35 protein-coding genes and 1 pseudogene are annotated in these 44,498 nt (G+C 68.2%); 16 read left to right on the top strand and 20 right to left on the bottom strand.

What is annotated here, in order from left to right; all coding sequences use genetic code 11:
- The 5 genes from GWK61_RS20960 to GWK61_RS20940 form a co-directional block, all read right to left on the bottom strand.
- Positions 1-286 (bottom strand): STAS domain-containing protein (locus GWK61_RS20960; RefSeq protein WP_194910553.1); only part of this gene is annotated, 286 nt, incomplete at its 3' end.
- 68 nt (positions 287-354) lie between these two features.
- Positions 355-783: a pyridoxamine 5'-phosphate oxidase family protein gene (locus GWK61_RS20955; RefSeq protein ID WP_194910550.1), complete on the bottom strand. Its 429-nt coding sequence runs from the start codon at positions 781-783 to the stop codon at positions 355-357.
- A complete protein-coding gene (locus GWK61_RS20950; protein ID WP_194910569.1) occupies positions 783-2,429 on the bottom strand; it encodes a SulP family inorganic anion transporter in 1,647 nt (548 codons plus the stop codon). Before GWK61_RS20950 ends, GWK61_RS20955 begins: the two co-directional genes overlap by 1 nt.
- Positions 2,430-2,503: 74 nt before the next feature.
- A complete protein-coding gene (locus tag GWK61_RS20945; protein WP_194910542.1) occupies positions 2,504-2,860 on the bottom strand; it encodes an ArsR/SmtB family transcription factor in 357 nt (118 codons plus the stop codon).
- A 5-nt stretch (positions 2,861-2,865) separates the two neighbouring features.
- Positions 2,866-3,069 carry a hypothetical protein gene (locus GWK61_RS20940; protein WP_194910541.1) on the bottom strand — a complete coding sequence of 68 codons (204 nt, stop codon included), beginning with the start codon at positions 3,067-3,069 and terminating at the stop codon, positions 2,866-2,868.
- A gap of 280 nt (positions 3,070-3,349) precedes the next feature.
- Between GWK61_RS20940 and GWK61_RS20935 the strand changes: the two genes are divergently transcribed.
- On the top strand, positions 3,350-3,577 hold the full coding sequence (locus GWK61_RS20935; protein WP_194910540.1) for an ANTAR domain-containing protein: 228 nt from the start codon (positions 3,350-3,352) through the stop codon (positions 3,575-3,577).
- Positions 3,578-3,800: 223 nt separating this feature from the next.
- Here the strand turns inward: GWK61_RS20935 and GWK61_RS20930 are convergent, their stop codons facing one another.
- Positions 3,801-4,634 carry an alpha/beta fold hydrolase gene (locus GWK61_RS20930; protein WP_228562671.1) on the bottom strand — a complete coding sequence of 278 codons (834 nt, stop codon included), beginning with the start codon at positions 4,632-4,634 and terminating at the stop codon, positions 3,801-3,803.
- Positions 4,635-4,713: 79 nt separating this feature from the next.
- Entirely contained in the window at positions 4,714-5,511 is a 798-nt protein-coding gene (locus GWK61_RS20925; protein ID WP_194910539.1) for an alpha/beta hydrolase, read from the bottom strand.
- A gap of 116 nt (positions 5,512-5,627) precedes the next feature.
- Here GWK61_RS20925 and GWK61_RS20920 point away from each other — a divergent pair, with 116 nt between their 5' ends.
- Positions 5,628-6,272: a TetR/AcrR family transcriptional regulator gene (locus tag GWK61_RS20920; RefSeq protein WP_228562670.1), complete on the top strand. Its 645-nt coding sequence runs from the start codon at positions 5,628-5,630 to the stop codon at positions 6,270-6,272.
- Positions 6,273-6,313: 41 nt separating this feature from the next.
- Here GWK61_RS20920 and GWK61_RS20915 read toward each other — a convergent pair whose 3' ends face one another.
- The gene (locus GWK61_RS20915; protein ID WP_194910538.1) at positions 6,314-6,649 is read right to left on the bottom strand and encodes a hypothetical protein; all 336 of its coding nucleotides are present in this window, start codon (positions 6,647-6,649) and stop codon (positions 6,314-6,316) included.
- Between the two features lie 26 nt (positions 6,650-6,675).
- The gene (locus tag GWK61_RS20910; protein ID WP_194910537.1) at positions 6,676-7,503 is read right to left on the bottom strand and encodes a helix-turn-helix domain-containing protein; all 828 of its coding nucleotides are present in this window, start codon (positions 7,501-7,503) and stop codon (positions 6,676-6,678) included.
- A gap of 470 nt (positions 7,504-7,973) precedes the next feature.
- On the opposite strand from GWK61_RS20910, the gene GWK61_RS20905 reads away from it, so the two are divergent.
- Complete coding sequence (locus GWK61_RS20905) at positions 7,974-9,584, top strand: glycoside hydrolase family 30 protein (protein WP_194910536.1); 1,611 nt, start codon at positions 7,974-7,976, stop codon at positions 9,582-9,584.
- Between the two features lie 20 nt (positions 9,585-9,604).
- On the top strand, positions 9,605-11,434 hold the full coding sequence (locus tag GWK61_RS20900) for a pectate lyase-like domain-containing protein (RefSeq protein ID WP_194910535.1): 1,830 nt from the start codon (positions 9,605-9,607) through the stop codon (positions 11,432-11,434).
- Between the two features lie 550 nt (positions 11,435-11,984).
- Here the strand turns inward: GWK61_RS20900 and GWK61_RS60850 are convergent.
- The 5 genes from GWK61_RS60850 to GWK61_RS20875 all read right to left on the bottom strand — a co-directional run bounded on the left by GWK61_RS60850 (position 11,985) and on the right by GWK61_RS20875 (position 20,105).
- Positions 11,985-12,065, bottom strand: a complete 81-nt coding sequence (locus GWK61_RS60850; RefSeq protein ID WP_369125599.1) for a heme-binding protein — start codon at positions 12,063-12,065, stop codon at positions 11,985-11,987.
- 125 nt (positions 12,066-12,190) lie between these two features.
- Positions 12,191-13,267 (bottom strand): hypothetical protein, encoded by a 1,077-nt coding sequence (locus tag GWK61_RS20890; protein WP_194910526.1) that lies wholly within the window; start codon positions 13,265-13,267, stop codon positions 12,191-12,193.
- Between the two features lie 63 nt (positions 13,268-13,330).
- The gene (locus tag GWK61_RS20885) at positions 13,331-14,245 is read right to left on the bottom strand and encodes a hypothetical protein (protein ID WP_194910524.1); all 915 of its coding nucleotides are present in this window, start codon (positions 14,243-14,245) and stop codon (positions 13,331-13,333) included.
- Entirely contained in the window at positions 14,146-18,639 is a 4,494-nt protein-coding gene (locus GWK61_RS20880; protein WP_194910521.1) for a hypothetical protein, read from the bottom strand. Before GWK61_RS20880 ends, GWK61_RS20885 begins: the two co-directional genes overlap by 100 nt.
- Positions 18,579-20,105, bottom strand: coding sequence for a WXG100-like domain-containing protein (locus GWK61_RS20875; RefSeq protein ID WP_499701502.1), 1,527 nt, complete (start codon positions 20,103-20,105; stop codon positions 18,579-18,581). The genes GWK61_RS20880 and GWK61_RS20875 overlap by 61 nt, the downstream gene beginning before the upstream one ends.
- 849 nt (positions 20,106-20,954) lie before the next feature.
- Here GWK61_RS20875 and GWK61_RS20870 point away from each other — a divergent pair.
- From GWK61_RS20870 to GWK61_RS20855, 4 genes are all read left to right on the top strand, one after another.
- The gene (locus tag GWK61_RS20870; protein ID WP_228562669.1) at positions 20,955-21,815 is read left to right on the top strand and encodes an NHL repeat-containing protein; all 861 of its coding nucleotides are present in this window, start codon (positions 20,955-20,957) and stop codon (positions 21,813-21,815) included.
- Between the two features lie 1,240 nt (positions 21,816-23,055).
- Positions 23,056-25,383, top strand: coding sequence for a hypothetical protein (locus tag GWK61_RS20865; RefSeq protein WP_194910517.1), 2,328 nt, complete (start codon positions 23,056-23,058; stop codon positions 25,381-25,383).
- Positions 25,380-28,382: an ATP-binding protein gene (locus tag GWK61_RS58620; RefSeq protein ID WP_323747669.1), complete on the top strand. Its 3,003-nt coding sequence runs from the start codon at positions 25,380-25,382 to the stop codon at positions 28,380-28,382. Before GWK61_RS20865 ends, GWK61_RS58620 begins: the two co-directional genes overlap by 4 nt.
- Positions 28,379-32,968: a DUF6531 domain-containing protein gene (locus GWK61_RS20855; RefSeq protein ID WP_194910514.1), complete on the top strand. Its 4,590-nt coding sequence runs from the start codon at positions 28,379-28,381 to the stop codon at positions 32,966-32,968. The genes GWK61_RS58620 and GWK61_RS20855 overlap by 4 nt, the downstream gene beginning before the upstream one ends.
- A gap of 171 nt (positions 32,969-33,139) precedes the next feature.
- Here GWK61_RS20855 and GWK61_RS20850 read toward each other — a convergent pair whose 3' ends face one another.
- From GWK61_RS20850 to GWK61_RS20840, 3 genes are all read right to left on the bottom strand, one after another.
- The gene (locus GWK61_RS20850) at positions 33,140-33,436 is read right to left on the bottom strand and encodes a hypothetical protein (protein ID WP_194910511.1); all 297 of its coding nucleotides are present in this window, start codon (positions 33,434-33,436) and stop codon (positions 33,140-33,142) included.
- Between the two features lie 428 nt (positions 33,437-33,864).
- A complete protein-coding gene (locus GWK61_RS20845) occupies positions 33,865-34,014 on the bottom strand; it encodes a hypothetical protein (RefSeq protein WP_194910509.1) in 150 nt (49 codons plus the stop codon).
- A gap of 433 nt (positions 34,015-34,447) precedes the next feature.
- Complete coding sequence (locus tag GWK61_RS20840) at positions 34,448-35,887, bottom strand: aromatic amino acid ammonia-lyase (RefSeq protein ID WP_194910507.1); 1,440 nt, start codon at positions 35,885-35,887, stop codon at positions 34,448-34,450.
- Between the two features lie 129 nt (positions 35,888-36,016).
- On the opposite strand from GWK61_RS20840, the pseudogene GWK61_RS60845 reads away from it, so the two are divergent.
- The 7 genes and pseudogenes from GWK61_RS60845 to GWK61_RS60840 form a co-directional block, all read left to right on the top strand.
- Positions 36,017-36,226 (top strand): annotated as a pseudogene (locus GWK61_RS60845) (helix-turn-helix domain-containing protein); the annotation flags it as partial.
- Between the two features lie 18 nt (positions 36,227-36,244).
- On the top strand, positions 36,245-36,730 hold the full coding sequence (locus tag GWK61_RS20835) for an IclR family transcriptional regulator (RefSeq protein ID WP_228562668.1): 486 nt from the start codon (positions 36,245-36,247) through the stop codon (positions 36,728-36,730).
- Positions 36,731-36,746: 16 nt separating this feature from the next.
- Positions 36,747-37,853 (top strand): ABC transporter ATP-binding protein, encoded by a 1,107-nt coding sequence (locus GWK61_RS20830; protein ID WP_194910504.1) that lies wholly within the window; start codon positions 36,747-36,749, stop codon positions 37,851-37,853.
- A gap of 62 nt (positions 37,854-37,915) precedes the next feature.
- Entirely contained in the window at positions 37,916-38,560 is a 645-nt protein-coding gene (locus tag GWK61_RS20825; RefSeq protein WP_194910557.1) for an ABC transporter permease, read from the top strand.
- Positions 38,557-39,321: an ABC transporter permease gene (locus tag GWK61_RS20820; protein ID WP_194910501.1), complete on the top strand. Its 765-nt coding sequence runs from the start codon at positions 38,557-38,559 to the stop codon at positions 39,319-39,321. The genes GWK61_RS20825 and GWK61_RS20820 overlap by 4 nt, the downstream gene beginning before the upstream one ends.
- A gap of 47 nt (positions 39,322-39,368) precedes the next feature.
- A complete protein-coding gene (locus GWK61_RS56640) occupies positions 39,369-40,325 on the top strand; it encodes a glycine betaine ABC transporter substrate-binding protein (protein WP_228562666.1) in 957 nt (318 codons plus the stop codon).
- Between the two features lie 75 nt (positions 40,326-40,400).
- Positions 40,401-40,589, top strand: a complete 189-nt coding sequence (locus tag GWK61_RS60840) for an amidohydrolase family protein (RefSeq protein ID WP_369125598.1) — start codon at positions 40,401-40,403, stop codon at positions 40,587-40,589.
- Positions 40,590-40,750: 161 nt separating this feature from the next.
- Here GWK61_RS60840 and GWK61_RS20805 read toward each other — a convergent pair whose 3' ends face one another.
- The gene (locus GWK61_RS20805) at positions 40,751-41,275 is read right to left on the bottom strand and encodes a cysteine dioxygenase (RefSeq protein WP_194910499.1); all 525 of its coding nucleotides are present in this window, start codon (positions 41,273-41,275) and stop codon (positions 40,751-40,753) included.
- A 29-nt stretch (positions 41,276-41,304) separates the two neighbouring features.
- Positions 41,305-42,231: an amidohydrolase family protein gene (locus GWK61_RS20800; RefSeq protein ID WP_194910497.1), complete on the bottom strand. Its 927-nt coding sequence runs from the start codon at positions 42,229-42,231 to the stop codon at positions 41,305-41,307.
- Between the two features lie 165 nt (positions 42,232-42,396).
- On the opposite strand from GWK61_RS20800, the gene GWK61_RS20795 reads away from it, so the two are divergent.
- Complete coding sequence (locus GWK61_RS20795; protein ID WP_194910495.1) at positions 42,397-43,401, top strand: LacI family DNA-binding transcriptional regulator; 1,005 nt, start codon at positions 42,397-42,399, stop codon at positions 43,399-43,401.
- 9 nt (positions 43,402-43,410) lie between these two features.
- Here the strand turns inward: GWK61_RS20795 and GWK61_RS20790 are convergent, their stop codons facing one another.
- Positions 43,411-44,040: a HutD/Ves family protein gene (locus tag GWK61_RS20790; RefSeq protein ID WP_323747671.1), complete on the bottom strand. Its 630-nt coding sequence runs from the start codon at positions 44,038-44,040 to the stop codon at positions 43,411-43,413.
- Positions 44,041-44,498: the final 458 nt, after the last annotated feature.

The following is a 44,498-nucleotide window of genomic DNA, read 5'->3' as shown; positions in this document are numbered from 1 at the left end:
GGATGGCGCCGGCGATGATGGACGTGTCGCTGCCGGGTGCGGCGGCGATGTCCAAGGTCCGTCCCGCGGCTTGCAGGCGTGCTGCGGCTTTGACGATGGCGTCTTGTCCGAGGGTGGTCCATCGGTACAGGGCGCTCAGGTCGAGGATCAGTGGGCCGCCGCCGTGGAACAGGGTCCAGCCGATCGCACCGTTGAGCCGGGGCACGTCTGCGGCGCCGAGCTGGCCGGCCAGCGCCAGGACGCCCAGGTCGGGGCGAGACGCGTAACGCCACTGCAGCTTGTGCACGACGGCGTGACTTCCTTTCACGATGGACTATGGGAAGGCGAGAGACGGGGAACAGGAATCGGGTGTATCTACAGGGCCGCGGACACGCGCTGGATCCGGTGTTCGCCGACGACGTCGGGCCGAAGCCGCAGGACCCTGCTACCGTCGCCGGCTTCGAAGCCGGGCAGCGTGTTCTGGTAATGGGCACGCTGCCCGGGGTCGACCAGGATCTCGGCTGGGCCGGTGATGCTGGCGTACCACCCCTTCTGTGTCGAGTCGTCGACGGACTCCGCCTGATAGGTGATCGGCAGGCCGTCGTCCAGGGCCGCTTCCAACTCGGCGGCCATGACGGTCAGGATGACGAGTTCGCCGCGCTCGACCGCGTGGAAATTGGGCCGGCGAACCGTCATCTCTTCCTTCGCGCAGATCACGAAGCCGATGCTGGTGTCGCCGAGCAGGTACAGCGCTTCGACGCGGAGCAGCGGCGCGAGACGGATCTGCGCGAAGCCTTTGCTCATCAGCCCACCTGGACTCGTTCGTCGGTGTGCTGGGCCGGGATGATCCCCGCGCCGGCCAGGTGAGTGTGAGCGTACTCGATGGCCTCGGGGGTGGTGGCGAACACGTGCCCTGCCTCGCGTACGGCGTCCAGGGTGCCGAGGGCGTCCAGCGGACGGCGGTGCTCGGGACGGATGCCTGATATCAGCACCAGTACGCCGCGCTTCGTGAGCTTGTCGATGGCGTCTTCCAGGACTCGGGAGCCGGAGGAGTCGATGATGCTGATCCGGGACATCCGCAGGATCAGCACCTTCACGTCGGCGGTCTCGGTGAGCTCCAGCAGGAAGCGGTGTGCGGCGGCGAACAGCAGTGGCCCGTCGATGCGGTAGGCCACGATATGCTCGCCGAGCAGCTGCTGCTCCTCGGCGTGGTGGTCGGCAGGGGGCAGGTCGGCGTGCAGCGGGACCTGCTCCAGCCGCGCCGCCGCCGACACCTTGGTCACCGCGAGCGCCGCAGCCACGATCATGCCCACGATCACGGCGTTGAACAAGGTCGAGGCCAGCGTCACGGTCGCGGTGAGGACGAGTATCCCGGCTTCGCCGCGGCTGGCCTTGGCCAGCGCCTTGATCGAGCCGACCTCGACCATCCGCACGGCGGTGGCGATGAGAACTCCGGCCAGGGCGGCGCGCGGGATGTGTGCGACCAGCGGCGCGGCGGCGAACACGATGACCGCCAGGACCGCGGCGTGCACCAGGGAGGCGAGGCGGGAAGCCGCGCCGGTGCGGACGTTGACCGCGGTGCGGGCGATCGCGCCGGTGGCCGCGACCCCGCCGAACAGCGGGGCGGCGATGTTGGCCAGGCCCTGCCCGAACAGCTCCCGGTTGGAGTCGTGGCGCTCGGAGACGCTCATCGCGTCGGCGGCCGAGGCCGACATCAGCGACTCCAGCGCCGCCAACGCGGCGACCGCCAGCGCCGAGGGCAGCAGCGAGCCGACATGAGAGGTTTCGAAGAAGGAGGTGGACGGCGCCGACAGCCCCGAGGGCAGGTGCCCGATCGTCGCGGTGGCCAGGCCCAGTCCCCACACCGCAGCGGTGGCGGCGACGACAGCCAGCAGCGAGAACGGGACACCGGGTCGCCACCGGGCTCCCAGGAGCATGACGGCGGCCACGGCGACGGCGACGGCGATCGAGGTCCAGTGCGGATGCCCGGCGAAGTCTGCAACAGCCTTGCCGGCGACCACAGCCGGATTGTTCCCGGACGGAGTGTGCACCCCTAGCGCGCCGGGGATCTGCTGCAGCCCGATGACGGCGGCGATGCCCAGGGTGAAGCCTTCGATCACCGGCACCGGAACGTAGGACATGGCCCGGCCGGCGCGCAGCAGGGACAGGACGACGAGGATGACCCCGGCCATCAGCCCGACGGTCATGACCCCGTCGAGGCCGTAGGTGTGCACGATCGGCACCAGCACTACGGTCATCGCGCCGGTGGGTCCGGTGACCTGGAGGTTGGAGCCTCCGAAGACGGCGGCCAGGGCGCCGGCGATCACGGCGGTGACCAGCCCGGCCTTGGCTCCGGCGCCGGAGGTGATACCGAAGCCGAGCGCGAGCGGCAGTGCGACCACCGCCACCGTGAGCCCGGCGATCAGGTCGCGGCGCGGCGAGCGACGCATCGTGCCCAGGGTCGCCGCGTTCGGCAGGACGTCCCTCACCCGGCCCGCGAGAGCGCGGGCGATCGCAGCAGCACTCACGCCGGGCTTCCGGCCGTGGCGTCGGCGTCGGCGTCACGCAGCTCGGCCAGCAGGTCCTGCTGCCCGGTGATCAGCTCGGTGAGGATCCGGCGCGCGGCGCGCATCAGCTCGGCGACGTCGGGGCCGGCCAGGGAGTACATGACGGTGTCGCCTTCGCGGACGCCGACGACGATGCCGGAGCGGCGCAGCACCGCCAGTTGTTGGGACAGGCTGGAGCGCTCGATCTCGATCGCGGCGAGCAGGTCGCGTACCGGCATCGGCCCGTCCTGCAGCAGTTCCAGCACGCGGATCCGGACCGGGTGTCCGAGCATGCGGAAGAACTCCGCCTTGGCCTGGTACAGAGGAACCATCACGCCACTCACTGTTTCTTCCCGTCACGTCCGATGGGGGGAACCTCGACGCCGGACTCCCGCGCCAGACCCAGGGCCTGCTCCAGCTCGTCCAGCGCTTCGGCGACTGCTTGGGAGTCGACGGTCGCTGCGGCCTCGGCAAGGCGGAGCCGCGCCTCGGCGACCCGGGTCAGCAGTGCCTCGGTGTACTCGTCGACTTGCGCGGCGCTCACCCTGTCCTCATCGTCTTTCACGTGTACTTCCCGCTGGTCTGAAGGTGCCGACCGCCCCCCGACAAGCACGGTCGACGGCATGCCACCGGTACCAGGCACCCTCAAGTCAGCCGTCGGGAGGCGTACCCGGTGTCTGCACTGACATCATCGCGCTAATTGAAGGAATCATCAATTCGCCATGTGTGCTCAGGTAAGCTCACGCAGGTGAACACGCCCCAGCTCCCGGCAGGGCTTCGGCGGCATCCGCGAAGCGGTCAGACCAGAAAGCCGGGGCATCGCCATGAACCAACGAGCCAACGGGGCAACGCCTAAGAACGCGCAAGCCATCTACAACAGGTCCGTAGTTCAACAGGCCGTTGGGATGATCAGTGTTCAGCTCGCAGTGCCGATTCCCGTGGCGATGAAGCGATTGCAAGACTACGCCGCCGAACACGGGCGTACCCGTGCCGACGTCGTGGCAGACATCGTGGCCCGACGCCTGATATTCGATGCCGACGGAATGGACTGACCCGCCGGCCTCGTGCCGAAGGAGCCGCTCCTCGCCGACGAATGCCCCGCCATCCGGCCCCGGCGACGGAGCATTCGCCCTTCCGATCGTCGGCGCTGTGAGTCAAAAGCTGCGTTCCGTCTCGGAACTCAGCAAGGTTGAAACGCCCACAGGCTGGCGCCCTGGCTCAGCTGCTCGCACGCAGCGCGCGGGCGGCGCGGCAAGGGCAGGGTGCGGTCCGCGGTCAGGAGGTGTGGCGTGCTGCGTCCTCGATGACGGCCGTGACCTGCTTCGGGTGGGAGAGCATCGACAGGTGTGAGGCGTCGATCTTCGTCACGGTCGATCCGGCTCGGTGGGCCATGAATTCCTGCGCGGCGGCGGGCAGGGCGTGGTCGTCGGTGCCGATCACGTCCCAGCTCGGGATGGTGGACCAGGCCGGGGTGCCGGAGAGTTCGTTGAGCGCGGACGCCGCGATCGGGCGCTGGGTGGCGGCCAGTTCGGCGGCCTGGGCGGCCGGCAGGTCGTTGGCCAGGATGGCGCGGAAGTCCGCGGGCTTGATGTAGACGTCGTTGACGCCGCCGGGCTCGGGGACGAAGTTCAGTGCGGCCGGGGCGACCTGGCTGCCGGGGAACTGGGCGGTCAGCCCGTTGAGGGTCTCGCCTTGGGCGGGGAGGTAGGCGTCGACGTAGACCAGTGCCTTGACGTTCGCGTCGCCGGTGGCGGCGTTGGTAATGGCGAAGCCGCCGTAGGAGTGGCCGACGAGGACGACAGGTCCGGGGACGGTCTTGAGGTAGCTCGCGAGGTACGCGGAGTCCTCGGCCACGCCGCCGAGCGGGTTGGGCGGCACGTCGACCGTGTAGCCGTCGTGCTGCAGGCGGGTGACGACGCCGGCCCAGCTGGAGCCGTCGGCCCAGGCGCCGTGGACCAGGACGACGGTCGGCTTGGCCGGGCCGGGGTGGCTGCCGTCGTTGGTGGCGAACGCCGTCGCGGCGGGCACGATCGCGGCCGCGACGGCCAGGGCCGCGCCGAGTGCCGCGAACCGGGCTGCGCGCTTGTGCATCTTCAGCGGTGCATTCATGGTGTGTCCTTCTTTCGGGTGGTTTCGGGTGGTGAGGATTTCCGGTGGTGGGGTGCTGCGGAGCAGTGCGGGGCGAGGGTCAGATGCCTTGGCGGGTGAGCCAGGCCAGGGTGTGATCGGCGATCTCGCGCCAGCCGTTGTCGAAGGCGAGCGAGTGGCCGCGGTCGGGGAACGACTGGTAGTCGGTGACGGCGGCCGAGCCGGAGTAGAGCTTGTACGCGGCTTTGACCACGGTCTCCGGGACGGTGTGGTCCTTGCCGCCGCCGATGATCAGCAGCGGTCCGCGGTCGTTGTTCTTCGTGTCCACCGCCGCCGGAGAGGTCTTGTGGAAGTTGGCGGAACTGGCCTCGAACAGCGGTCTGCCGGGACCGGGGATGGTCCAGCGCTCGAACAGCTCGTCGGACTCGGTCTGCGGGATGGCGTTGCCGAAGGCGTAGCGGAACTGCTTGCGGGACAGTGAGACCGCCTTCTTCTTGTTGCCCGGCCTGGAGAGCACCGGCAGGCCGGAACGGATCTGGGCGAGCGGCACGGGTTTGACGCCCTTGATCTGGCCGGGGTCGATGGCGACGGCGGCGCGGGCGTGCCCTTCGGCCAGCAGTTTCTGGACGATCAGCCCGCCGAAGGAGTGGCCGATGACGACCGGCGCGGCGTCGAGTGTGTCGATCACGCGGCGGTAGCTCTCGGTGATGTCTTCGATGCCCTGATCGGCGACCGCGGCTGCGTTCTGACGGGTGGCGGTCACGGTGTCGCCGTCGCCCGGCCAGCCCGGGGCTGTCGGGCGGTAGCCGGCCTGCCGGTAGGCCTCCATCCAGTCCTGCCAGGAATCGGAGTGGATCCACAGGCCGTGGATGAAGACGACGGGGGTCGAGGTGGGCATGGCTGGGTTCCTTCGCGTTCGGATCAGGTAGACTGACTAGTAACTCTACTTGAACCTAGCACGTCTTGCCCGGTGCGGGGAACCGTCCGCGGCGATTCGGAATCGAGGAAGATGAAATGCTGGACCGTATGACGCAGCAGCACTCCGAACCGGCAGGTGCAGCAGCCGACGGGGCAGGACCTCCTGCTTCGGCGCCATCCGGCAAGGTCCCGATGCGGGAGCGGATCATCGAGGCGGCGGCCGATCTGTTCTACGCGCAGGGCATCCGGGCGGTCAGCGCGGAGAAGATCATCGCCAGGGTCGGGATCACCAAGGTGACGTTCTACCGGCACTTCCCCTCGAAGGACGACCTGATCGTCGCCTATCTCGAACGTCGCGCGAAGTGGGAGCGCGACGCCGTCGCAGGAGCCCGGCTGGCCGCCGCGGGCCAGGTGCCCGAAGTGTTCCGCATGATCGCCGAGGGGATCGGCGCCGAGAGTTGCTCCCCGGGTTTCCGGGGATGCCCGTTCATCAACGCCGCGGCCGAGTACGCCGACGCCGAGCACCCGGTCCGGCAGGTCGTGGACGCTCATCGACGGTGGTTCAAGGGCACTGTCGAGGAGATGCTCCAGGAGATCGGCGTGGCCGACGTCTCCGGCGTCGCCGACCAGTGGCTGATGCTGCGGGACGGTGCCATGGTCGGCGGCTATCTCGGCGACCCGCAGACCATCGCCCGGTCCCTCTACAACGCAGGGCGCGCGGTGATCAAGTTCGGTAGCTGACCCGGCGGACGGGAGCCGGAGAAGCAGGCCCATCAGTGGTCTCATGGGCCATGCGTCTCGATCGGCTTGATGAGGAGGGCGACGGCTGCCGCGGCGGTGGCGGCGATGGCCGCGCCGATCAGGGCCCAGTGCATGCCGGAAAGGAACGAGGTGTGGATGGCGTCGGCCACAGCCTGCGTGATCCGTGCGGGTGTACGCGGCGAGGCGGGAGGCGCGATGCCTACGTCAGCGGCCTGCTTGAGCTTCGCCGCGGCGGGGCCGGGCAGGGCCGGCAGATGGTGGGCGATCCATTGGCGGGGGAGCACGGTGCCCACCCGTGAAGCCAGTACCGTGCCGAGTACGGCTGTGCCGAAGCTGGTGCCGAGCTGTTGCGCCACCTGTCCTAGCGCTCCACCGACACCTGCTAGTTCGGCCGGGGCGTTCCCGACGACGATGTCGGTTCCCCCGACGACGACCGGGGAGAGCCCGACGCCGAGAAGGCGTCCCGGTCGTGGATCAGGTACTTCACCGTTGTGTCGGCGTCGTCGAGGTCCATGAGCAGGTTCCGGGCCTGCTGCCCAATCCAATCTGCGCGAGGGTGCAAGGTGGCGCCCAAGACGCGGACGCGCCTGCTGGCGTGTTCGATCACGGCCAGGACGTAGGCTTTCGATCCATCGAGCAGGTCGATGACGACGAAGTCGCAGGCCAGGATGGATTTGGCCTGGGAGCGCAGGAACGTCGCCCAGGTCGGTCCTGCGTCGCGGGTCGGGGCAGGATCAATCCCCTCGTTCTTCAGCACCTCCCAGACGGTCGAGGCCGCGAGGCGGATGCCGAGGCCAGCCAGCTCGCCGTGGATTCTTCTGTGGCCCCAGGTGGGATTTTCTTTGGCGAGCCGGAGGATGAGGGCTTTGATGTCGCGTCGGGTCGGCGGGCGTCCGGGCTGTTTGCGGCGTGAGTGGTGGGCCCAGCGGCGGCGGAGCAGGTCGCGGTGCCAGCGCAGGATAGTGCCGGGGGTGACGATCAGTCGGATTTGAGGTAGCCGGCCGTTGTGGAGTAGTCCAGCCAGCAGGGCAAGCCAGGCACGGTCGGTCCAGGTGAGTTTCCGTGCTAGGTCGGGATCGCGGCGCTGGGCGACGGCGAGTTGGTGGCGGAGCATGAGGATCTCGACGTTCTTCGCCGTCGCATCGCGGCTCGTAAGTCGAATCCAGGTGAAGAGCCGTGTCATCAGCAGGTAGATCAGTTTGAGCGCCACGACTCAGTAGCATCCCAGCTCGCAGGGGTCTTTGGCAGCCTCAGCCACAGTGCGTTCGCCCCGTGCTGTGCCGTGCCGTGGCGCGTCTGGCGTCTACTGGCGCGGTGAGTGTGAATGACTTTGTGCACGATGAAAGTAATTGGTCGTGACCAGAGTGTCAACCGATTGGGTATCGGCTGCTCACGGCCTTGATCGTAATGGTGCGCTGGGTGCAGTCGGTCGAGCCTTGGGGCGCTCCGTCATGGCCGCGGCTTCCGGCCGCGGCGTTCCTACTTGTCGATCTCGGGATTGAGCTGGAACTTTGCCGAGTCCTGAGCTGATATCGGTCCAGGCCCTTGACTGTTGCCGAGAGATGGCAGTTCAATCACATCGTGAAAAAAGGGGTTGCGTAAAGGGCTTGCTGCGGGCGTCGCCTGATCACCCCTCGTCCGGAATCGTTCTTCCACATCTCTCACGAAGGCGGTACCCCCATGCCGAAAACCCGACCACCGGGCTGCGGCGGACGCCGGATCCGTACGCTGGCTCACTTCGCCGTCGCCGCCGCGCTGGGCGCCGGCGGCCTGGTCGCCGCGGCGCCGGCGCACGCGGCGAACGAGCCCGTGAACATCTGGCTGACGACCACCGACGATTCCGGAGGCCGCGAGGTCACCCAGGGACTCGCGCAACAGACCCCGACCGCGTTCGCCGCTGGCGTCGACAGCGCCGGCGAATCGATCACGGTTGACGACACCGCGCGTTACCAGCAGTTCACCGGCGCCGGAGCTTCGTTCACGGACACCGCGGCCTGGCTGATGAACAGCAGCGGCGCGCTCAGCGATTCCACCCGCAATACCCTGATGAACAACTTGTTCAACCCCGCGACGGGGATCGGGCTGGACTTTCTGCGCAACCCCCTGGGCGCCTCGGACCTGGCCAGGTACAGCTACACGTTCGACGATACCGCGGGCAATCAGCCCGACCCCGGGCTCCAGAGCTTCTCCATCGACCACGACCTGGCCGATGTGCTGCCGCTGACTAAGCAGGCGCAGCAGCTCAACCCCAACCTGAAGGTCATGGCGTCGCCGTGGACGGCGCCGCCGTGGATGAAGGACAACGGCGACTACAGTCAGGGGTCGTTGCAGAACCAGTACTACGGCGCCTACGCGCAGTACTTCGTGAAGTACATCCAGGCGTACCAGGCGCAGGGTGTGCCGATCGACTTCGTGTCGGTGCAGAATGAGCCGACCTGCTGCTCCGGCTATCCGTCGATGTCATGGGACGGCGGATCGCTGGACGACTTCACGGCCAACGATCTGCTTCCGGCGTTCCACGCCGCCGGGCTCTCAACGAAGGTGCTGGCGCTGGACTGGAACCCGGATACGTACGCCTCGTACGGGGCGCCCAGCGTCGACGACGCCACGGTCCGCAACGACCCCAACTTCGGCGGCATCGCCTGGCACGGGTACGGAGGCAGCGTCACCACGCAGACGGACATCCACAACCAGTACCCGAACGTGGACGCCTACGACACCGAGCACTCCGGCGGCACCTGGATCGGCAACCAGCAGCAGGAGGACATGAACAACATCATCGACTACACCCGGAACTGGGGTAAGTCGGTGGTGAAGTGGTCGCTGGCGGTGGACCAGAACATGGGCCCGCACAACGGCGGCTGCGGGACCTGCACCGGGCTGATCACCGTACACAACGGCGACTCGCGCTCCGGCCAGGTCGACTACAACATCGAGTACTACGACATGGGGCAGCTGACCAAGTTCGTGAAGCCGGGCGCCTACCGCATCGACTCCACAGCCTCCTCCGTCGTCCCGAACGTCGCATGGCTGAACCCGGACGGGTCCGAGGCGGTGGTCGCGTATAACGGTGCGGGATCGCCGCAGGACTTCACCGTGAACTGGAACGGCGAGCACTTCACCTACACCATTCCGGCGCAGACCTCTGCGACGTTCGTCTGGAACGGGACGGCCTCCGGCTCGCCGACCGCCGACGGCGGTACCGCGGTCCGCGCCGCCGCACATCCTGCGGCCTACAAGCAGAGCCCGTCCCGGTTCACCAGCGTCTTCAACGGCATCACCGGACCCTGACAGGGGAGGTCGAACACACTATGAGCTCAGGAAACACGACGCGGCGGCGCAGAACACCGCTGTCCAGAATGCTGGTGCCGGTGATGCTGCTCGGAACGCTGGCGGCGGCCCCGGCCGCCGCGTTCGGCGCGGCGCCGAACGCGGCCGTGGCACCCGACTCCGCGGCGGCAGCGAAGTCCGCTGCGGCTCCCAGGGCCGGAGCGGCCGACCCGGACTTTGGTCCCAACGTGCTGGTCTTCGACCCGTCGATGGCGAGTGCCGCCGTCCAGAGCCAGATTGACAACGCCTACTCTCAGCAGGTCTCCAACGAGTTCGGCCAGCAGCGCAACGCCATGCTGTTCAAACCCGGCACGTACAGCCTGAACGTACCTGTGGGCTACTACACCCAGGTCCTGGGCCTGGGCCAGAACCCTGACGCGACGACGATCACCGGCGGCGGGGTCTACTCCGACGCGCAGTGGAACGGTGGCAACGCGACCGTCAACTTCTGGCGTGGGGTGGAGAACCTGAATGACAGCCCGGACAGCGGCACGGTGAAGTGGGCGGTGTCGCAGGCCTCGCCGATGCGCCGGACGCACATCCCCGGTAACCTCCAGCTCGACGACGGCGGCTGGTCCAGCGGCGGCTTCCTGAGCGACGCGAGCGTGGACGGGCAGATCAACTCCGGCAGCCAGCAGCAGTGGCTGTCGCGCAACGACCGGATGGGCGGCGGTTGGGCCGGGGCCAACTGGAACATGGTCTTCGTGGGCGATACCAACGCCCCCGCCACGAGTTTCCCGAACCCGCCGTACACCACGGTGGACCAGACGCCGGTGGTTGCCGAGAAGCCGTACCTGTACGTGGACGGCAACGGCGGCTACAACGTGTTCGTCCCCGCGACCCAGGCGAACACCTCCGGGACCACCTGGTCCGGCGGCGCCTCGCCGGGTAGCTCGCTACCGATCAGCCAGTTCTACATCGCCAAACCCGACGTCGACACTGCGGCGACCATCAACGCGGCCCTGGCGGCCGGCCTCAACCTGCTGTTCACCCCCGGGGTCTACCACCTGACCGACACGATCCAGGTTACGCGCCCGGACACGGTGGTCCTCGGGCTGGGCCTGGCGACCTTGGAAGCTGACAACGGCGTCGTCGCGATGTCCACCGCCGACGTGAACGGCATCCGCATCGCCGGCCTGCTCTTCGACGCCGGTACCACGAGCTCCCCGGCCCTGCTCCGGATCGGCCCGGCGGGGTCCGGCACGGATCACAGCGCCGATCCGACCATCCTGTCCGACATCTTCGCCCGCATCGGCGGCGCCGGCGTGGGAACCGCCGATACCAGCGTCCTGGTGAACAGCAACAACGTCATCGGCGACGACTTCTGGTTGTGGCGCGCAGACCACGGCACCGGCGTCGGCTGGACCACCAACACCGCGAACAACGGCCTGGTCGTCAACGGCGCCGGCGTCACCATGTACGGCCTGGCCTCGGAGCACTACCAGCAGTTCGCCGTGCTCTGGAACGGAAACGGGGGCCGCACCTACTTCCTTCAGAACGAGCTGCCCTACGATCCGCCGGACCAGGGCAGCTGGATGGACGGCGCGACACAGGGGTACCCGGCCTACAAGGTGGCTGACAACGTCACCGACCACCAGGCCTTCGGGCTCGGCGTCTACTGCAACTTCAACGTCAACCCCTCGGTGGTCGCCGACCACGCCATCGAGGTGCCCAACACTCCGGGCGTCCAACTGCACGACATGGTGACGGTCTCGCTGGGCGGTACCGGCACCATCAACCACATCGTCAACGACCAGGGCAGTTCTGTGAACTCGGGCAACAGCGTCGCGGATCTGAACAGCTATCCGTAGGCCGACGCCGACGTTCGCTGCCCGCCGTCACTGCACGACGGCGGGCAGCTCAGGGCCCGGATCTGGGTACTAGTCGGCCACAGGCATGAGTGCTTGGTCGCTCGCGTGGACTGCGGTGGCCTCGGCGCTTTCCCAGGAGATGTCGGTGTCCGCCAATCTGCTGGCGAAGTAGCCGGTGTAGCTCCAACCGCCTAGGTCGGGCAGCACCATGAAGGGGATCTCTGCTGTGAAGGCGCCGAAGTCTCAGCCTCCGGCCCGCCGAAGCGCTGTCGAAGTTGTGCATTTGGTACATTCCTACGCTCGTTGGGGCCAGGATCTAGCGGCCAATGGCGGTTACGGATGCGGCCGGCGAATCGTTCACACCAATCGAGGGCAGCTTGAACTGGGTCGGGACCATGTCCCAACCGTTCGTGACGGGTGCCTCATGGGAAGGCCATGTCTAGTTATTAACGAACTGGTCGCGGCTCGTTTCGGCGGCAGGCCCCGCAGGGTGCGCGGCCGGCGGTGGGCCGGGCGCCCTGCAGGGCGGTACAGGCGGTACAGCTGCGGCTCACGGCGCGGCGAGTGCCGCCTGCGCGACCTCGTGGTCCTGGTCCGGGCTGCCGCCGCCGACACCGATCGCGCCGATCACCAGCCCAACTCCGCACCTTCGTCGAAACCAACATCAACCGCTTCCCCACCGGAAACTGAACCACAAACCCATAAACAGGCCAGGCCTGCGGTCACGGGGCTATCGGCCGCTCAACGCCGCGCAGGCTACGGCTGTGTGAGCGCCGCCGTCGCCCGGAAGAGCGCGACGGTGTCCGGCTGGGTGCGCGGCCGGTCGGACCGGAGGTGGTCCAGCAATGCGGCGATCGGGGCGATGCCGTGTTCGCGGGCGTAGTAGGCGGCGGCGTCGTTCCAGACCCAGAACCCGTCGGTGCGGAAGTTCACCGGGATCCGGCGTCCGGGGTTGAGGACGTCGTCCAGGTACGCGGTGGTGGACAGCACCACCGCACCGCCGTCGAGCAGGTCAGCCACCACAACGCGATCGATGTCCGCCAGCCGCGCCCGATCGGCGGCGAAGCCTGGCGTGTCGTCGCCGTCGACTGTGTCGTAGACCGGAGCCAGTCGCATCGGCTCGCTCGGTGCCGCGGTCCACAACAGCGCGGAGGACGAACGCGCGGTCCGCTGGTACGTGGGCAGCAGCTGGTCCGTGCCGAACGTCTCCACCTGTGGACTGATCTCACCGAGGGCCGCCAGCTGCTGCTGAAACGCAGCGGTCGTGGTCCATGAGGACTCGGCGTCGGCCACCGCCGGCAGGAACACCCGACGTGGTGCGGGCTGCGGCGCCCCGTCCGCAGGCTGTCGCCACGAACGCCACAAAGCCACGGTGCCGGGCAACTCGACCGCAGCGGTGACGGCCGCCCGGTCCAGCTCGTCGGTCAGGTCGGCTCGATCCTCCATCGCCAACGCGCTCAGATCGACACAGGGCCCGAACTCGTCCCCGCGACGTTCCATCACCTCCGGGGCTGCGGGCGCGAACACATGCTTCACTGGGGTGTCGGCGTCCTCCATCAGTACGATCTGGTCCAGCGGCGTCGTGTCCAGCCCGGCCGTCTCCAGGATCCAGCGCAGCAGGGCCGTGTCGTCGGGTGCGAGCGTCAGGCCGGCCGCCGCGACGCCGGCGACGACCGCGCGCGCCAGCAGCTCCACCTCGTGGGTGGCGAGCCAGGCGCGCGTCTGGGCCAGTAGGCCGTCAGGCACGCGGCCCGCGAGGCGGAGCAGCATTGCGTGGCACGCGCCGCCCATCGTTGGGGCGGTGTCCGCGCCGGTGTCGGCCGGGATGGTCATCAGGTTCCTGTCTTTCGGGCTGGGCGTGGGGAATGGGCATCGGCTGAGCATCGAAGTCGGTGATCAGTCCGCGATGGTGGCGTCCATGGCGGCGATGAGGGTCGCCAGGTCGGTGTACCGGTGCCGTCCGGGCACCCGCCGCCGGAGGCCCGAGCGATAGGCGACCCAGCCTGCAAGGTCCAGGTCCACCAGTGGCATCCGATCTGCGTGCGCTGTGAGTCGGCCGACGAACGACGCTCCGGCTGCCGCCTGCGCGATAGTGCCGCGCACGCCGATGATCTCGATCCGGGGCAGGTTGGCGTTGTCGGGGTGGTGCCGGAACTCGGCGCTGATCGCCTCGGCCAGGTCCGCGCTGTTGTCGCCGTGGATGACCAACCGACGCGGCGGGGCGTACGCCGATGCCGCCAGCACCTGGTCGACGATTCCGCGGGCGAGTTCGGCACCGGTGAGGTTCCGGCCGCGTAGGACATAGTGTCCGCCTGGGGTAGTCGTTGTGTCGACGGCCAGGATCGTCGTTTCCGGGTGTGCAGGCAGGGTGTGTGCCGCGGCGAACCGAGCGTTGTCGTTGGGCAGCGCGAACCCGGACGGCGTTGTCTGCCATGCGGTGCGGACGGTGTCCGATGCCGTGCCCTGGTTGCTCAGGCTGCTGTGATGCTCCGCGTCCGCGGTCAGGGCCTGCCCGACGGTCTGGGCCTGTTGCGTCGAGACCGCACGGCTCGCGTCGGCCCGGGAGGCGGCTGCCTCGGCGCGTTGCCGGACGTCGTCCAGCCGGGCCTGCGCGGCGACGACGGCCCGCTCCCTGATGGTGATCTCGGTTTCGGCCGACCGGGCCGCGGGCTCCCGCTGCTCCGCCGCCTCGATCAGGCTCTCGCGGCGCGTTAGGAGTCCCGCGCGCGGTTCTGCTGCTGCGCGGCCTCCTGCTCGGCCCGGATCTGGTCCGGGGTGGCGTTCCCGTGCCCGTCCCGAACGGTTTCCCACGCCTCGACGCGGTCCCGCTGCGCCTGCCCGTAAGCGTCATGCAGTTCGCCGACGTCCCGGGGCTCGTGCTCCATGTCCTGCCGCAACGCCGCAGCAGCCTGAGCCCCGTCGTCGAGCGGCTGCCGGTCCTCGTTCGCCAAAGCCTGCCGCGCCGCCTCCAGATCTCTGGCGCGCGCCGGGACCATCCGGCACCGGGCGTCGTGTTCGGCGGCCTGTCGCTCGGCTACCCGATGGCTGCGGTCGTCGGATTCGAAGACGTGGTGCTGCAACCGATCCGCCACGTCGCCCCGGTAGTGCACCACAGCCAGGTCCACCGTCCGGTTCCGTTCCAGTGCCACCTGCCGCGCCGCCCGCAGGAACGTGTCGATCCCGGTCTGACCGTTCAGATCGGCCACCAGGTGGAGCGGTTCCTCGGCTGCGCCGTCGGACGTCTGCGTGATGAGCTGATCCATCTGCACGGCCCGGTCCGCCGGGTCGTCCGACAGGACGACCGCATGCGGGTGCGCGACCTGCGACGGATACGTGGTCGCGGCCAGCAACGCCCAGTTCTCCGGCAGCACCCCCTCGAAGTCCTTGTGGGACTGGATCCGCAGGGTGCTGCCCTGTGGCGGCCCGCTCACGACGTAGGCGACCTTGCCGCCGTAGGTGTACGAGATCTGGTCGAACTGCCGGTTGAACTCCACGTAGTCGCCGGTCGTGGCCTCGTTCTCGCGCCCTGAGGTGGACCCCCGGTAGAAGTCCGGGACACCCGCGCCGTCGGTGGTGCCGCCGCCGAAGGTCAGGCCGGTGGTCCAGCCCTTGCTGTGCGCTTCGCTGAAGAAGGGCTCGTCGGCACGCTCGGTGAAGGTCAGGCCCGCGTACTTGTTCGACGCGCCGATCGGCCGGATCACCCCGGTCTGGACGCCCAGCCGTATCGGCGCGTCGCCGGCCCCGGGCAGCTCGAAGGTGCCCTCGAACAGGTCGCGCGTGTTGTCCCGGACGTTGCGGTTGGTCAGCGACGAGGTCATCCGTACTCCGTCGTCGGTGGTCGGCGCGTACCGGTCCAGGTACGGGGCGACCGGCCCCCGACCAGTACTGGGATCAGCGCTGGATCGGCCGCGGCCCGCCTGCGGCCCCCGGTTCACGAAAGCCGCTGCCTCGCCGTGTCCCAGCGATGCCGTCGGCGCCCAGGCCGCGACGTGTTCCAGATCGGGGAAGGTCAGCGCCTGCGGGCTGGAGGCGAGGAAGTAGTCGAGCATGCCCGGCGTGCTGGTCGCGTCGGCTGCGAGCAGCTCGACGGTCGGCCGTGGAATCTGGTCCGGACGCGGTGGCGGCTGTTCGCCGGTCCTGAGCGGCTCTGTGAGGTGCTGTGGGACCACTGTCCGCATCGTGACCTGCGGTGTTGCTGCGCCGTCGCCGGCTATCGTGCGGATCGTGACCAGCGGTGCCGGGGCCTGGTCCGCGGTGCCGTGCCAATGGATGCGGTTCAGCGGTTCGGGCAGCTCGGTGTCGGCGTGGATCTCGATGGTCACGTTCAGGTGGTGCAGGAACTCCTCGCTCTCGCCCGCGGCGGTCGCGCGCCGGATGTCGCGGACGACGGCCTGGTTCCCGGTGGTGGTCTCCCGGCCGGTGGCCCACTTCAGGGCGGCGAACGGGGTGCCTCCGCCCGCGCCGTCCTTGGTGAACTGGCCGCCGATACCGCCGCCGGCCGAGAACTCCCAGCCTCGATTGCGGCTCTCAGAGCTCTGTTTCAGCGATTGGCCGCCCAGCGTGACCGCGCCGTTGTCGCGTGACCGGATGTGGTCGCTGTACACGTGCCGGGCCGTGACCCGCACTGTGAACCGCCGCGTGCTCCCCAGGTCCCCGGGGATCTCGACGCGGTGCGTGATACCGGTGTTCAGCAGATCGTGCGGGTGCGTCTTGAGCTCTTCGGGGTCGAAGACCGTGGCGATCCCGCGCCACGCGTCCGAGGCATCGGTCAGGTGCTCCGGCCCGATCAGTCCGGTGGCCTGCAGTCCGTGGCGGACCGCCCCGACGATGCCGGTTCGCTCCGGAAGGCGGCGCGGTCCGTCGGGGAAGCCGGCGCCGCTGGCCTCGAACACCGCGGCCCGGTCCTCGAAGTGCGTCGCGTAGCCGGCCGCGAAGGCCGTGTCGTGGCGCTTGATGTACCGGGTTTGTTCCGCCTTCGGCGGCGGGTCCAGGCGCGAGGGATCGGCGATGTCGGCGTGCAGTGTCCTGCTCATCGAGACCTCGACCGCGTTCTCGACCAGCAGCCGGGTGGTGTCGGCCGCGGCGTCGTGGGCCGTGGACCCGAACCTGGAGCTGAGTTCCCGGGTCAGCCGCCAGGAGTCCACCGGCTGCCGGTGCGCCGTGACCTCCAGGACCAGGTGCGCTCGGACGAACCGTTGGGAGACCTTCTCGGTCAGCAACGAGACGTCGATGCTGCCCTTGGTGGTGGCCTTGGCTTTGCCGTGCAGCGTGGTGCTGAACTCGACCTTGACGGAGGCGTGCAGCTTGTCGGCGATGGCGCGCCGGTTGGAGTTGCTCAGCGCGCCGCCGGTCTCGTCGGCCCCGGTGTGCTCCTCACCACCGCCCCCGGAGTCCTGCTGCCCGTTCGGCTTCTGGTACGCCGGACCGAGCGCGCCCTCCAGGGTGAGGCCCACATGTTCGGTGTGAGTGTCGGTCTGCTTCAGGTCGTTCTCGCTGTAACTCTCGACCGCCGCTTTGGCCGCCTCGTGGCCGGCCGCCGGGTTGGCTTCGACCAGGAATCCGCGCAGTGTGAACGAGTGCTCGGCGTTCGGGCGGATCGGCCGGACGTGGGCCCAGCGGAACTCCTTGGGCAACGGGATCGTCAGCCCTTCCTCGCTCAGCAGCCGTGGGAGGTTGGCGCGCAGGAAGCCCTCGGCGACGGCGCGTTCGACCTCTGCCACGTAGGGCGGGTGCCGCCAGGCTGAAGCCGGGACCTGCGGGTTGGCCCGCCGCGCCCGGCCGATCACGGCCTTGGTGGCGGTGCGCACGGTGTCATCGAGCCCTGCGAAGGTCGCGTGCAGGCCGTCGGTGCCGGACCGGTCGAAGGTGATGCGGGACGGGTGGTTGCGCAGGTCCTCGTGTTCCGTGGCGGTCAGCACACTGGTGCGCCCGATGGTGGCGGTGACCGCGCGGTTGGCTTTGACGTAGTCGACGAAGTCGGGGCGCGCGGCGTCGGCGGTGTCGGGTCGGAACGCCGAGTGCACGATGGCCGGGACGGTCGCCTTGTCGCCCTCGATGATCCGGCTCACCGTCCGACGCTCCCGGAAGCCCGACATCCGGCGGGTCGTCTCGGTGACCGTGATCTGATAGCGGGCCCCGTACTCGGGGCGGGCCGCCGGGCCGTTCGGCGCGCGCAGCCGGCTGTAGCTCTTGGCCGCCTTGCCGTCGGACTGGACGTGGCTCTTGCCGCCGCTCAGCACGAGCGCGGCGTCCCCGATGTCCATGGCGGAGCCCTGTGGGAGCTCGACGCGGGCGCCGGCACCGATGTCGAAGCCGGCGCTCCAGCCGCGTTTTACTGTGCTGCCGGTGCCGCGGGTGCCCTTGACCTGATGGTCGATCCCGACGTTGTCCTCGCTCGGGGCATCCGGGCCTGTGCGCCGGTCCAGGAGCACCTGCTCGACGCTGACCCGGTAGGTGCGGCCGCGGAAGCGGAACTCTTCCTGGACCCCGGTGTCCAGGCCGCGTCCCCGGGCGCCGCGCAGTTTGGGCGTGCCGAGGGTGAGCTGGAGCTGCTTGTCCAGCTTGAAGCGCCGCCGGGCTGCGGTACGGTCGCGGCGGGCGTCGGCCTGCGCCACGCGGGGTCGGTCGCCGCGGCGCATGTCGCGCAGGTTCCCGGCCATCTCGTTGACCAGACTGCGGACCGTGGCGTGGACCTGCTCGCCGCCGGGCAGCTCCTTGACCACCGCGCTGCCCAGGCCCACGCCGGCCACCAATTCAGGGGTCTCGGTGAGCGGGTCCGATTCGTGCACGGCTCGCCGGACGTGCGGGACGAGGGCGCCGTCTGGCTTCCAGGAGACGGAGCGGAGCAGCCGCCCGTCGCGGGCCACGGCGCGCTCCTCGCCCAGGCGCAGCGAGGTGTTGACAGGCCTCGCGTCGAGGATCCGGGGCTGGCGGGTCGCGGCGCCGGTGGGGCCGTGCACGGTGCTGAAGCGGATGGTTTCCCGTGCGTTGAGCTCGGGCAGAGCGATGCCGTGCTCGTCCACGATGCGCACCGACCGGTCGGTGGCGAGCAGCTGGATCAGGTCTGCGGCGCTCAGGTTTGCCAGGCCCTGGCCGTCGTTCTCGCGAGCCGCGGCGAGCCGGTCCTGGAGCGCGTCCCGGTGAGTCATCGCGGCGGTGTTCGTCTGCCAGTCGTCCGGACGGACCGTGGCGACCGCGGTGCGCATTTCCCCGGCGAACCGGCTCGCCGGGTCCAAGACCAGCTGTAGCCAGGTCCGGCCGGCCTGGCGGGCCAGATCGACCAGTGCTGGGGCACTGACGTGGGGTCGACGGCGTCGCGCAGGTGCAGTGTGCGGCCGTATCCGACCCCGAAGTTCGACAGGAACGAACTGGCATGCGCCTCATCGGTGAACACCTCGATGGGGCGCGCGACGCTCCAGTCGTGGGTGTCTCCGACGGGAGTTGGGAAACGCTCTGCGACGCTTGCCCCGCGCACCATGTGTTGCGGCTGCTCGGCTGCCGACGTACCAGGGGACGGCCGCATGTCCTGAGCGATCGGCTGCGACAGGTCGACGGTCGGGCGGGCGTCCGGAGAGATCGGCTGCGAATGCTCGTTGACCGCCGCGGCAACCGTAGGTCGGGCGTCAGGTGCCGTAGCCTGCGGGTGCTCGGCGATCGACACAACGCTCGTCGGCGTCTCAGCGACCACCGTTGGCGAGTGCTCAGCAACTGGCGCCGGTCCATCGGCGCCATGTTGATCCCCACCGCCCGAGCTCAACAGCTGGTGCGTCCGAGTCTCCTCCTCGAGTCCACCGGACCCGGGCCCTCCCGGCGGCTCCGCGCCCTCCACCGCGGGCCGTTGCTGGGGCACCCCCTGCGCCTCGTGATCTACCAGCTTCGGGCTGCTCATGAACGTGGTCTCGAACCCGGGCAGCCCCTCCTTCCCATCGATCTTCTTCGCCAACTCGCCCAGCTCGTGCAGGCTCCCCAGATCCAGCGCCAGCGCCTCCCGAGCCGGCCCGTGCGGGCCTTTCGCGCCGAGTACGCCGCCGAGCAGTCCGGAGCTGAGCGCCAACCCGAGGTCCTGGTTCCCGCCGAAGACGGCGTTCGACACCATTGCCGACGTCAGCCCGGTCGCCGTCGCCGTGGTGACCTTGCCTTTGAACGAATTCACGAAGTCCGGCGCGATCCCGTGTCCGACCTCGTGGAACGCTGCACCGATCCCGCCGGACAACACACCCATTTCCGCCGCGCTCAAGGTGGATGAGGTGTCCCAGTGGTCGCGGTCCTTCAGCACGAACATCTGAAAGGCCTGGACCGCGCTGTCCATACCGGTCTGGATCGCTGTCGCCGACGCCACCGACGTGACGAACCGCTTGGCGATCTGCGACACCATCAGCCGGCCGATGGCCTCGATCTCCGGTATCAGCGCCGCGCCCCACACCGTCGGCGCCCACTCCAGCAACTGCTCGGCCATCCACGCCAACTGCAGCAGAATCATCAACTTCGAATACTGAGTCTGGACCGCCGTCTCGTGGGACATATCACCCATCTGGCCGGAAGTATCCACCAAGGTCGGCATTGTGGAATTCAGCTGCTTGACGAACGAACCGAATTGCTCGGCAGTCGGCCCCGACAATGCGTCGCGCATCCCTGAGGCCATCGGCGCGATATCGTGATTGATCGCTTCCAGCTGGTTCCGCGTGTCGTGTCATGCGTCGCCCAGCTCGGCCAACTGGTCCTCATCACTGGCCGGCCAGCTCTGACCGACGGCCAGGGCCGCCACCCAATCCAGTTCCGGCGGAATCGAAATACTCACAGTGCCAGCCTCTTCACGACGGTCCGACCACTGCCGACGGCGGAGTCCGCGGCTGCGTCGGCGCCACTGCCCGGCGTGAGTCATGGAAACACCACGATCCGCCGACCGAGCGTGAGCCGGTGAGCCATTACGAGGCGCCGGGGGGATCGGTTCACTAAGCGCCAAGCGCGCCTTGCTGCGCGGCCAGGCCGTGTCCTGGAAACAGCGGATTGCTAAATTGCCGCTAAGAAATGCGTGCGTATTTCGCTTTTGAGGCAATGATCGATCATACCTGGGGCGATATATGTCTACCGCTCCCAAGTACGGCAGAGGGCCTGCTCCAGGTCGGCGTCTTCTATGACGGTCCGTCCAGCGAGCACCGCGCTCTGCGCGGCTGCGGTTGCGCTCAGCGGCGTCGCTAAGGCTCCAGTCTTCTCGGCTCTCCACGGCGAGCCAGGTGGAGGTGACGTAGCGGTGGAAGAGGGCGTCTCCACGACCCGGTGGCGGGGATGGCGCCGGACTGGTTCGGGCACCGGCGTCGGTGGTCTGCCCAGGCGCAGCGGACGCGGCCGTCTCGTCGCACGACGTCGTAGCCCGTCGTCGATGTCTGGATCGGGCCGATCGCATGCTGCGATGCGGTTGGACCGTTGAGGCGCGAACCGGATTGGTGTGCGATCCGTAAGTCTCTAGCGCCGGCAGCAGGTGTCGGTTCGGTTTCCCCTTTGAGCAGAATGGATCCGGTGCATGATCAGTACACGAACATCGGCGTGGTTCGTCGGTAAGCGGGCTGTGAGTTCGGCCGCCGTCGCTCTGCTGGCGCTGGGCGCGACGGTGGGCGTGGCCGCTCCCGCCAGCGCTGCGGCGGTCAGGATCCACTGCCCTTCGGCGGCCTGTGTCCAGTTGGGCTCCGGTCTGGGCGGCTACGCCGCCGAAGTCACCGACGGTGCTGGCTCGATGTACCTGACGTACGGGTACGGCGACCTGCGCAAGGTCAACCTGACGACCGGTGCGGCGAGCACGGTCGCTACCGGGCTGGGCAACCTGAGAGGGGTCGCCGTCGACGGTGCGAACGCCTACGTCGTGAGCTACGACGGGACTATCCAGAGTGTCAACCTCGCCACGGGAAGCCACAGCACGCTGGCTTCAGGGCTGCAACCGCTGTTCGGTGTCGCTCGCCATGGCAGCACCACCTACGCCACTGACGCGCGAGGCGAGCTCATCGCTGTTCCGGACGGCGGGAGTGCCCGGGTGGTCGCCGGAGCTGTCGGCTTCTCGGAGGGCATCGCGTTCAGTGCGTCCGGTGCGGCGTACACAGCCGACATGATGAGCGGGAACATCCTGGAAACGGATCTCGGCACCGGGGCCTCCCAGATCCTGGCCTCTCAGGACTACGAGCCCACCTCGATAACGGTGGGCAACGATGGACTGATCTACGTCCTGGTCGCTGGCGAGGTGATGCGCGTGAACCCGGCCACGGGGCAGCAGGCGAACGTCAGCGACATCGACGCCAACATCTTCTCCCTTTCGTTCACGGCTTCCGGCACGGCATACGCCGTGGACGAAAACGGCAACCTATGGCGGCTCGCTGGTGTGACAGGACAGTAGTCGACGGTCGCGGTGAGCGCGGGACCGCGCTCACCGCGCTGTTCTTCCGCTTGAGGCCGGACTTCCGTCGGACCGCCCTGCGGCCGGACGTGCCGCAGCCGCCGACGAAAGGCTTCGCAGGCAGCTTGCCACTCGCACACGCCGTTGTCGGGTCGGCTGCGCACCGCTGACGCTTCCACGCATGTCGGTCGCGCCGCAACGGATCCGGGCGAGATCTCCGCGCTGTTCGAGCGGTGCGAGGTCCTGGCGGACGGCTGTCGGCGTGCTGGTGCGTCCGGGACTCTTCGATGCGCAACCAGTGCTTCGGGTCCCAGCAGTACCTGCTGCACGATCCGGTGAACGACGAGACAGCCGAATTCCAATTCGTCGCTGTGGAGCACAGAGGTGCTCAGTGAAGCGACGGTCGTGCTGGCGGACGCAAAGAGCCCGACCGGCGCCAAAGGCCCGGTCGGGCTCGGATCATCCCGCGTACAATATCGCAATCTAATTCAGACTATTGCACATGAACCAGCCTCTGTTCTGCTGAGCAGGAACGTCACAGGTGAGCGGACCACTGTCGAAGTTGCCGCCAATGGAGAGATTGCCCTGCCACCACCAACCCGAGTCCGTCACAACAGTGCCGGGTGCGACGGCGAAGCACGGGGTCAAATCTTGTTGCACCTTCAACCTCATCACGGGTGCGGAACCAACCGCTACGAACACGTCCCTCCGTTGCTCGATTCGGTAGTAGAGGGCGCATATTTGGATGACGACGAATCGCCGCAGCGTCGCCGCGATCTTCGTCGGCGAGTCGCGTAACGTCTGATGGGACCAGCCCTGCACGCGCAGGAGTACCTGGACGATGGGCCCGACCTCCGTCGAGCACGAGGTAGGCGCCGCACAATCGTGTCGAACGGCGCTCATTCCTCCGACAGCGCAGGCATGCAAATTCCGCCAAGGAGTTGGCTATGCCTTCAACGTTCGCGCTTGCAAGGCCTGCCGACCCTGCTGGTCAGCGGCCGGCGCCCCTGCTTGGCGCACATTTGTTTGGATGTCCAACTCGTTACCTGACTCGGCGGCGCGCGGAGTAGACATATCAGTGGTCTTCGATACTCTCGGTCATGAGGTCTTGACGTAGCGATACCACATACGTGGGGTGGGCGTGGTAGCTGACGACGGTGCTGTGATGCGGCCTTCTTCGGAGGCGGGCGCGTATGCCGCGGCGGAGCCGCGGTACGTCCTGCCGAGGGTGCCTTCCGCGATGACGGCGTTGGACGCGGTGGTCGTTGCAGAGCACGACGTGGCGGTGCGGACGCTGTTCAGCCAGGGGCGTCGCATGGGCTTCACAGTGGCCGAGCGCCTGTTGCGGCGCGAATTCGACCGCCCGGAGCCGGTACCGCCTCAAGCGGAGCCCAGCGTTCTAAGGCGTTATGCGCGTTGGGTAGCAGGTGTGGGCACTGCGGAGAAGTTGACGGTCTACGGGTTCGTGATCGGTGCGTTGCCGGCCGCCGCGATCGCCGGTCAAGACTCCAGTGCCGTGGCGGCGCAGGAGATTGCGACGGTCGCGGCTACCGCAGGCTTGGCGGCGGCAACGGCATGGTGGTTGCGGGGCCGGGTGAAGAACGTCGGTCTGTGGGTCGTGTCGGTGGCAACGTTCGCGTTGTGCGTGGTCGCGCTGGCCGACATCATCGCGGTCCGTCACCAGGCGCGCAGTCTGCCGGTGACGCGAATCGTCCTGGTCGGCTTCGCCGGCGCGATGCTGGCGCTGCTGAGCCGCTCGGTGCTGTCCCGGATGCTGGTAGGGGTGGCGGTTCTGCGCGAGCGAGCCACCGTCGCCGCGGCACGGCGGGAAGTGGTGGCCTGGCAGCGGCAGCGGGCGCGGTTTCAGGCCGCTGAGGATGCTCGTCTCATCGCTGATCAGGTACTGCGCTGGGAGCCGGCGAGGATGCCGAGCCGCTGTGATCGGATCGATGTCTACGGCGGGACGCCGCAGGGCTGGCAGGCTCTTGCGACAGTGCTGACAGCCTCGCTGCTCGGGTCCGGTCTGCGAGTGACAGTGCTGAACCTGGCTTCCCCCGCGGTGCTGGAGGAACTGGTCGCGACGACCCGTTCTTACGGGGCTGAAGTCGACGTGCAGGCGTTGCCGGCCGATGGCGGCTACAGCGACCTGCTGGCCGGGTCCGATCGGCACGGTGTGATCACCGCGATTGTGCAGGCGGTGCATGGCGGTGAGGCTGATGTGGCCCGAACGGCTGCGATGGCCGATGAAGATTTCCTGGCTCGAGTGTGTCAGGTGTTGGAGGGGCCTGACGGGCACGGCGAGATCACCATGCCCCGTCTGGCCCTGGGGCTGCGTGCGGTAATGGGCGAGCCCTTGCGTCCTGGAGAACTCGCGGACGACAACCAGTGGCCGAACCCGGGACAGCTGACTCGTACTGAACGTGAGTCCCTGGTCAGCGATACATTCGGCGATGACAGTCGGCGCGAGGGCCTGCCGCGGTTGCGGCAGTTGCTGGCCGCGGCTGAGGCGTTGGGCGCTTTGCGGCTGGGTGTCGAACGGCGCGCAGTGGTGCCGCTGCAGGTAGTGCAGTCCTCGGCGGGTCGGCGCGGCGCGCGTTCGGAGTTCGTCCGCGAGTTCCTGGTGGCCGCTCTGACCCGGAAGTTGGAGACCGGCTATCTGCTGCCGCAGGCGCTGGTGGTGATCGGTGCCGACGGGGTGGCCACCCGCCACATCGAGGATTTGACGACCACGTGCGCCTTGCAGGGGGTGCCGCTGGTTCTGATGTTCGAGCACCTGCGCGGCAACGCCCGCCAGATCGTCGGGGGCGGCGGGTTGGTGGGTTTCATGCGGCTGGGCAACCATGAGGAAGCCACGGTGGCCGCCGATTTCGTCGGGCGCGAGTACAAGATGGTGTTCTCGTCTGCGACCTGGACGCACGGAGAGGAGACCTCCACGTCGGCGTCCGACAGCACCGGGGGGTCGGAGAGCACCGGTACGTCCGAGAGCGCCGGCCGTTCCGTAACGGGTGACCGCGTGGGTAGCACCGGTATTCAGAAACCGGGCGCCTTTTTCACCAAGCGCGTGAACTCCAGGGACGAGACCCGCACTACCACCTCCGGCAGCGAGCGCAACTGGTCTCGCGGCACGTCGCGGTCCGAAGGCGTCAGCGACTCCCGGGCTGAGACCCTGCAGCGGGTACACGAACATGCGGTCGCCCCGGAGACACTTCAGCAGCTCCCTGACTTCGCGATGCTGCTGGTCGACCGTGCAGACGGGCAGCTGAAAGTCCGCGCCGTGGAGGTCGATCCGCGCATCGCGGCGTTCCTGGACAGCGGTATGGCGCTCAATGCGTTCGGCGAGAATCAGGATCTTGGCGGACAAGATGTAGCCGCCGAGTTTCCTGGCGCGTCCGACGAGTTCGAGCTTGTCCCGCTGATTCCACCGATCATCGATGACGGGCGATCGGCTATCCGAGCTCTTCCTGCCGCGGCGGCAACCATCTCCGCATGGACCAGGCGTGCGGAGAACGGCGTTGCCAGTACCCTGCGACGTGTTCCCCTCCCTTGGAGGAAGGGGCACACCCCGTGACTACAGCCTCCGGCCCGGAGGGCAGCAACGTCGTAGCGCACCGCGGTGACGCTGAAGACGCCACGGGGCTTTCGGACTGGCTTGATGCGATGGCGGAGGTCTGCCGCGTAGAGGAGGTCTACCGGGCGCCGGTGCTGGGTGGTGGTTCCAGCCAGAGCCCGGTGCGTGATATCCGGCCGGCAGTCCATACCTCGGCTGTGATCGCCGCCTACCATCAGCGCCTGGCCGCCGGCGGGGAGCCGCTGATGATGGCCTGGCACCGGCCGCGTCTGGGCGGACCGGTGGACGTAGTGTGTACAACCCATCCTGCGGGGGCGTCCGAGCCGTCGGCCCTGGTGTTCCCGCCGGGCACCCGCGGGCGGCGGGTCGACCGGCGCGGGCTCGGCGAGGCGCTGTCGGCGATGAAGTGGTGGGTGCCGATCGCCGCGGCGACCGACGCGTTGCTGGTCCCCACGCTCGCCGCGGAGCGGACGCTGTCGCGCAGCCCGGCCTCGCTGGAGGAGACGCTGCTGGCCGCTTGGCAGGGCCCGTTCGCCTGGCTGCTGGTCGCGCTGCCCATCGGGCCGGAAGACCTGGACGGTCACGCCCGGCGGGCTGCGGCCGACGAACACGACGCCCGGGCCCGCTCCTCCGCCCCGCAGCACGCGGTCGCGGCCGAGCGTGCCGCGCGCCGGCATCTGGAGATCCGCGCCGGTGCCTCGGCCGGGATGTGGCGGGTGCACCTGCTGGCCGGCGGATCCGACGCGCCGTCGGCTGCGGCCGTCGCTGCGTTGCTGGTGGCCGGGCACGACCTGTCTGGCACGCCGTTCGCGTTGGCGCCCATGCGCCCAGTGCTGGGTTTCGGCGAGGCGTTGGCGATCCGCAAGCAGTCCGGAGAGCACACCTATCCGTTCCTGGCCGGCTCACCGCTGGTGGCGACTTTGGCCCAGGTGCCGGCCACCGAGATTCCCGGGGTGCGGCTGATCGAACGCTCCACCTTCGACGTCACCTCCGAGACCCAGGTCTCCGAGGCGGACTCGGTGGAACTGGGCACCGTGCTGGACCACGACGACCTGGCCGCGGGAACCCTGCGGATCGCCCTGGGCTCATTGAACCGGCATGTCTTCGTCTGCGGTGCCACCGGCGCCGGCAAATCCCAGACCGTACGTACCCTGCTGGAAGGCCTGTCCACGCGGCCCGAGCCGGTTCCGTGGCTGGTGATCGAGCCGGCGAAGGCCGAATACGCCCGCATGGCCGGCCGGCTGCCGGCCGACCGGCCGGTCCTGGTGATCCGACCCGGCGAACCCGACGTGATCCCGGCCTGCCTGAACCCGCTGGAACCAGAACCCGGATTCCCGCTGCAAACCCACATCGACCTGCTGCGCGCGCTGTTCCTGGCCTCGTTCGACGCCGTGGAGCCCTTCCCGCAGATCCTCTCGCACGCCCTGACCCGCTGCTACCAGCAGGCCGGCTGGGACGTGGCCTTGTCCCGGCCCCGCAACCCCGACTTCGAACCGCGCTTCCCGAACCTGGGCGACCTGCGACGGGTCGCGCTACAGGTGGTCGACGAGATCGGATACGCGCGCGATGTCACCGACAACGTCCGCGGCTTCATCGACGTCCGCATCGGCAGCCTGCGCCTGGGCACTCCCGGCCGGTTCTTTGAAGGCGGCCACCCCCTGGACGTCGCCGAACTCCTCGAACGCAACGTCGTGCTGGAGTTGGAGGACATCGGCAACGATCAGGACAAGGCCTTCTTCATCGGCGCAGTCCTGATCCGCATCACCGAACACCTGCGCACCCGCGCCACCGCGGGGCCGGTGCACCTGCGGCACGTCACCGTCATCGAAGAAGCCCACCGCCTGCTTAAACACGCCGACCCCGGCAGTCCCGCAGCCCACGCCGTGGAGCTTTTCGCCGGGCTGCTGGCCGAGATCCGCGCCTACGGCGAGGGCATCGTCGTCGCCGAACAGATCCCTGACAAGATCATCACCGACGTCCTGAAGAACTCCGCCGTGAAGATCGTCCACCGGCTCCCGGCCCTGGACGACCGCACGACGGTCGGCGCGACGATGAACCTGGCCGACGAGCAATCCCGCTACCTGGTCACCCTCCCGCCAGGTCGAGCTGCGGTCTTCACCGACGGCATGGACAAAGCCCTGCTGGTGGCCATGCCACTGCGCGAAGATCGCGAAGACGCCACCGGCGTCGACCGCGACCCACCGGTTTCACAACGCGCCGTTGCCTGCGGCAGCTCCTGCCAGGCCCGTCGCTGTACTCTTCGCGAGATCGCCACCGCGGCGGACTTGGCCGACGACCCCCGCCTCACGCTGTGGATCGAAACCCTGGCGATCACCCACATCACAGGCGACCCCGCGCCCCGGCCCGACCCGGCCTGGCTGCATAGGCTCCACGCCGACCATGACACCAGAACTCTGGAATGCGCGCTGGCACACCGTGTCCAGGCAGCCATCGAGTCTCGCTACGAGGGGTTGGCCGCCTGGTACAGCCCCGAGGCGCTGGCCGCACATCTCGCAGTGGTCGCCGGCCGGCAACTGACGGGATGCGGCGACCCGGCCGGTTGCGACGGGACCGAAACCCACTGGCAGTCCGGTCGTCACCGTTGGACCGACGTTGCGCGAGCCCTTCTTGCGCAGAAGGACCGTTCGGCGCCGGCCCACCCCAACACCACCGCGTGGCGTACGCGCGGGCTGGATCTGCCCGGCACCACGATCGCCGAGCAGCTGGTGGCCTTGGACCGACATCCTGACACGTACCTGCCGACGGCCGCGACGGTCAACGGCTACGGAAACCCACCGACGATCGACCTTGCCGCGGCGCGCTTGAGTAACGCTGCGGATCCCACCGAACGGGTTCGCCAGGCCGCCGCATTCCTGGAGGTCGATACCGTCCGGCTGGCCCGTGTCTTGTTCCCTCACGGCACAGGCACCAGCCGTGATGTCATCGTGCCGCCGGTCGCATCCCAGTTCCGTGCCACCTCAGAGGAGGAACAGAGATGAGCATCGACGCAGGCGGCATTTCTGTCAGCGGTGGTGGTGCGGCGTCGGAGCCCGTGTCGCCACCTGACGCTCCGGCGTCGGCCCCGGCGGCCGCGGAGACAGTTTCCAGCCCTTACGCCTCGGAGGTGCTCAGCACTATTTCAGACAACGGCGCCGAACCCCCGGAGCCTCCTGGTGTCGGCGTGGCGGAGACCGGTGTCGTCGCGGACAACGGTCGGGCGGGTCTCGATGCGGTCATGGCCGATGCGGTCACGGCCCGACTGGCCGAGGCGGATACGACTGAGCAAGACACTGACGTCTCTGCTGGTCCTGTGTCTGACAGCTTTACGTTTGCGGAGCCTGGAACGGACGACAAGGACGACAACGTACTGGTCGCGGCCAACGACTTCGTACCGGAAACGACCTCGGGCTCGGACGCCGGCGCCGACAGCTTCGAGGCTCCCGACAACCCGGCACCGGTGGACAGTGGCGAGAATGCCGGGCCGGACGGGCCCCCTGACGGTGCTGACTCCGCCGACCAGCCTTATGCGGTAGACCCCGATGTTCCGGTGCCGGTCGTGGCCGCCGGCGAGCCGGAGACCGCGAGCCCTGCCGACCAGAAGGCGGCACCGTCTGACTCGGGTGCCGATCTCCCCGGACGGGATGCGGAAACGACAGATGCGCAGAGCCCCGAGGATGTGGCTGCGGACCAATCGTCCAGCCACCACCTTCATGGCGGCAACGAGACGAGCGAGACCCATCATCATGAACGAGCCGGTATCGCCGACGAATCGGAGATGTATCCGGAAGCGATTCCGGTCCCGCTGGTGAACGTCCAGGCTGCCGACACTGGCAGCCCGATCAGCCCGACTGAGGAGCCGGAGTACGTCGGCGGCGACACCTTGGCACAGGTGCACGAGGAGAACGTCGAGTCCGGACCTGCCGTGGAAATCCGTTCCGAGACTCCCGACGACCACGGTGACGATGAGGTCTCAACCAGTTCCCCGGACGAAAATCCTGACCCTGACGCAGGCCGTACAGAGGAAGCCGAACCCCGCGAATCGGAGACGCCGCGTCCGGACGAAGCTGCGGCACAAGCCGTCATCCCCACCCCGGACGAGATCGTCGGCGATCCGGTCAACGTGATCACTGGCGAGGCCTATTTGGACCTGACCGACCTGGTCCTTCCCGGGGTGCTGCCGTTGGTCCTCAGCCGGACCCACGCCTCTGGGTACCGCTTCGGCAGGTGGTTCGGCCCCACTTGGGCCTCGACGGTGGATCAGCGTGTCATCGTGGATGCCGAAGGCATCCACTACCTGGTGGCCAACGGCTCCGTCCTGCACTATCCCATTCCGCTCGACGGCCTCGCGGTGCTGCCCACGGAGGGCGAACGTCGACCGCTGACTTGGATGGGCGGTCAGGGCGAGATCCTCATCGAGAACCCCTGGGACGGTACCACCCTCCATTTCGCTGCCACCGACGCTGACGGGGCCGACCGGGCCCAGACCGCCATCCGGCCGATCTCCGCCCTGACCGACCGCAACGGCAACCGTTGTGATTTTCTCTACGACGGCCGCGGAGAACCGACCGAAATTCGGCACAGCGGCGGCTATCGCGTCCTGATCGACACCGCCTCGACGTCGAAAGGCACGCGGATCAGCGGCCTGCGACTGGACGATGGAACGGCCGCCGGCGTGTTCGTCGTCGCCTTCGGCTACGACTATCGCGGCGACTTGACCCAGACGATCGACTCCCGCCGCCGGCCGCTGACCTTCGACTACGACGAGGTCGGCCGCATCACCGGCTGGACTGACGCCAACGGCCAAGCCCTGCGCTACCGTTTCAACGACCAAGGCCGGATCGTCGCCACCGCCGGCACTGGCGGCCACCAGAACGCCCGCCTGTTCTACGACCTCGACGCTCGGACCACGACCGTCACCGATTCACTGGGCTTGGACACGGTCTATCACTGGACGCGCTCCGGGGTTCACAAGATCGTCGACCCCCTCGGGGGCGTCCGTCTTATCGAACGTGACCGTTACCGCCGTCTGTTGTCGTTCACCGACCAGCTCGGACGCACCAGCCGTCTGATCCGTGACGAGCACGGCGATGTCCGCCGCATCGAACTCCCGGACGGGACGGCCGAGCGCTTCGACTACAACCAGCTGCACCAGCCGGTGCAGATCACGGCCGCTGACGGCGCTGTGCGTCGGTTCGCGTACGACGAGCACGGCAACCTGTTCACCGTCACTGATCCAGCAGGCGCCATAACCACGCGCGTGTTCAACCGTACCGGCGCGCTGACCGGTGTCACCGACGCGCTCGGCGGACATGTCAGCATCCAGCCCGATGCCGCCGGTCTGCCGACGGCTGTCACCGACGCCGCGGGTCGCCTGAGCACGATCGTCCGGGACCCTTTCGGCCGCCAGATGGCGTTCACCGACCCTGCTGGCGGCACCAGTCGCGCCGCGTACACCCCCGAAGGTCGACTGCTCACGAGCGTTACGCCATCCGGCGCCACCAACAGCTGGTCTTACGACCCGGCCGGCAACCCGGTCGAACACCGGAGCCCCACCGGTGCGGTGACCCGCACCGAATACGGCCCCGGCGACCGGGTCACGGCCCGCACCGAACCCGACGGCGCACGATACGAGTTCGGCTACGACACGGAACTGCGCTTGACCGCGGTCACGAATCCTCAGGGTCGGCAGTGGGTGTACACCTACGATCCCGCGGGCCGCTTGATTGCCGAACGTGACTTCGACGGTCGTCAGATCACTTACACGCTGGACGCGGCAGGGCAGCTGATCTCCCGCACCGACGCCGGCGGCGACGTCCTCACGTACAGCCGCGACCTCCTGGGGCGCCTCACGGGGGTAACCGATCAATGGGGCGACACCACGACCTACGAGTACGACACGGTCGGCCGTTTGATTCGGGCGACGAACGGCGTGAGCGTTTTGGAGTATCAACGTTCGGTTACCGGCAGGGTGCTGTCTGAGATAGTCGACGGCCGCACCATCACCTACGCTTACGATGCGCTCGGCCGCAGGACCTCTCGCACCACTCCGGCTGGCATCACCTCGACCTGGACGTACAACCCGGACTCCAGCCCTGCGACCTGGACCGACACCACTGCACAGATCACCTTCGGTTACGACGACGCCGGTCACGAAACCATCCGGCAGTTCGGTTCCGAAGTCACTTTGGCATGGACCTGGGACGCCGACCGCCGTCTGCAGGCCCTGAGCCTGACTGCCGCTGCTACAGGCACTGAACCGATCCTGGAACGCACCTATGACTACCGAGCTGATGGCATCCCCACATCGATCACTGACAGCCGCTACGGCGATCGTCACTTTGACGTGGACCTTGTCGGCCGCATCACGGCAATCCGGGCAAACACCTGGACCGGAACCTATGCCTACGACAGCACCGGAAACCTTATCCACAGCGCCACGCCTCACACACCAGAGACGAACGGCACTCGCACTCGTGTCGGCACCTCCTTGCGGAGCGCAGGCCGCACCACCTACAGCCACGACGACAAAGGCCGCCTCACTAGAACCACCCGTCGTACCCTCGATGGCCGGCGCCGAGTCACCACCTATGTCTGGAACACGCGCGACCAACTCACCACGGTCACGCTTTCTGACGGCACTACATGGCACTACACCTACGACCCGCTAGGCCGCCGAATCGGCAAGTGGGCAGAGGTCGAGGACAGACGCGGGAACCAGGCTTCCTTCAGCTGGGACCACACACGCCTGACCGAGCAGACCATCAACGATTCCCAAACCCTGACCTGGGACTACACGCCGGGCACCTACCGGCCTCTGGCGCAGATCCGCACTACGGCCAACGGGCACTCAACCAACGAGCCGGTAGCCGGCACGACCAATCTCGTCGTCACCGACATCGTCGGCACGCCCACCGACCTCATAGCACTCGACGGCACCACCACCTGGCACCACGACACCACAGCTTGGGGAACCGCCCTGGCTGGCGACGAGGATTCCGATGTCGGCTGCCCGCTTCGCTTCCCAGGGCAATATCGCGATCGGGAAACCGGCTTTCATTACAACTTCAACCGCTACTACGACCCCGAGACAGCCGCGTACATCAGTGCCGACCCGATCGGGATGGCGGGCGGGTTCAACCCCAAGTCGTACTCGCCCAACCCCAATGTCGACAGCGACCCGCTCGGACTGCAACCTGGCAATTCTCCGGATTCGGCGCATGAAACTGACAGTGACGTCCGCGGTATCGACAATATCGAGGACGGGGGATTCCTCTACCATGTGATCGATTCCGCCAGGGGGCCGGTTGAGCTGATGGCCAGTGTGTCGATCGCGGATAGTGAAGTAATTCTCTCGGATATAGCTGTCTACGGTCAGGGCGGTATGGTTAGGGGGTCTTTGGGGATGGAAGGGACAGCGATGATGATGCGAGAGATCCGGCGCGTCTTCCTGCCGTTGCTGTCCGAGCAGGGCTATGGCGGGCAAAAGCTTAGGATTGCGGGCGTGCGACTCTCGGGGCCCGTGGGTCACAAACCAGACTTGGTATTTCCTATTCCGACACGCAGTCGAGGTGATCAACTTGATTAGCGAGGAAAAGAGAAAATCCGGTACGGAGTGGGCGGCGTCGGCGTACGAGCAGGGGGTCGAAATGGACGCCATCTTGGGCTACTTGCGAGATGGCGGATTCTCCCCAGTGGACTGCATTCGAGTGGTCATGGGAATTTCCGATAGTTCGCTCCCTGAGGCGACACGCATTGTTCATTTCAGTTCCGCTTGGCCCGAGCTGAGCGCATAGCCGACGGCCAGGCTGGCAGGCTTGGCAGCGCGCGGTCGGGAAGAGTCCCCGGCAGCCGGGAAGACCAGGTCGCACAACGAGTCGTGACGGATGTCGGGAACCACTCCGTACGCGGGGGGCACATAGACGAGCGGCAGCCCGATCTCGTATGGATCAGCGGAACAGCCCAATATATGCAGGGAGCGCCGGCTTTCCGAGGCCACCTGGCCGAGGATCTTTGGAATCCCGGTACGCACGGGGAGCCTGGATCCGACGGACACAGCCCCCTCCTAGGAGACGTCCCCGCATGCGCGGGGAGTACCGGGCCGAACGCACCATGGATCCGGAGGCAGGGGAACAGCCCAGCTCGCGCCGCCGGCTTGGCGCGGTGCACCGGCGCGGGAAGCTCCCGAGGTGGTCATTGAAGATCAGCCGGGTCCGAGAACAGCCCTGTATGCGCGGGAATCCCACGCCACCCGGTCTCCGTCGAAGAATCTGATGGGACCGGCCCCGCACCTGCAGGAGCCGCCTTGGCCGAAGCACCGCGTCGAAACGCACCGATCGGGAACCTGCCGTGATCACACAAGCCGTCGGCGGCTCGAGCCATCGGTGGCCTGACGATGGTGGCCAAGAACCTCGGCCACGGCCTGCAGTGCATCTGGTTCGGTGCGGCTAAGTAGCGGCAGTGTTCGATACCAGCTTTCGGTCCCTAGCGCTTCGATGATGATTTTAGGAACTGAAGCTGCCCTGCCGGATAGTTCAGGAGCCGGGTCTTGCCGATGCCGGCCTCGCCGGAGATCACCAGCACTCTGCTCAAGCCCTCGCGAACACGCACGATGAGCTCATCATCGCCTGGCATTCCTCGTCCCTGCCCAGAAGCTCTGACGGCTCAGGGGCCGGGTATCGCTGAACGATGCGTTGTCGGGCAGAGAATTCCGGAGTGCTCACATGCCTGACGGACGGTAGGGGGCTCGCGGTGCGCGTCGCGGGCGTCAGGTGACGGTGGTCCCGCCTCCGATCTCACCCCTTCGACCAGGTCAGGGTCAGGTGGAGAATTGAGGCCGACGTCCCGATCCGCCAGGCCGCTCGCGGCCACGATCCGGTACGGACTGGACCCGCAGTCTGCGCGACCCGTTCAGCGGCGCGGGCCCCGGAGATGTGTTCGAGGACCGACCCGCGCGATCCGATCGCCGTCGATGACCGTCGCCGCGGAGGAGATCTCGCCCAGCGCGGCATCCTGCAGTCGCCGGCAGCTCGTCTCCGGCAGCCGATGTCGGTGAGGAGCATGGTGGTCACCCCGCTTCTCCGAGGATCGTCGCGAGCGCGGGCAGCAGCGCGACGGCCACATCGACATCCGGTGTCAGATCGCGGTCCACGGTGGATCGCGGCAGGTCCTCGCACAGCTCCAGCACCGGTCGTAGTCCGCTGGGCACCGTCCGGGCCTGCATGCGTAGTGCGCGGACCGCGGCCAAGAGCTCACACGCCACCAGCGTTCGGTAGTTCCCGGTCGCCGTCAGCGCTTGCCGGGCGGCCAGCGAGGCGAAGCTGGCGTCCTCTTCGACGCCTCGTGACAGGGTGACGCTCTGCAGCCCGGCGGGTGTGGCGGCGGCCCGGACTTCAGCGAGCGCCGAGGCGGCGACGTACTCCAGGATCATCACGCCGGAGGCGCCGGCGAAGCCGTCGCCGAGGAACGGGGCCAGCCCGGTGAAGGAGGGTTCGATCAAGGCCGCGAGCCGTCCCAGGACCAGTTGGCCGGTCTGCGCCACGCCCAGGACGGCGGAGTCCAGCGCCATCTGCAGGTAGCTGGCGTGGAAGCCGCCGTGGTGGGCGAGCGCCGCGTCCACCGGCTCGTCGGAGAGCAGCACCGGGTTCTCCGAGGGCGCGTTGACCATCCGGACGATGGTGGCCGACAGTTCGCGCAGCGAGTCCAGCGCCGCGCCCTGGGACTGTGGCAGCACCCGTAAGCCGAGCGGGTCCTGGATCCGAGCCGGCGGCAGGTCGGTCGCGGTCAGCGCGCGCAGCCAGGTGTTCACCTGTCGAGCGCCGGCGAACGGGGTGGCCCGGTCGGCCGCCGCTGAGAAGGCCTCGCGATTGCCGTCGACGGCGGCGAAGGTCAGCGCCGCGACCACCACCGCGGCCCGGATTGTTTCTTCGAGATCAACGAATGCCAGTGCGGCGTCGGCAAGTGTTGCGGCGTTGCTGCTGAGGAACGGCAGTGCGTCGTGTGCGCTGAACCCGGTGATCGAGGGCAGCGGTGTCGAAGTCGGCCCTTCTCCCATCAAAGCCAGCGCGGTGGTGGCCAATGCCGACAGATCGCCGGTACCGATGCCGCCATGTTCGCGGACTGCGGGCAACGCGTCGGCCTGGATCATCGCGGCGAGCCCGTCGAGGACGGACGGGTCGGCGCCGCTGCCGCCGGCCGCCAGCTGGTTGAGGCGGATGACGAGCATCGCCCTGATCCGTTCCGCGGATCGCACCGGACCGGCGGCGGTGGCATGGCTGCGCAGCAGGGAGACGGCATGGACGCCGGGATCGTCCACTGGCACGCCGCGGTTCGCACCGACTCCCGTGGAGCGGCCGTACACCGGTCGCTGCGCGGATATCTCCGCCGCGACCCGGTAGGAGTCCGCAGCACGCTTGCGGCCCGCTTCGGCGAGTTCCACCGGCTCCTCCCGGTGGGCTGCGCGAGCGATCTGCGCGCAGCTCAACCGGATCCCATCGAGTTCGATCAAGGACGTCTCCCGCCGCTACGACGATTGTTCTCGGCAGTTTCATCGGGGGTCTTCCGCGACTGCAATGAGTGTGCCACCCTTTCACCCACTGGCAAGCCCCTTTCAGCTATCAGCAATTGCTAGTCGAAAATGACAGGAAGGTTACGCAAATTGTCAGCGACGACCCCGTCGGCCGTATCGGCGAATCCTGCGACACGCACGGTGGAGCGTGCCCTGGGTCTGCTGGCTCTGGTCTGTGATGAGGGCTCGATCAGCCTCTCGGACTCCGCCCGCAGCGTCGGCCTGGCACCGAGCACAGCGCTGCGGCTGCTCCGGACGCTGGAGAGCCAAGGGTTCGTTCGCCGGGACGAGGACGGCATGTTCCACGCCGGGTCGCGCATCATCCAGCTCGGAGCGATGGCGCTGGGCCGGCAGGAACTCGTCAGGACGGCTGAACCCGCCTTGCGCCGGATCGTGGACGCCAGTGGTGAAACCAGTTACCTGAGCATCCGCGGCGTCGGTGACCGCGCGCTGTACATCGGCATGGTGGAAGGCACGCATGCCGTACGGCACACCAGTTGGGTCGGGCGCACCATCCCGCTGCAGGGCACCGCGGCCGGTGCCGTGCTGCTGGGCGACGTCCCAGAGTGCGGATACATGGTCGTCCGCTCGATCGTCGAACCGGACGTGTCGGCGGTGGCCGCCCCGATCACCTGGGCCGGCGGAATCGCCGGCGCTCTGAGCGTCGTCGGTCCCACATACCGCATCAACGAAGAACGAGCGGAAGCCTTCGGCCGGATCGTGAGCGACGAGGCCCGCGCCCTGTCCAGTCAGTTCAGTACGCCCCACTCGAAAAGCACGTGATGGAGGTGAGGGCCGGGTGATCCGGTTCGAATCGATAACGAAGACCTACCCGGACGGGACCGTGGCCGTCGACTCGCTCGACCTCGAAGCCCGGTCCGGCCAGATCACCGTGTTCGTCGGCCCGTCCGGCTGCGGCAAGACCACGACGCTGCGGATGGTCAACCGGATGATCGAGCCCACGGCGGGCCGGATCTGGCTGGACGACCGGGAGACCGGCAAGATCCCGGCCCCTGAACTGCGCCGCCAGATCGGCTACGTCATCCAGCACGCGGGTCTGTTCCCGCACCGCACCATCATCGACAACATCGCGACGGTGCCGTATCTGCTCGGCTGGAACAAGAAGAAGGCGCGCGCCCGTGCGAGCGAGCTTCTCGAGCGGGTGGGGCTGCCGTCCCACTTCGCCAAGCGCTACCCCGCTCAGCTGTCCGGCGGCCAGCAGCAGCGGGTCGGCGTCGCCCGGGCGCTGGCCGCCGACCCGCCGGTGATGCTGATGGACGAGCCCTTCAGCGCCGTCGACCCGGTGGTACGCGACCAACTCCAGGACGAGTTCCTTCGCCTGCAAGGAGAACTGGGCAAGACCATCATCTTCGTCACCCACGACATCGATGAGGCGATCAAGCTCGGGGACCAGGTCGCGGTGCTTCGGGTGGGCGGCCGTCTGGCGCAGCTGGCCACACCGGCCGAACTGCTGGACCGCCCGGTCGACGCGTTCGTGGCGGGCTTCGTAGGACGGGACCGCGGCTACCGCGCGCTCGGCTTCACCACCGCCGGCCGGCTGTCCACCCGCGAAGAGCCGACAGTGACAGTCGGCTCGCCGGTGCCCGCCGGGACCGACGACGCCGAAGGCTGGCTGCTCGCCGTCAACGACAAGGACGAGCCGCAGGGCTGGCTGCAGACGACTGCCTCCGGCGCCGGCGGATCGGTCGTCACCGACGAGATGCTGCACCGGGGCGGAACCCTGGCCCGGCAGGGCGGATCGCTGCGCGCGGCGCTGGACGCGACGCTGTCTTCGCCGACGGGGCGCGGAGTGGTGGTGGACGAGGACGGCCGGCTGGTCGGCTCGATCACCGCCGCTGAGGTGCTCGCGCTGATCGAGTCGGGCCGGCCGGAGCCGCGGAAATGAGCCCCGTGAACCTCGCTGATTCGAGTTCGTCGAGTTCCCCGCTGCACTTCTGGGGTTACTTCATGGACCACCGCTCCGAAGACCTTCGCTGGCTGTGGGACCACGCCTATCTGTCGGTGATCCCGGTCATCGCCGGGTTGGTCATCGCGCTGCCGCTGGGCTGGCTGTCCCGCCGCTACAGATGGCTCTATCCTCCGATGCTGTCGATCTCCGGGCTGCTCTACACGATCCCTTCCATCGCGCTGTTCGTCATGGTTCCGCCGCTGCTCGGGCTGAAGTCCCTGGACCCGCTGCAGGTACCGATCGCGCTGACGGTCTACTCGGTCGCGCTGCTGGTGCGGGTGGTCGCGGACGGACTGGCAGCAGTGCCCGACGACGTGGCGCAGGCCGCGACGGCCGTCGGCTACAAGCGCCTGGGCCGGCTGTTCCGGGTGGAGCTGCCGATCGCCCTGCCGGTGATCGCGGCGGGGCTGCGGGTCGCCACGGTCTCCAACGTCAGCATGGTCGCCGTCGCCGGAACCATCGGCCAGGAGAACCTCGGCCGGCTGTTCGATCAGGGCAAGCAGCTGTCGACCACGGGCCCCTACTATCCGCCGATCGTCCTGGGCATCGTGCTGTGCGTGCTGCTGGCACTGACCTTCGACCTGCTCATCGTGTTCGGTACCCGATCGCTCACCTCTTGGCGCAGGGCGGTGGTGGGACGATGATCGGCGACGTCCTCACCTGGCTGAACGACCCGGCGCACTGGCGCGACACCCTCGTGGACAAGGGGATCGCGACCCAACTCCTGGCCCACATCACCTTCACCCTGATCGCTTTGGGCATCGCTTCGGCGGTGGCACTGCCCCTGGGTCTGTTCATCGGGCACAGCGGGCGTCTGAAGTTCCTGGTCACCGCTGCCAACGCGTTGCGGGCGCTGCCGACGGTCGGCGTGCTGGTGCTGCTCACGGTGATCATCTCACCGCACTTCCACGGCCGCACCGACACCGGCTTCCTGATCCCGACCGAGATCGTTCTGGTCCTGCTGGCCGTCCCGCCGATATTGGCCAACACGTACGCGGGTGTGCAGAACGTCAACCCGGCGGCGCGAGACGCGGCCGCGGGGATGGGCATGACCGGACCCCAGGTGCTGCGCAAAGTCGAACTGCCGTGCGCGCTGCCGCTGATCTTCTCCGGGTTGCGCAGCGCCACGCTGCAGGTGATCTCGACTGCGACGGTCGCCTCCTACGTGACCCTCGGCGGCCTGGGCGCGTTCATCTACGACGGCCTGCAGCAGCAGGACTTCCCGGAGATGATCGGCGGCGGCGTGCTCGTGGCCCTGCTCGCCCTGCTGGCAGACCAATTGCTGGCGACGGCCCAGCGCTACGCGGTTTCCCGCGGGGTCTCCGGCCGGTTCTCGAAGAAGTCCGTCGTCTCGCCGGACACCGACGTCGCTCAGGTCCATCAGAGGAAGGTGTCACCGGTCTGAAGCGTCGAGGTATCAGCACGGTCCTCTCAACACCGACCAGGAGAATCATGATTCGCAAGTTCATCCTCGTCGGCGCGGCCTCGGCCGCGCTGGCTATGGTCCTCACCGCCTGCGGCAAAGACAGCGGCAAGGCCGACGCGGGATCCACCGGCGGCAGCGGCTCGAAGGCGACGATCGCCAGCAAGCTGATCCTCGGCGGCCCCCCGGAGTTCGAGACCCGCGTGGACGGCGTTCCCGGCCTGCAGCACAACTACGGCGTCGCGTTCGGCGGCTACAAGGTGCTCGACACCGGCGGCCCGGTCACGGTGACCGCGCTGAAGAACGGCCAAGTCGACGCGGCCGACCTGTTCACCACCGACCCTTCGATCGCCGCGAACAACTTCGTGATCCTCGCGGACCCGAAGAGCGACTTCGCCGCCCAGAACGTACTTCCCCTGATCAACAAGGCGAAGGCCACCCCCGGGTCCGCGAAGGTCCTGAACGCCGTCTCCGCCAAGCTCGACACCGCGAGCCTGAGCGCGATTCTGACCAAGGTGCAGAACGACAAGCAGGACCCTGACACTGTCGCCAAGCAGTGGCTGAAGGACCAGGGCCTGGACGCGGGCGGCACCGACGCCGCCGGGGTGGCGGTCACGGTCGGCTCGGCCAACTTCCCGGAGAGCGTGGCGCTCGCGGACATCTACGCCGAGGCGCTCAAGGATCAGGGTGCGAAGGTGTCGACCAAGCCCAGTATCGGTGCCCGCGAGGTGTACATCCCCGGACTCAAGGACGGCTCGATAGACCTGATCCCCGAGTACAGCGGCTCCATCCTGCAGTACTTCGACCCGAAGGCCACCGCGACCTCGCCGGACGACGTGTACGCCGCGCTGCAGAAGGCACTGCCGGCCGGACTGACCGTCCTGGACCAGTCCAAGGCACAGGACAGCGACGCGATCGTGGTCACCAAGGCGACGGCCGACAAGTACGGCCTGAAGTCGATCGCCGACCTCGCCAAGACGCAGTAATCCGACCACTAGTACGGCGATTGGACGGCTTTCGACGGTCTTGAAGACCGTCGAAAGCCGCCCGGCCCGAGCAGTGTGCACCGCTGGCGACGCGGGAGGTTCAGGCTGCCACAACTCACCGGGGCGCTGACCCGGAACGGCTACCGCAGCCTTGGCTGGGAGGACGCCGGACGGATCGAGGTCGGCGCACGAGCCGATCTGGTCGTGGTGCGCCACGACTCGGTTCGCACAGCCGGCGCTGAACCGGCGCTGAACCGGCGCTGAACCGGCTCAGATCCTGCTTGCGGCCGTCGCCTCAGATGTGGACACCGTGATCGCCGACTGGCGGCGACGTGCTGACAGGCGCCGATGGGGCGTTTCCCGGGAGCGTCGACTACTCGCAGCCGATTCGGCGAACGGTTGACGCCCCGGAAGTCTCACCCGCCTCAGCCCACGGGCTCGATCGGGCGCAGTTCCTCTGCGTAGCTCACCGAGTAGCGCCGCATGGCGCCGTCCTCGGTGAACGAATACTGACCCATCCGCCACAGCGGTGGTGAGTAGGCATGGATCGAGACGCTGCCGTCGGTCGCCGGGGTCAGTCGGTGGATGTGGTCGGGGCCGAAGCAGAACGACGTGCCGTCGCCCACGGTGCTGGTGATGTGGGTGCCGCCGACCCGCAGATTGTGCTCCTCCAGCGCGCCCTGCACCACGCGGACCGCTCCGGACGACACGTCGTGATCGTGCCACCCGGTGTCGTTCCCGGTGGCCCAGCACAGCAGCCACACGTCGACGTACTCGTCGCGGTACAGCGAGGCGTAGTGCCGCTGCTCGGAGGAGAACTCCACACGGTAGCGCCAAAGCTCGGTCTTCTCGGCCAGCCGGTCGACCAGGCCACGGAGCTCCTGCTTCGCCAAGGTCCTGGCCGGCAGTTCCTCGATGGCCGCTGAAGCCGCACCGCCGGTGATGTTCACAGGCGTAGTCCCTTCTCTGCGTCTCTGCGTCAGTGCGCTGTTGCGCGCTGCGTGGAGTGATGGCCGCTGCCCAGCAACCGGCCCGGGTTCTCGCTGGTGAAGGCCTTGGCCGCAGCCGGGCCGAAGAAGTCGGACAGCTCTGCGGTGATCGGCTGGGCATAGGGCCGGTCGGATCCCAGGACGATCGCGTCGACACCCAGGACCCGCAGCACGGCGTCCGTCGCCCGCAGCCCGTACGACGAGGTCTCGACGAACACGTCGGGATCGATCACGCCGGTCGGGCCGCCTCGTGCCCGGGCTCGTTCGCCATGCAGCGGACCGAGTCCGGCAAGCATGGCGAAGCACACCCGCAGCCGCGGATGCGCGGGCCGTCCGAAGGCCCGGAAGGCGAACCAGGCCGCGTGCATCTCGTTGACGTAGGACACCACCGCGGGCCACCACCCGGGCCGCCCGGCCGCCGCGCCGGCCGGGCCGGGATGCAGGAACAGGGGTTTGCCGCGGTCTTCGAGGAGCGACAGCAACGATCCACACACCTGGTATCCCTCCGGACCCAGCAGCGCTGTCGCGGGGAGCTGCAATCCGACGCACCCGGCGTCCAGGCGCGCGCCGAGGTCGACCGGGTCGGGCTCGACCACGGACGCCGCCGCCCAGACGCCGAACGGGTCCGGCGACTCCAGCGCCCCGACGTGGTACGCGTCCAGCAACGCAACCGCCTCGTCCGGCGGCAGGTACTCGATCCCGAGCGGTGCGGAGAGCGAGACCAGCGCGAGACCGACTCCCGCAGACCGTTCGGCGGCGGCCCGGGCCTGGACATCGTGCGCGGCCGGGTCCACGGCGTACGGCGGCTCCCCGTCGAGGTGCAAGGTCCAGCCGTCCAGGAACGGTGCCGTACGGCGCCGGCGCAGCGCGTCGGAGAAGGCTGCGCTCCAGAGGTGCTGGTGCACGTCGATCAGCATGCTTCCCCTCCGCACCGTCCCGGGCCCCACCAGCACCGAACCGGTTCACTGAAACGGTTCGCCGAACCGTTTCAGTGAACCGGTTCGGCAAGGTCGTGTCAAGAGTGTCCACCCTCCGCGGGTCTGCGTCGTCCTCGCGTCGGGACACTCCGCTAGGCTGCCGATATGTCGGGAACCCGCAAGCGTGCGACGATCCGGGACGTCGCCGAGGCGACCGATCTGTCCATCTCGACGGTCTCCTACGCGCTGCGCGGCCTCCAGACCTCGAAGAAGACCCAGGAGCGCGTGCGCCGGGCCGCCGAGGAACTCGGTTACGAGGCCGACCCGATCGCCCGCGCTCTTTCCAGCGGGAAGACGGGCCTCGTCGGGGTTTTGTGCGGCTCGCTGGAAGATCTGTGGCAGCAGGCTTTCGCGGCCGGGATGGGCCGGGCCCTGCTGGCCCGTGAGCACCACGCGCTGATCATGGACGCGGCCGGCGATCCGGACCGTGAGGCTGCTCTCGCCCGCAAGCTGCGCGACCAGCGGGTGGACGGACTCGTGGTCTGTCCGCTGGACCCGGCCGCCGGACTCTGGGCCCAACTGGCCGAGACGCTCCCGGTCGTCACCGTCGGGGACGCGCTGGCCGGCGGTGGCACCTGCGGCGTGCTGTTCGACAACCGCTCCGGCGTGCGGCTCGCCCTGGAACACCTGCACACGCTGGGCCACCGGCGGGTGGCGGTCCTGACCTCGACGCCGGAGTCCACGCCGGACCGGCCGTCCGACCGGCGCACAGCCTCGGAGGCGGCGCGCCTGGGATTGGCGCTGACAGTCGTGCCGACCTCCCACGCCCTGCCCAGCGCCACGGAAGCGGCTCACAGAATCCTGGAGTCACCGGACCGCCCGACGGCGGTGCTGTGCCTGTCCGACTCCATCGCCTACGGCGTCTACGCGGCGGCTGCCGGGCTCGGCCTGCGGATTCCGCGTGACGTGTCAGTGGTCGGATATGACAACCACCCGGTGTCGGCGTTGCTGACGCCTCCGTTGACCACGGTCGACTGGGACCTGGACCGGATCATCAGCGCCGTCACCGATCTGATCCTCGCCGGAGTCGAGGACGAGCACTTCCACCGGCGGATCACGCAACGGCCGTCCCTGCGCGGGGGTGGCTCGACGGGACGCCCGCCGCGCTGACGCCACGCGTCATCGATCCGTCAGCCGGACCACCGCGAGCACCGCCGTCGCGTCGGAAGAAGCGCTCACTTCCGATTCCGCGCGCAGCTGCACGGCATCGAGCGGGCGGAGTTCGACACGCGACGTTCCCCGCACCATGGCACGTCCCTGAAAGTCCATCACGACGACGGTCTCGGACTCGGCGACCGCCACCGGGACCGCCACCGGGCCGTCCAGATGAACGATGTCGACACAGGCTCGGACGCGTCCGCTCCGCACCATGACGTTGAAGTCGAGCAATGGCCCGCCGAGCACCCGGCAGTCAGTGGCGCTGCCGCCGGCGAACGCGAAGGGCTGAAACGGCACATCGATCCGGTGCCCGACCCCGTCGACCGTCAGCACCATGCCGGGACCACGTACCAAGGTGATGATCCGGTCGTACCCCGCGAACGACGAGAACGGGCCGTGGGCGGCCACGTCCGCCAAGCTGATCCGCCAGTCGAAGTCAGCGAGCCCGCCGCCCTCGTCCTCGCGGCGAGCGGCCACCTCGTAGGTCGTCCCGCCGCCGTTCTTCCACGGCATGGGGCTTCGCGCCCCCGCGGACAGGAATTCCATCGTCATAACGCCCCGCCGTTCTCGTCGTCGAAGGACCGCCGTCACCAATGATCACATCGACGCCCACGAAGCTCGACGTCGGGATCTCGACGCGCTGAGCCGGAGTCATTCGACCGGCGGATCGCCATCCGCTGGGGCGCGCATGCAGATCAGAGAGATGACTCCCAGCCGTCGTACTGATCTTGTACCGGCCCTGGACCAAACCTGGACCACCGGTCCGCAGCCAGGGACTTGAACCCCGAACCCGCGGATCAAGAGAGGCTTGAACGGAGTTGCCTGTTGAGTCGTGGAGCGGGCAGTACTGACGTTCGAGTATTCGGAGGCCATCCGCGTGGCAGGACAGGCGCCTGGACCTCCGCGAGATGCTGACGAGGCCGCTAGTGCGGTGACCGGTCATGTTTGCCGGTAGGGGTGTTGTCATGCTGCGGTGGTGAGTGGGCGTCCGCCCCAGCGGATGCCTTTCTCGCTGCGGATGCGGGCGCGTTCGCGGCGGGTAGCGGCCA

The sequence above is a fragment of the Catenulispora rubra genome, assembly GCF_015356825.1.
Classification (GTDB): domain Bacteria; phylum Actinomycetota; class Actinomycetes; order Streptomycetales; family Catenulisporaceae; genus Catenulispora; species Catenulispora rubra.
This window is presented reverse-complemented; position numbering and strand designations above follow the sequence as displayed.

Excerpts from the sequence above, each read along its gene's own strand:
- GWK61_RS20955 (WP_194910550.1), bottom strand. The coding sequence starts at position 783 with ATGAGCAAAGGCTTCGCGCAGATCCGTCTCGCGCCGCTGCTCCGCGTC.
- GWK61_RS20950 (WP_194910569.1), bottom strand. The coding sequence starts at position 2,429 with ATGCGTCGCTCGCCGCGCCGCGACCTGATCGCCGGGCTCACGGTGGCG.
- GWK61_RS20935 (WP_194910540.1), top strand. The coding sequence starts at position 3,350 with ATGAACCAACGAGCCAACGGGGCAACGCCTAAGAACGCGCAAGCCATC.
- GWK61_RS20930 (WP_228562671.1), bottom strand. The coding sequence starts at position 4,634 with ATGAATGCACCGCTGAAGATGCACAAGCGCGCAGCCCGGTTCGCGGCA.
- GWK61_RS20925 (WP_194910539.1), bottom strand. The coding sequence starts at position 5,511 with ATGCCCACCTCGACCCCCGTCGTCTTCATCCACGGCCTGTGGATCCAC.
- GWK61_RS20920 (WP_228562670.1), top strand. The coding sequence starts at position 5,628 with ATGCTGGACCGTATGACGCAGCAGCACTCCGAACCGGCAGGTGCAGCA.
- GWK61_RS20905 (WP_194910536.1), top strand. The coding sequence starts at position 7,974 with ATGCCGAAAACCCGACCACCGGGCTGCGGCGGACGCCGGATCCGTACG.
- GWK61_RS20900 (WP_194910535.1), top strand. The coding sequence starts at position 9,605 with ATGAGCTCAGGAAACACGACGCGGCGGCGCAGAACACCGCTGTCCAGA.
- GWK61_RS20890 (WP_194910526.1), bottom strand. The coding sequence starts at position 13,267 with ATGACCATCCCGGCCGACACCGGCGCGGACACCGCCCCAACGATGGGC.
- GWK61_RS20880 (WP_194910521.1), bottom strand. The coding sequence starts at position 18,639 with ATGCGCACCGCGGTCGCCACGGTCCGTCCGGACGACTGGCAGACGAAC.
- GWK61_RS20870 (WP_228562669.1), top strand. The coding sequence starts at position 20,955 with ATGATCAGTACACGAACATCGGCGTGGTTCGTCGGTAAGCGGGCTGTG.
- GWK61_RS20865 (WP_194910517.1), top strand. The coding sequence starts at position 23,056 with ATGACGGCGTTGGACGCGGTGGTCGTTGCAGAGCACGACGTGGCGGTG.
- GWK61_RS20855 (WP_194910514.1), top strand. The coding sequence starts at position 28,379 with ATGAGCATCGACGCAGGCGGCATTTCTGTCAGCGGTGGTGGTGCGGCG.
- GWK61_RS20845 (WP_194910509.1), bottom strand. The coding sequence starts at position 34,014 with ATGCCAGGCGATGATGAGCTCATCGTGCGTGTTCGCGAGGGCTTGAGC.
- GWK61_RS20835 (WP_228562668.1), top strand. The coding sequence starts at position 36,245 with ATGTTCCACGCCGGGTCGCGCATCATCCAGCTCGGAGCGATGGCGCTG.
- GWK61_RS20825 (WP_194910557.1), top strand. The coding sequence starts at position 37,916 with ATGGACCACCGCTCCGAAGACCTTCGCTGGCTGTGGGACCACGCCTAT.
- GWK61_RS20820 (WP_194910501.1), top strand. The coding sequence starts at position 38,557 with ATGATCGGCGACGTCCTCACCTGGCTGAACGACCCGGCGCACTGGCGC.
- GWK61_RS56640 (WP_228562666.1), top strand. The coding sequence starts at position 39,369 with ATGATTCGCAAGTTCATCCTCGTCGGCGCGGCCTCGGCCGCGCTGGCT.
- GWK61_RS20800 (WP_194910497.1), bottom strand. The coding sequence starts at position 42,231 with ATGCTGATCGACGTGCACCAGCACCTCTGGAGCGCAGCCTTCTCCGAC.
- GWK61_RS20795 (WP_194910495.1), top strand. The coding sequence starts at position 42,397 with ATGTCGGGAACCCGCAAGCGTGCGACGATCCGGGACGTCGCCGAGGCG.